Origin of the sequence: Brevibacterium sediminis (genome assembly GCF_024895295.1) — a bacterium.
Classification (GTDB): domain Bacteria; phylum Actinomycetota; class Actinomycetes; order Actinomycetales; family Brevibacteriaceae; genus Brevibacterium; species Brevibacterium sediminis.
Window position 1 is genome coordinate 229,434 of record NZ_JAHQRN010000001.1, and the last position, 55,866, is coordinate 285,299.

The 55,866-nt window shown below is 64.0% G+C and carries 57 protein-coding genes (2 of these 57 running past the window's edge); 34 read left to right on the plus strand and 23 right to left on the minus strand.

Annotated features, from left to right (window positions below; genetic code table 11):
- Window positions 1-1,206: the final stretch of a preprotein translocase subunit SecA gene (gene secA / locus KTJ89_RS00985; protein WP_139907480.1), read on the plus strand. It extends 1,485 nt beyond the left edge of the window; 1,206 of the gene's 2,691 nt are visible here — the last part of the coding sequence; the start codon falls outside the window, past its left edge; its stop codon occupies window positions 1,204-1,206.
- Window positions 1,207-1,224: 18 nt separating this feature from the next.
- Here the strand turns inward: secA and KTJ89_RS00990 are convergent, their stop codons facing one another.
- On the minus strand, window positions 1,225-1,695 hold the full coding sequence (locus KTJ89_RS00990) for an Rv3235 family protein (RefSeq protein WP_172168873.1): 471 nt from the start codon (window positions 1,693-1,695) through the stop codon (window positions 1,225-1,227).
- On the minus strand, window positions 1,692-2,594 hold the full coding sequence (locus KTJ89_RS00995) for a LysM peptidoglycan-binding domain-containing protein (RefSeq protein ID WP_172168876.1): 903 nt from the start codon (window positions 2,592-2,594) through the stop codon (window positions 1,692-1,694). The genes KTJ89_RS00990 and KTJ89_RS00995 overlap by 4 nt, the downstream gene beginning before the upstream one ends.
- 149 nt (window positions 2,595-2,743) lie before the next feature.
- Here KTJ89_RS00995 and KTJ89_RS01000 point away from each other — a divergent pair, with 149 nt between their 5' ends.
- Window positions 2,744-3,259: a hypothetical protein gene (locus KTJ89_RS01000; protein WP_139907483.1), complete on the plus strand. Its 516-nt coding sequence runs from the start codon at window positions 2,744-2,746 to the stop codon at window positions 3,257-3,259.
- Window positions 3,260-3,296: 37 nt separating this feature from the next.
- Here the strand turns inward: KTJ89_RS01000 and KTJ89_RS01005 are convergent, their stop codons facing one another.
- The gene (locus tag KTJ89_RS01005; protein WP_025780784.1) at window positions 3,297-3,518 is read right to left on the minus strand and encodes a helix-turn-helix domain-containing protein; all 222 of its coding nucleotides are present in this window, start codon (window positions 3,516-3,518) and stop codon (window positions 3,297-3,299) included.
- Between the two features lie 159 nt (window positions 3,519-3,677).
- Here KTJ89_RS01005 and KTJ89_RS01010 point away from each other — a divergent pair, with 159 nt between their 5' ends.
- The 3 genes from KTJ89_RS01010 to KTJ89_RS01020 are packed head-to-tail and all read left to right on the plus strand — an operon-like array spanning window position 3,678 to window position 6,089.
- Window positions 3,678-4,325, plus strand: a complete 648-nt coding sequence (locus KTJ89_RS01010) for an SAF domain-containing protein (protein ID WP_259356632.1) — start codon at window positions 3,678-3,680, stop codon at window positions 4,323-4,325.
- Window positions 4,325-5,602, plus strand: a complete 1,278-nt coding sequence (locus KTJ89_RS01015; RefSeq protein WP_259356633.1) for a CpaE/TadZ family protein — start codon at window positions 4,325-4,327, stop codon at window positions 5,600-5,602. The genes KTJ89_RS01010 and KTJ89_RS01015 overlap by 1 nt, the downstream gene beginning before the upstream one ends.
- 10 nt (window positions 5,603-5,612) lie before the next feature.
- On the plus strand, window positions 5,613-6,089 hold the full coding sequence (locus tag KTJ89_RS01020; RefSeq protein WP_259356634.1) for a DUF6912 family protein: 477 nt from the start codon (window positions 5,613-5,615) through the stop codon (window positions 6,087-6,089).
- Between the two features lie 19 nt (window positions 6,090-6,108).
- On the opposite strand, the gene KTJ89_RS01025 is transcribed toward KTJ89_RS01020, so the two are convergent.
- Entirely contained in the window at window positions 6,109-6,573 is a 465-nt protein-coding gene (locus KTJ89_RS01025) for a DUF2505 domain-containing protein (RefSeq protein WP_139466790.1), read from the minus strand.
- Between the two features lie 141 nt (window positions 6,574-6,714).
- On the opposite strand from KTJ89_RS01025, the gene KTJ89_RS01030 reads away from it, so the two are divergent.
- Together KTJ89_RS01030 and KTJ89_RS01035 are read left to right on the plus strand one after the other, a co-directional pair.
- Window positions 6,715-11,595 (plus strand): NAD-glutamate dehydrogenase, encoded by a 4,881-nt coding sequence (locus KTJ89_RS01030; protein ID WP_259356635.1) that lies wholly within the window; start codon window positions 6,715-6,717, stop codon window positions 11,593-11,595.
- A gap of 250 nt (window positions 11,596-11,845) precedes the next feature.
- On the plus strand, window positions 11,846-13,363 hold the full coding sequence (locus tag KTJ89_RS01035; RefSeq protein ID WP_258041931.1) for a sensor histidine kinase: 1,518 nt from the start codon (window positions 11,846-11,848) through the stop codon (window positions 13,361-13,363).
- Between the two features lie 213 nt (window positions 13,364-13,576).
- On the opposite strand, the gene KTJ89_RS01040 is transcribed toward KTJ89_RS01035, so the two are convergent.
- Window positions 13,577-13,825, minus strand: coding sequence for a WhiB family transcriptional regulator (locus tag KTJ89_RS01040; protein WP_009374875.1), 249 nt, complete (start codon window positions 13,823-13,825; stop codon window positions 13,577-13,579).
- 283 nt (window positions 13,826-14,108) lie between these two features.
- Here KTJ89_RS01040 and KTJ89_RS01045 point away from each other — a divergent pair, with 283 nt between their 5' ends.
- The 4 genes from KTJ89_RS01045 to KTJ89_RS01060 all read left to right on the plus strand — a co-directional run bounded on the left by KTJ89_RS01045 (window position 14,109) and on the right by KTJ89_RS01060 (window position 17,951).
- Window positions 14,109-14,660, plus strand: a complete 552-nt coding sequence (locus KTJ89_RS01045) for a gamma carbonic anhydrase family protein (protein WP_259356636.1) — start codon at window positions 14,109-14,111, stop codon at window positions 14,658-14,660.
- A gap of 126 nt (window positions 14,661-14,786) precedes the next feature.
- Window positions 14,787-16,211: an NAD(P)H-quinone dehydrogenase gene (locus KTJ89_RS01050; protein WP_139466795.1), complete on the plus strand. Its 1,425-nt coding sequence runs from the start codon at window positions 14,787-14,789 to the stop codon at window positions 16,209-16,211.
- A gap of 121 nt (window positions 16,212-16,332) precedes the next feature.
- Window positions 16,333-16,674, plus strand: coding sequence for a YciI family protein (locus KTJ89_RS01055; protein ID WP_139907488.1), 342 nt, complete (start codon window positions 16,333-16,335; stop codon window positions 16,672-16,674).
- A complete protein-coding gene (locus KTJ89_RS01060; RefSeq protein ID WP_259356637.1) occupies window positions 16,674-17,951 on the plus strand; it encodes an RNA polymerase sigma factor in 1,278 nt (425 codons plus the stop codon). The genes KTJ89_RS01055 and KTJ89_RS01060 overlap by 1 nt, the downstream gene beginning before the upstream one ends.
- 73 nt (window positions 17,952-18,024) lie before the next feature.
- Here KTJ89_RS01060 and KTJ89_RS01065 read toward each other — a convergent pair whose 3' ends face one another.
- From KTJ89_RS01065 to KTJ89_RS01075, 3 genes are all read right to left on the minus strand, one after another.
- Complete coding sequence (locus KTJ89_RS01065; protein WP_259356638.1) at window positions 18,025-19,836, minus strand: acetyl/propionyl/methylcrotonyl-CoA carboxylase subunit alpha; 1,812 nt, start codon at window positions 19,834-19,836, stop codon at window positions 18,025-18,027.
- Window positions 19,837-19,959: 123 nt separating this feature from the next.
- Window positions 19,960-20,697, minus strand: a complete 738-nt coding sequence (locus tag KTJ89_RS01070; RefSeq protein WP_259356639.1) for a Maf family protein — start codon at window positions 20,695-20,697, stop codon at window positions 19,960-19,962.
- Entirely contained in the window at window positions 20,694-21,725 is a 1,032-nt protein-coding gene (locus tag KTJ89_RS01075; RefSeq protein WP_259356640.1) for an SGNH/GDSL hydrolase family protein, read from the minus strand. The genes KTJ89_RS01070 and KTJ89_RS01075 overlap by 4 nt, the downstream gene beginning before the upstream one ends.
- Window positions 21,726-21,789: 64 nt before the next feature.
- Here KTJ89_RS01075 and KTJ89_RS01080 point away from each other — a divergent pair, with 64 nt between their 5' ends.
- A complete protein-coding gene (locus KTJ89_RS01080; RefSeq protein ID WP_259356641.1) occupies window positions 21,790-23,250 on the plus strand; it encodes an AI-2E family transporter in 1,461 nt (486 codons plus the stop codon).
- 125 nt (window positions 23,251-23,375) lie between these two features.
- On the opposite strand, the gene greA is transcribed toward KTJ89_RS01080, so the two are convergent.
- Together greA and KTJ89_RS01090 are read right to left on the minus strand one after the other, a co-directional pair.
- Entirely contained in the window at window positions 23,376-23,870 is a 495-nt protein-coding gene (gene greA, locus KTJ89_RS01085; protein WP_101546580.1) for a transcription elongation factor GreA, read from the minus strand.
- A gap of 259 nt (window positions 23,871-24,129) precedes the next feature.
- Complete coding sequence (locus tag KTJ89_RS01090) at window positions 24,130-24,555, minus strand: DUF4307 domain-containing protein (RefSeq protein WP_139466807.1); 426 nt, start codon at window positions 24,553-24,555, stop codon at window positions 24,130-24,132.
- A gap of 123 nt (window positions 24,556-24,678) precedes the next feature.
- Between KTJ89_RS01090 and mca the strand changes: the two genes are divergently transcribed.
- Together mca and KTJ89_RS01100 are read left to right on the plus strand one after the other, a co-directional pair.
- Window positions 24,679-25,689, plus strand: a complete 1,011-nt coding sequence (mca, locus tag KTJ89_RS01095) for a mycothiol conjugate amidase Mca (protein WP_139466809.1) — start codon at window positions 24,679-24,681, stop codon at window positions 25,687-25,689.
- Window positions 25,686-26,069: a hypothetical protein gene (locus KTJ89_RS01100; protein ID WP_180345505.1), complete on the plus strand. Its 384-nt coding sequence runs from the start codon at window positions 25,686-25,688 to the stop codon at window positions 26,067-26,069. The genes mca and KTJ89_RS01100 overlap by 4 nt, the downstream gene beginning before the upstream one ends.
- 97 nt (window positions 26,070-26,166) lie before the next feature.
- Here KTJ89_RS01100 and trhA read toward each other — a convergent pair whose 3' ends face one another.
- Window positions 26,167-26,952, minus strand: a complete 786-nt coding sequence (gene trhA / locus KTJ89_RS01105) for a PAQR family membrane homeostasis protein TrhA (RefSeq protein ID WP_172168894.1) — start codon at window positions 26,950-26,952, stop codon at window positions 26,167-26,169.
- Between the two features lie 103 nt (window positions 26,953-27,055).
- Between trhA and KTJ89_RS01110 the strand changes: the two genes are divergently transcribed.
- Together KTJ89_RS01110 and phoH2 are read left to right on the plus strand one after the other, a co-directional pair.
- Entirely contained in the window at window positions 27,056-27,817 is a 762-nt protein-coding gene (locus KTJ89_RS01110; protein WP_310650266.1) for an isoprenyl transferase, read from the plus strand.
- A 211-nt stretch (window positions 27,818-28,028) separates the two neighbouring features.
- Window positions 28,029-29,336: an RNA 5'-3' helicase PhoH2 gene (gene phoH2, locus KTJ89_RS01115; RefSeq protein ID WP_259356642.1), complete on the plus strand. Its 1,308-nt coding sequence runs from the start codon at window positions 28,029-28,031 to the stop codon at window positions 29,334-29,336.
- A gap of 150 nt (window positions 29,337-29,486) precedes the next feature.
- On the opposite strand, the gene KTJ89_RS01120 is transcribed toward phoH2, so the two are convergent.
- From KTJ89_RS01120 to glpX, 3 genes are all read right to left on the minus strand, one after another.
- Window positions 29,487-30,890, minus strand: a complete 1,404-nt coding sequence (locus KTJ89_RS01120) for a class II fumarate hydratase (protein WP_259356643.1) — start codon at window positions 30,888-30,890, stop codon at window positions 29,487-29,489.
- A gap of 91 nt (window positions 30,891-30,981) precedes the next feature.
- Window positions 30,982-31,608 (minus strand): carbonic anhydrase, encoded by a 627-nt coding sequence (locus KTJ89_RS01125; protein ID WP_139907497.1) that lies wholly within the window; start codon window positions 31,606-31,608, stop codon window positions 30,982-30,984.
- Between the two features lie 60 nt (window positions 31,609-31,668).
- Entirely contained in the window at window positions 31,669-32,793 is a 1,125-nt protein-coding gene (gene glpX, locus KTJ89_RS01130; protein WP_180987842.1) for a class II fructose-bisphosphatase, read from the minus strand.
- Between the two features lie 198 nt (window positions 32,794-32,991).
- On the opposite strand from glpX, the gene KTJ89_RS01135 reads away from it, so the two are divergent.
- Window positions 32,992-33,561, plus strand: coding sequence for a DUF4245 domain-containing protein (locus tag KTJ89_RS01135; RefSeq protein ID WP_253903678.1), 570 nt, complete (start codon window positions 32,992-32,994; stop codon window positions 33,559-33,561).
- Window positions 33,562-33,581: 20 nt separating this feature from the next.
- Here KTJ89_RS01135 and KTJ89_RS01140 read toward each other — a convergent pair whose 3' ends face one another.
- The gene (locus KTJ89_RS01140) at window positions 33,582-33,821 is read right to left on the minus strand and encodes an exodeoxyribonuclease VII small subunit (protein ID WP_025778102.1); all 240 of its coding nucleotides are present in this window, start codon (window positions 33,819-33,821) and stop codon (window positions 33,582-33,584) included.
- A 52-nt stretch (window positions 33,822-33,873) separates the two neighbouring features.
- Complete coding sequence (xseA, locus tag KTJ89_RS01145; RefSeq protein ID WP_139907500.1) at window positions 33,874-35,181, minus strand: exodeoxyribonuclease VII large subunit; 1,308 nt, start codon at window positions 35,179-35,181, stop codon at window positions 33,874-33,876.
- A gap of 91 nt (window positions 35,182-35,272) precedes the next feature.
- Between xseA and KTJ89_RS01150 the strand changes: the two genes are divergently transcribed.
- Window positions 35,273-36,289, plus strand: coding sequence for a 4-hydroxy-3-methylbut-2-enyl diphosphate reductase (locus tag KTJ89_RS01150; protein WP_139907501.1), 1,017 nt, complete (start codon window positions 35,273-35,275; stop codon window positions 36,287-36,289).
- Window positions 36,290-36,361: 72 nt separating this feature from the next.
- Here KTJ89_RS01150 and KTJ89_RS01155 read toward each other — a convergent pair whose 3' ends face one another.
- On the minus strand, window positions 36,362-37,558 hold the full coding sequence (locus KTJ89_RS01155; protein WP_259356644.1) for a DNA recombination protein RmuC: 1,197 nt from the start codon (window positions 37,556-37,558) through the stop codon (window positions 36,362-36,364).
- Window positions 37,559-37,630: 72 nt separating this feature from the next.
- On the opposite strand from KTJ89_RS01155, the gene ychF reads away from it, so the two are divergent.
- The 6 genes from ychF (at window position 37,631) to KTJ89_RS01185 (ending at window position 40,784) form a co-directional block, all read left to right on the plus strand.
- Complete coding sequence (gene ychF, locus KTJ89_RS01160; protein ID WP_259356645.1) at window positions 37,631-38,716, plus strand: redox-regulated ATPase YchF; 1,086 nt, start codon at window positions 37,631-37,633, stop codon at window positions 38,714-38,716.
- Window positions 38,717-38,749: 33 nt separating this feature from the next.
- Window positions 38,750-39,031 (plus strand): type II toxin-antitoxin system RelE/ParE family toxin, encoded by a 282-nt coding sequence (locus KTJ89_RS01165; protein WP_259356646.1) that lies wholly within the window; start codon window positions 38,750-38,752, stop codon window positions 39,029-39,031.
- Entirely contained in the window at window positions 39,006-39,326 is a 321-nt protein-coding gene (locus KTJ89_RS01170; RefSeq protein ID WP_259356647.1) for a HigA family addiction module antitoxin, read from the plus strand. Before KTJ89_RS01165 ends, KTJ89_RS01170 begins: the two co-directional genes overlap by 26 nt.
- Window positions 39,323-39,580: an NUDIX domain-containing protein gene (locus KTJ89_RS01175; protein ID WP_259356648.1), complete on the plus strand. Its 258-nt coding sequence runs from the start codon at window positions 39,323-39,325 to the stop codon at window positions 39,578-39,580. The genes KTJ89_RS01170 and KTJ89_RS01175 overlap by 4 nt, the downstream gene beginning before the upstream one ends.
- A 318-nt stretch (window positions 39,581-39,898) precedes the next feature.
- Entirely contained in the window at window positions 39,899-40,492 is a 594-nt protein-coding gene (locus tag KTJ89_RS01180; RefSeq protein WP_172168919.1) for an ArsR family transcriptional regulator, read from the plus strand.
- Complete coding sequence (locus tag KTJ89_RS01185; RefSeq protein ID WP_259356649.1) at window positions 40,485-40,784, plus strand: hypothetical protein; 300 nt, start codon at window positions 40,485-40,487, stop codon at window positions 40,782-40,784. The genes KTJ89_RS01180 and KTJ89_RS01185 overlap by 8 nt, the downstream gene beginning before the upstream one ends.
- 473 nt (window positions 40,785-41,257) lie before the next feature.
- Here the strand turns inward: KTJ89_RS01185 and KTJ89_RS01195 are convergent, their stop codons facing one another.
- Both KTJ89_RS01195 and KTJ89_RS01200 read right to left on the minus strand, forming a co-directional pair.
- Complete coding sequence (locus tag KTJ89_RS01195; RefSeq protein ID WP_259356650.1) at window positions 41,258-42,292, minus strand: methionine synthase; 1,035 nt, start codon at window positions 42,290-42,292, stop codon at window positions 41,258-41,260.
- 17 nt (window positions 42,293-42,309) lie between these two features.
- Entirely contained in the window at window positions 42,310-43,302 is a 993-nt protein-coding gene (locus KTJ89_RS01200) for a putative oxygenase MesX (protein ID WP_259356651.1), read from the minus strand.
- Window positions 43,303-43,425: 123 nt separating this feature from the next.
- Here KTJ89_RS01200 and KTJ89_RS01205 point away from each other — a divergent pair, with 123 nt between their 5' ends.
- On the plus strand, window positions 43,426-44,373 hold the full coding sequence (locus KTJ89_RS01205) for a LysR family transcriptional regulator (RefSeq protein ID WP_172168931.1): 948 nt from the start codon (window positions 43,426-43,428) through the stop codon (window positions 44,371-44,373).
- A 113-nt stretch (window positions 44,374-44,486) separates the two neighbouring features.
- Window positions 44,487-44,774, plus strand: coding sequence for a putative quinol monooxygenase (locus KTJ89_RS01210; protein WP_172168934.1), 288 nt, complete (start codon window positions 44,487-44,489; stop codon window positions 44,772-44,774).
- Window positions 44,775-44,865: 91 nt separating this feature from the next.
- Here KTJ89_RS01210 and KTJ89_RS01215 read toward each other — a convergent pair whose 3' ends face one another.
- Window positions 44,866-45,255 carry a VOC family protein gene (locus KTJ89_RS01215; protein WP_259356652.1) on the minus strand — a complete coding sequence of 130 codons (390 nt, stop codon included), beginning with the start codon at window positions 45,253-45,255 and terminating at the stop codon, window positions 44,866-44,868.
- Between the two features lie 458 nt (window positions 45,256-45,713).
- Between KTJ89_RS01215 and KTJ89_RS01220 the strand changes: the two genes are divergently transcribed.
- The 3 genes from KTJ89_RS01220 (at window position 45,714) to KTJ89_RS01230 (ending at window position 47,855) form a co-directional block, all read left to right on the plus strand.
- A complete protein-coding gene (locus KTJ89_RS01220; protein WP_374990243.1) occupies window positions 45,714-46,676 on the plus strand; it encodes an alpha/beta hydrolase in 963 nt (320 codons plus the stop codon).
- A 221-nt stretch (window positions 46,677-46,897) separates the two neighbouring features.
- On the plus strand, window positions 46,898-47,251 hold the full coding sequence (locus tag KTJ89_RS01225; RefSeq protein WP_259356654.1) for a DUF1801 domain-containing protein: 354 nt from the start codon (window positions 46,898-46,900) through the stop codon (window positions 47,249-47,251).
- A 163-nt stretch (window positions 47,252-47,414) separates the two neighbouring features.
- Complete coding sequence (locus KTJ89_RS01230; RefSeq protein WP_172168943.1) at window positions 47,415-47,855, plus strand: YtoQ family protein; 441 nt, start codon at window positions 47,415-47,417, stop codon at window positions 47,853-47,855.
- 77 nt (window positions 47,856-47,932) lie between these two features.
- On the opposite strand, the gene KTJ89_RS01235 is transcribed toward KTJ89_RS01230, so the two are convergent.
- On the minus strand, window positions 47,933-48,406 hold the full coding sequence (locus KTJ89_RS01235) for a DUF8821 family protein (RefSeq protein WP_259356655.1): 474 nt from the start codon (window positions 48,404-48,406) through the stop codon (window positions 47,933-47,935).
- Between the two features lie 148 nt (window positions 48,407-48,554).
- Between KTJ89_RS01235 and KTJ89_RS01240 the strand changes: the two genes are divergently transcribed.
- From KTJ89_RS01240 to KTJ89_RS01255, 4 genes are all read left to right on the plus strand, one after another.
- Window positions 48,555-48,950 carry a hypothetical protein gene (locus tag KTJ89_RS01240; protein WP_139466846.1) on the plus strand — a complete coding sequence of 132 codons (396 nt, stop codon included), beginning with the start codon at window positions 48,555-48,557 and terminating at the stop codon, window positions 48,948-48,950.
- 139 nt (window positions 48,951-49,089) lie between these two features.
- On the plus strand, window positions 49,090-50,061 hold the full coding sequence (locus KTJ89_RS01245) for an alpha/beta fold hydrolase (protein WP_259356656.1): 972 nt from the start codon (window positions 49,090-49,092) through the stop codon (window positions 50,059-50,061).
- 34 nt (window positions 50,062-50,095) lie between these two features.
- Window positions 50,096-50,623 (plus strand): GNAT family N-acetyltransferase, encoded by a 528-nt coding sequence (locus KTJ89_RS01250; protein ID WP_259356865.1) that lies wholly within the window; start codon window positions 50,096-50,098, stop codon window positions 50,621-50,623.
- A 2-nt stretch (window positions 50,624-50,625) separates the two neighbouring features.
- Window positions 50,626-51,474 carry a GNAT family N-acetyltransferase gene (locus KTJ89_RS01255; protein WP_259356657.1) on the plus strand — a complete coding sequence of 283 codons (849 nt, stop codon included), beginning with the start codon at window positions 50,626-50,628 and terminating at the stop codon, window positions 51,472-51,474.
- Window positions 51,475-51,489: 15 nt separating this feature from the next.
- Here the strand turns inward: KTJ89_RS01255 and KTJ89_RS01260 are convergent, their stop codons facing one another.
- Both KTJ89_RS01260 and KTJ89_RS01265 read right to left on the minus strand, forming a co-directional pair.
- Entirely contained in the window at window positions 51,490-53,949 is a 2,460-nt protein-coding gene (locus KTJ89_RS01260; protein WP_259356658.1) for an FtsX-like permease family protein, read from the minus strand.
- A gap of 7 nt (window positions 53,950-53,956) precedes the next feature.
- A complete protein-coding gene (locus KTJ89_RS01265; RefSeq protein ID WP_259356659.1) occupies window positions 53,957-54,622 on the minus strand; it encodes an ABC transporter ATP-binding protein in 666 nt (221 codons plus the stop codon).
- A gap of 320 nt (window positions 54,623-54,942) precedes the next feature.
- On the opposite strand from KTJ89_RS01265, the gene KTJ89_RS01270 reads away from it, so the two are divergent.
- On the plus strand, window positions 54,943-55,866 hold the 5' portion of the coding sequence (locus tag KTJ89_RS01270; RefSeq protein WP_259356660.1) for a sensor histidine kinase. The gene runs 300 nt beyond the window's last position; only the first 924 of its 1,224 coding nucleotides appear in the window; its start codon is at window positions 54,943-54,945; its stop codon lies beyond the right edge, outside the window.

Sequence of the window (55,866 nt, forward strand, 5' to 3'; positions counted from 1 at the left end):
ATGCTCGGCGGAAACGCCGAGTTTCTCGCGGTCGCGGAAATGGAACGTCGAGGCCTCGACCCTGCCGAGAACGAGGATCAGTACGAGTCCGAATGGCCGGAGGTGCTCAAGGCCGCCGAAGACAAGGTCAAGGAAGAGGCCGAAGAGGTCGTCGAGCTCGGAGGACTCTATGTGCTCGGCACCGAACGCCACGAATCCCGTCGCATCGACAATCAGCTGCGCGGACGCTCCGGCCGCCAGGGAGACCCCGGCGAATCCCGGTTCTACCTGTCTTTGACCGATGATCTCATGCGGCTCTTCGGTTCGGGGGCCGCCGAACGGATCATGGCCACAGCGAACGTGCCCGATGATGTGCCGCTGGAATCGAAGATGGTCTCCCGTGCCATCCTCTCGGCCCAGTCGCAGATCGAGCAGCGCAATGCCGAGCAGCGCAAGAACGTGCTCAAATACGATGATGTGCTCAACCGTCAGCGCACTGTGATCTACGATGAGCGCCGCCGTGTGCTCGACGGCGCCGACCTCGAAGATCAGGTCGCGAACTTCCGTGAAGAGGTCATCGACGCCTATGTCGCCCAGGCGACGACGGGACCGGTCGAGGAATGGCAGGTCGACGAGCTCTTCGAGGCTCTCGGAAAGATCTACTCACCGTCGATCACCCCCGACGACCTCGCCGAGGAACTCGGTGGCCTCGGCAACCTGACGAAGAACCGCCTCAATCAGGAGATCCAGTCCGACATCGCACTGTTCTACTCCCAGCGCGAAGAGGAACTCGGAGAGGATGCCACCCGCGAACTCGAACGCCGCGTGGTGCTCTCTGTCATCGACAAGCGCTGGCGTGAGCACCTCTACGAGATGGACTACCTCAAGAACGGCATCGGACTGCGGGCGATGGCCCAGCGCGATCCGCTGGTGGAATACCAGCGTGAGGGCTTCGAGATGTTCACTACCATGCAGGACGGGATCAAGGAGGACGTCGTTCGCCTGACCAATACTCTGCAGGTTCAGGTGACCTCATCGGCCGGTTCCGATGGTGACGAACCCGAGGTCGAGGTCGACGCTGAGGAACTGCGTCACAAGACTCCCAAGATGCAGCTGTCGGCGCCGTCCGAGGGTGGTTCCGCCTCGGTTTCCGAATCCGAAGACGAAGACGAGCCGGCTCCGGTCAATCGCGCCGAACGTCGCGCGAAGAAGAAGGCCAAGAGCTGACTCCGAGCCGACAGCGGCTCACATCGTCTGCAGCGCAGTCAGCGTCCACCGGGTAGTGAGCAGTTCCAAGCGGACTGCCACCGCCCGGACGCGATTTGCGGCGGCGACGATGACTGTGACCTCGGCGATCTCAGGGCTGATCTGGCAGACGTGCGCGGTTCCCGGCCTCACCGTCCGTGTTCCGGGCACGGTCGCCCTGTGGGGTGCCACCTCGGCGCGCAGCTGACAGCGGTGGTCGATCTTCGCCAGCAGCTCCGGTTGGACCCATCGGGCGATCGTCTCGCTGCGTCTGACGCCGGAGAGGACTTCGAGGCAGGCTATCGCCAACGAGGTGGCCGTGGCCGCGATCCGCGCCCGGTCGTCCGCGATTTCCAGGCCCCGGACCTGCCCGCTGACCCGGCGATTCTGCGATTCCGTGGACGACGCTGCGACCTCTCGCCGAGGCGGTGCCGACGCCTGCGGCCGAGTGAGGGTGAGTGGGGCGGTCATTTCTGAATCTCCAATCTCTGACCTGCGATGATGAGGCTCGGATCGGGTCCGATGGTGTCCTCATTGGCGGCATAGACGTGCGCGACGAGCTGGGGGATCTCTTCTGGGGTCTCGGCCAGATCGGCAGCTATCGACCACAGGCTCTCCCCTTGAGCCACAACATGTGTGGCGGTTCCAGGATCCGCGGGCTCGGCGGCAGAGTCACTGTCGCCTGGCTCATTCGGCTCCCTGCTGTGGTCGGATTCGCCTGACTGGTCGGATTCGCCGGGCCCCTCCATCGGCCCGTCCGACGGCCGGTCGGCCGGTGGTGCTGAAGGCGCTCTGTCTGCGGGCGGTTCTGTGGGCCAGCCGGGATCGGGCGGGCGGACTCGGGCGGGTGGCTCGGATTCCTTTCGCGGCTTGGAACCGTCTGGCGGCTGCTCATCCTGAGACCGTCCCGCATCGTCGGATGGGTCCGCAGACCTCTGATCATCGTCGATCGTCGGCCAGCCGGGGTCGGCAGGGGCGGACGGAGTATGCGCAGACGGCGCAGCGACGGAAGGAGCCTGTGCGGACGATGCGGGGTCAGGGCCGGGACCAGCGAGCGGTGCTGCTTGAGCGGAGTGGACCACGAGGCCGGCAGAGACGATGGCAAGAACACTCGACGCGAGTATCCGGGGCATTGCCGTGACGACCAATCCGGCAAGCGCCGACCGGAAACGGCCGGTGGGAAGGACCTGCAGCAGCAGGGCCAGCAGAGAGATGAGTCCGATCCGTGCGAACAAGAGCGATCCGGTGCCGATGATGACGATGACGACGACGTCGCTGGTCGTCCACGGCTGAGGAAGCCGCTCCCACGCAGCGGCGAACGAACCGAGCAGGACCAGCCACGAACTCGCACATGCGATCAAGAGATACATCTAGACATCCTCCATTGGATATTGAACATAATGATGCCGTTAGATGTTATTTGGTGTCAATGGGTCAGCTCTAACTACATGACTGTAGTTCGGTGCGTCTTCATTTCAAGTCTTGAAAGTGGACTACAGCTGGGGCAGGCTTGGCGATTATGGACGATCGGATCGATGCACTCCTGGCGGATATCGAAGCCGCCGACGCGGCGGCGCAGGCGCACGTCAGGAGAGGCGAATTCGGTGACGAGGTGGCCGGTCAGGCGGCCGAGAGGACTTTGCTCGAACGGATGCGCGGGGCGCTGGGATCGACGGTGCAGGTGACGATGCCGGATCGGGATATCACGGGGACGGCGTGCTTCCTCGGTCGGAACATCATCGTCCTCGCCGGAGTCGAAGTCTCCGTCATTGCAATCAGGGCTGTCCGCGGATTCAGGCTGACCACGAGAGTGCATCGATTCGACGCTGGCGGGCTGGAGAGATTGGGCCTGGGATCGGCGCTGCGCCGCTGGTCAGCCGCCTATGAAGAGGTGTCGATCGATGTCGCGGACCGTGCGGGCAGCATTCGGGGGCGATGCGCCCTCGTTGCTTCCGACTATGTCGAAATCGCTGGCAGGATCATTCCCTTCGCGGCGATCAACGCCGTCCACGCCCGGACGAATCCCTTCGGATGACTCGTCCATGATGGAGATCAGAGCCGAAGCGAGTGGGTCAGTCCTCGATAGAACCGGTCTTGATCTGGTACTCGGTGCGCTCGTACATGCGCTGGATATACGCTTCGATCTCGGACTTCTCGACCCGCCACTGGCCGCGCCCTCCGACTTTGATGGCGCGGAGATCGCCAGAGCGGACCAGGGCCCGAGCTTGTGCGATCGAGACATTGAGCAGCTCGGCCACATCGGTCAGCGGCAGGAAGCGACTTTCGACGGCCATGAGGTGTCTTCTCCCATTCCAAATGTCCATCTGCCACCAGATGTCCATCTGCTTGTTAGTCCATTCGGCCAAAAACCTTGCTTTGGCATCATTTGATGCCCAATATTATCACTGAGAAGCAGTTTCTGTCAGCGAAACTTCTGCGAATCTGGAGATGCAATGGAGCTCTCGAAAAGAATCCGACGACCCCGCTGGACCGATGCGCGCCTCCTCGTCGGTGCGATGCTCGTCGTCCTCGCGGTCGTCGGAACCTACCTGCTCGTCACCTCGGCGAACTCGACCACCCGGGTCTGGGCGAGCGCACGCGCACTCGTCCCCGGTGAGATCCTCGAACCGGCCGACCTCACAGTGGCCGAGGTCAATCTCGCCGGTCTCGGCAAGAAGTATCTCTCTGCCGATTCCGAGCTGCCGACGAACACGAGCGTGCGCAGCGTCGTGGCGGCAGGCGAACTGCTGGCTGCCTCGGCGGTGGCGCCAGTGTCAGAACTCGAGGGGCGAGTCGTAGCCATCGACATCGCCGGCTCAGTCCCGAGCGTCGTCGACTCGGGCAGCCTCGTCGACGTCTGGGCCCAGCCGGAGCAGAACGGGCTCGACGATGACGGCACACCGCCGGAGCAGATCGTCGATTCGGCCCCGGTCGCTCATATCAATCGAGATGTAGGCAGCTTCGGGGCAGGTGACGGCGCCCGCATCGAAGTGTTCGTCGGCTCGGTGGACCTGCCCGGCGTGCTTGCCGCACTCGACGGACGCAGTGTGCTCTCCGTGGTCGGTGCCCCGTCCGTTCCTGCCGATGAAAGCGAGCAGTGATGACGCAGGTCCTGCTGGCGGTCGACTTCGAATACGACCTCATCCTCTTCGAGCTGCTCAGCGAGATCGACGACGTCACGATCGTCGCCCGCCCCGCCGACGAGGTGGAGCTGCTGGCACACTGCCGCACCGGCGGAGCCGATGTCGTCATCATCGGCCGCTACTTTCCCGGCCTCGACGCGGAGGTGGTTGCCGCGATCACAGCCTCCGGTGCGAAGGTGCTCGGATTCGGCGACGACGCGCACGCCCTCGAAGCAGTCGGCATCAGCGCCGTCGTCGCAACGGACGCCGACGCGACGACGATGGCCGCGGCGATCGACGACCTCCGTGCCTCCACTGTGGTCCCGCCGCGTCCGATATCGCCGCCGGGGCCGGTCGGAGGAGCGGGAATGGTCATCACGGTCTGGGGGACCGGTTCGTCGCCCGGACGCACTCTCACTGCCGTCAACCTCGCTGATCAGGCCTCTCGTCAGGGCAAGCGCAGCGTCGTCGTCGACGCTGACACGGTCTCCGGCATGGTCGCGTCCACCCTCGGGCTGACAGAGGAATCTTCGCATCTGGCCAGCCTCTGCCGGTCGCAGTCGGACCCGGTCGGGCGCTTCGGTGCGCATGCGGTGCCGCATGCATCGATCCGTGAGAGCTTCCATGCGGTGACCGGGCTGACTCGGCCCGAGAGGTGGCCGGAGATCCGTGCCTCCGTCCTCGAGTCTGTGCTCAAACGCCTGGCCAAGGTCTACGATGTCGTCATCGTCGACGTCAGCGACCGCATCGATCCCGATGACGACCTCGCCGACCCCTTCTACGATCGACACTGCGCCACCCGTGCCGCGCTCGAGGCCGCCGATATCGTGCTCGTCCTCGCAGCAGGGGAACCGATCGGCCTGCAGCGACTGGTCAAACTCCTGGGCACACCACGGGCCGAGGCGGTGCGCGAGAAGATGCGGCTGGTGATCACGAAGGTGCGCTCGAGTGCGGTCGGCCATCCCGCTGAGACGCGGATCAGTGAAGTCCTCGATCGATTCGCCCGGATCACTCCGGACTTCATTCTCAGAGATGACCGGCCCACGGCCGATGCGGCGATGCTCGCCGGCCACACTCTGCAGGAGCAGAATCCCCGGTCCGTCCTCGTCGGGGACATCGCGGCGATGATCGACGAGCTTCTGCCGGGCCGCCGCCGTTCTCGCAGATCCGTCGGCGGCCGTGACCGTCGCGGCGCCGGCCGCCGCGGACGCCCGCAGAAAGTCAGGGTGAGCCAGGGGAGCGGACCACAGGACTAGGATGAGGGGCATGGCCATTCGCTGCTACATTCCCACCACCCTGACCGCGCTGCGTTCGACGCTGACCGACGTCCGCGCCGTCGCCCCCGACGCTCAGGGGCGCCGTCTGCGCGGTGAGGAGTTCGAATCCGCTGAATTCGACGCCATGTGCATCGCCGCGGCACTGGCCGCGAACGCAGTGTTCGCTCCTGCTGAAGCCGAGACCGGCACCGAGGCGGCTCCCGAGCGGCGTGTCATCGTGGCCTATGACGCCCCAGAGTCCAGCCCGGCCGCGCCGCTGGCCGAAGGCTTCGAGCTCATCACCCTTGCCGATGTCGACATGGTCCGGGTTGCGAGCTTCCACCTCGACGAGGACGCCGTCTGGGATGAGGCGGTGCAGCTGGCCGAGGACACGGGCTCCAGTGCAGCCGAGGACCACCTCGGCGCTTCCGATCTGCTGTGGTACGACTCTTCCGAACTGGAACAGCTGCTCGGCGACCAGGCCTGAACCGACGCTGCCCCCGGGATCAGGCGGATTCGAAGCGGCGCAGCCGGTCGCTCAGGCGCTTCTCCAGGATCGGGACCACAGCCTGTTCGATCATTGCGCCGAACATCGGGATCGACGAACTGATCTCGGCATGAGCGGCCAGCTTCGTCACTGACTCGGCCTCGCGCAGTTCGAGGACCGCATCGATCTCGACGGGGACGCCTGCGGCGCGTGCGGACATGCGGATCTCGGCATCATCACCGAGGACATCCCCGGGAATCATGTACACCTCGACCAGCACGGTGTTGTCGGGAAGCCGAGAGGCCAGAGCCGATGGAAGCTCGGCCTTGGGCATCGGGGTCCGCACGGTCATCTCCGTGTCGGGGTCGATGTATTCGGCACTGGCCTCGGAACCGAGCTTCTCCCACACGCCGGGGTCGGCGAGTTTGGCCAAGAATGTCGACAGATCAACCGAATATTCATGATTGAGAGTCAGAGATCGCATAGCTCCAGTTTGCCAGCGAATGAACGGTACTTCACCGTAGGCCGCTCGGCGTGCCTTTCTCGATATTTGGGCATAGTGTGGGGAATGACGATTCGGCGTCGAATCGCGTGACGAATGCTCGTTGATCATAGAGGTGAAACAGTGACTCAGGTCTCAATTTCGAACGTTGCAGAAGAGTGGAGAAAGCAGAGGGGGCAATCGGCTCCCGACAACTTCCTCGATGCGTACTATCCGCGGTTCGAAACAGGGGCGACCGATCCCGAGGCCTACGCGGCCGCGGCGGCCCGTCACTTCGCGCTCGGCACCGAATACGACGGTGAGCGTCCGGCGATCGCGATCTACAATCCGAACGTCGACTCGCCGGAATTCAGCGACAACCACACGGTCATCGCCATCGTGCTCGCCGACATGCCCCATCTCGTGTCCTCGATCGTCAGCGACCTCGCTGCCAACGGCAGGGCGATCCGCCGCGTGCACCACCCGATCATCACTGTCACCGGCAACGGCCCGGACGAGAAGATCCTCTCCCCGGCAGAAGCCCCCGCACTCAGTGCGGACACGGCGAGCATTCCGACGGTCTCCGAGGATCCTGCCGACAGCGAGGACGGCGCCCCACAGCAGCAGTCCTGGATCCGCCTCGAGATCGACCGCATCTCCGAAAGCGACTTCGATGCACTCGAAGAGCGGCTGCGCGGGGTCCTCGACTACGTGGCTGCGGCAGCGCGCGATGCCCAGGCGATGGCCGCGAAGGCCAAAGACATCGCCGCCGAGCTGAGCGCACACGCGCCGCGCCCGGAGCTGGCCTCCGAAGCCGAATCCGCCGCCGCCCTGCTCACCTGGCTCGACGGACACTTCACCTTCCTCGGCTACCGCGAATACGACTACACCCACGACGCCGAGCACAGCAGCCTCGAACCGATCGAGGACACCTCGATGGGCATCTCGGCCCTGCGCCCCCTCGTGAAGTCACCGCTCAGCCGGGCGGTCGCCGACAAAGCGCTCGAACCGCATGTGCTGGTGCTGACGAAGGCGAACTCCCGCTCCCGCGTCATCCGATCCTCATTCATGGACTACATCGGCGTGAAGACCTTCGATGCCGACGGTGAGATCGTCGGCGAGCGGCGCTTCGTCGGAGTGTTCAAACCCGAGTTCTACAACGACAGCGTCCTCAACATCCCGGTCATCGACAGGAAGGTCGCGAAGATCCTCTCGGCCAGCGGATTCCCCACCGGATCCCACTCGGCCAATGAACTTCTCGGCGTCCTTGAGAACTATCCCCGCGAGGACCTGCTCCACGAGGGCACCGAGGAGATCTATGACGTCGTCATGGAGATCGTCGACATGCAGGAGCGTCGTGAGTCCCGCGTGTTCGTCCGCACCGACCCCTACCAGCGCTTCGTCTCCGTCATCCTCTACCTCCCGCGCGACCTCTACAACACCGACGCTCGAGTGCGCGTGCAGGAAGTGCTGCGCAAGTTCTACAACGCCGACAGCGTCGACTTCGATGTGCTGCTGAGTGAATCCGCGCTGGCCCGCATCCACTTCGTGGCCCGCGTCGCCCGTGACTGCGAACTGCCGCAGATCGGCGCCGACGAGGTCGAGGCACGCATCGTCGGGGCCGTTCGCTCCTGGTCCGAAGACGTCCACGCGTTCCTCGTCCCCGCCGAGACCGGCGATTCCGGCGCCTCGCATGCCCGGGCCGACCTGTGGTCGAAGGCGTTCCCTCCCAGCTACGGCGAGCACCACACCCCCGCCGAGGCGGTCGCCGACGTCGGTCGGTTCGAAGCCCTCGACGCCGGTCACGGTCCGGCGGTGCGCCTCTACCGTCCCGAACAGAACACCGATGCCTCTGTGCGCCTCGTCCTCTATCGTCGTGACCGGGTCAGCCTGTCCGAGGTCCTGCCCTTCCTCACGGCCTTCGGCGCCGACGTCGTCGACGAACGACCCCACGAACTCGACCTCGCCGACGGTTCCCATCGTTACATCTACGACTTCGGACTCAGCTTCTCCGAAGAGCTGGCCGATGACGACTACGACCGCATCGCCGAGGCCTTCATGGCCGGCTGGGACGGCAAGAAGGAAGCTGGGGTCTTCGACCGCCTCGTCGTCGCCGGACTCTCCTGGCAGCATGTGACGATCATCCGCGCACTGGGCAAGTACCTGCGCCAGGCGGGCTTCACCTATTCCGACGCCTATGTCGGTGAGGTCTACAGCGACAACCCGCAGATCTCGAAGCTGCTCGTCGACTACTTCTCCGCCAAGTTCGATCCCGACGTCGACGACGCCGGACGCGAAGCGACGATGACCGAGATCGACGACGCGATCGAAGCCGCCCTCAGCGAAGTGGCCAGCCTCGACGCCGACCGTGTGCTGCGCTCCTCGCTGGAACTGCTGCGGGCGACCCTGCGCACGAACTACTACATCGACGAATCCGGTGCTCTGCCCACCGCCCTGGTGCTCAAGATCCGACCCGATGAGCTCAGCTTCGTGCCGAAGCCGAAGCCGGCTCTGGAGATGTGGGTGTATTCCCCACAGGTCGAGGGCGTGCACCTGCGTTTCGGCACCGTAGCCCGCGGAGGGCTGCGCTGGTCGGATCGTCGCGATGACTTCCGCACCGAGGTCCTCGGTCTCGTCAAGGCCCAGATGGTCAAGAACGCGCTCATCGTGCCCACCGGTGCGAAGGGCGGCTTCTTCCCCAAGCAGCTGCCGCCGATGAGCGATCGGGACGCGTGGATGGCCGCCGGTCAGGCCGCCTACGAGGTGTTCATCGAAAGCATGCTCGAGGTTGCGGACAACCTCACCTACGGCAGCGACGACTCCAGCGTCGTCGTCCACCCCGACCGTGTCGTCCGCCACGATGGAGACGACTACTATCTCGTCGTCGCTGCCGACAAGGGCACGGCACGGTTCTCCGATGTGGCCAACGCGATCGCCGAACGCCGCGGATTCTGGCTCGGCGACGCCTTCGCATCCGGCGGATCGGTCGGCTACGACCACAAGGCGATGGCCATCACCTCCCGGGGCGCGTGGAAATCCGTCGAACGCCACTTCCGCGAACTCGGACTCAACACCGCCGCCGAGGACTTCACCGTCGTGGGCATCGGCGATATGAGCGGTGACGTCTTCGGCAACGGTATGCTGCGCAGCGAGCACATCCGCCTCGTCGCGGCATTCGACCACCGGGACATCTTCCTCGATCCGAACCCCGACGCCGCCCGCAGCTTCGTCGAACGCCAACGGCTCTTCGACCTGCCGCGTTCGAGCTGGCAGGACTACGACCGGGAACTCATCTCCTCAGGAGGCGGAGTCTTCTCCCGGTCGGCGAAGTCGATCGACCTCAGCCCCGAAGCCGCCTCGGTGCTCGGAGTCGAACCCGGAAAGCGCAGCCCCGCCGACCTCATGTCGGAGATCCTCAAGGCACCGGTCGACCTCGTCTACAACGGCGGTATCGGCACCTATATCAAGGCCTCGAGCGAGAGCCACGCCGACGTCGGCGATAAGTCCAACGATGCCATCCGCATCGACGGCGCCGATGTGCGGGCGCGGGTGATCGGCGAGGGCGGCAATCTCGGTGTGACACAGCTGGGACGTGTCGAGGCCGCCCTGGGCGGCGTCGAGGTCAACACCGACGCCGTCGACAACTCGGCCGGCGTCGACAGCTCCGACCACGAGGTCAACATCAAGTTGCTCCTGCGTACGCTCTTACACAAGGGAGCCTTCGCCGCGGAAGAACGGGAGGCGGTCCTGCACTCGTTCACCGACCAGGTCGCCGATCGGGTGCTGGCGAACAACTACTCGCAGAACGTCGTCCTCGGCGAGGCTCGGGCCCAGACCGAATCGATGTCGGGCACCTACGGCCGGCTGCTGGGCTATCTGGAGAAGAATGCCGATCTCGACCGGGCGGTCGAATTCCTGCCCAACGCCGATGAGCTCGCCAAACGCGAGTTCAGCTACTACGTGTCGCCTGAACTGGCCGTGCTGCTGGCCTATGTGAAGATGCACGCCGCCGATGAGGTCCTTGCCAGCACCGTGCCGGATGAGACGTGGATGCGGCGCGAACTCGTGTCCTACTTCCCGGATGCTCTGCAGGAGAAATACGGCGAACTCATCCCCGAACACCCGCTGCACCGGGAGATCGCGACGGCGAAGCTCGTCAACCGGCTCGTCGACCGCGGCGGACTGACCTACATCTACCGGATGTTGGAAGAGACGCCGGCGTCGGTGCCGCAGATCGCACGCGTGTTCGTCGTGGTCTCGGAGATCTTCGGACTCGATGACTTCTTCGACGCAGTGTGCGCACTCGACAACCAGGTGCCGACCGAGGTGCAGGTGAAACTCCAGCACGACTATGTGCGTGTCCTCGATCGTTCCTCGCGCTGGCTCGTGCAGCAGGCGCCGGACAGCCTCGACGTCGATTCCGGCATCGAGATGTACGGCAAGGTCGTCGAAGCACTGCGCTCCCGGGTCCCGGACCTCGTCGACGGCTACGATGCCGAGACCATGCAGGCGAAGGCGCAGAGTTACATCGACGAAGGCGTGCCGAGCGAACTCGCGTGGCGCTCCGCCGCCCTGCTCGACGAGTTCGTGCTGCTCGACATCACCCAGCTGGCAGCTCGGGCGAACGAATCCGCCGAGGATGTCGCAGAGGTCTACTACGCCGTGAACGAACGCTTCTCCGGTTCGCAGATCCTCACCCTCATCGGAGAGCTCGATCGCAGCGACCGGTGGTCTGCGCTGGCCCGCGGATCCATGCGTGACGACTACTACGCCGCGATCCTGTCGGTGACCGGCACGGTTCTGGCCGCCACGGATTCGCCGATCTCCGGAACCCCGGACGAACGGGCGAAGCAGCGCCTGGCCGAATGGCTCGAACGCAACGAGACTGTCGTGGGGCGGGTGCTGGAGACGACGGAGACGATCCTCGGTCTCGATTCCGTCACCCAGGCGCCGCTGTCTGTGCTGCTGCGCTCACTGCGGTCGATGGTCCGCTCCTCGGCCTGGGAGAGCGAACACAACGGCTGAGGCCGATTGCGGTCGCGGTCGACACCATGGTCGGCCGCGATCGGCAGTGCGTCCGCGACCGGCCGGGCCCCTGATCGGTACGGCGGCCGTGCCCGGCAGAGCGACCACGACTGGCCGGTCAGTTGGGATCGTGCGAACACAGTCGCCTCGGCGGGTCCGAACACCGACCGATTAAGTGGTAGCGTCTGAACATCGACATCTCAGCAGATTCGCGCAACGCGGGTCTGCTGATCTCACCTTGGAGGAACGTATGGTGCTCAACGAACTGCTGGCGGCCGAGGGCATCACGGATGAGTCAGACGTCGAACACATCCATCTGCTCGTCGGTGACTGGCAGCTGTTGGCCGACCTCTCCTTCGCCGATCTCGTGCTGTGGGTGCCGTCGCCCAACGGTGCCTACACGGTCCTGGCCCATGCCCGATCGACGACCGGGGCGACATTGTTCAACCGGGACCTGATCGGAGCGCGTGCGACCGGTCTGGAGAAAGAGCTGCTCGACCGGGCCAGCAGCACCCGCAGCTCTGTCTCCCACGTTGCCGCAGCCCGAGAGATGGGAATCAGCGCAGGATCCTCTGACGTCGACATCCTCGCCGAGGCGGTGCCGATCATCCGCAGCGGCGAGGCCATCGCGCTCGTCGTCCGGTATTCGGAGGAGGTCCGACGCAGAGGTTCGTCTCGCCTGGAGAAGTACTACCGGGAAACGGCGATGGCTCTGATGCGGATGATCGTGCAGGGAACGTTCCCCGATCGCGATGCCCCGTCCGGGGCCCGGCACGGCGAACCGCGAGTCGGCGACGGCATCTTCATCCTCGACCGCGATTCGCATGTGCAGTATGCCTCCCCGAACGCCGTATCGCTCATGCACCGGCTCGGCTACGGAGGAGAGATCGAAGGCAGCTATCTCTCCGAGGTGGTCTCGAACCTCAGTGCAGAGCTGCGTCAGGTCGATGAGACCCTCCCACTGGTGCTCACCGGGCGTGCCCCGTGGCGGACCGAACTCGAAGTCGGGCGAACGAGTGTGTCCCTGCGCGCGATTCCGCTGACGGACGAGGGTGAGCGGGTCGGTGCGATCGTCCTCGCCCGTGACGTCTCAGAGATCCGTCGCCGCAAACGCGAGCTGCTCTCCCGCGACGCGATGATCAAGGAGATGCACCACAGGGTGAAGAACAATCTGCAGACCGTGTCCGCCCTGCTGCGGCTGCAGACCCGCCGCATCGACAGCCCCGAGGCCAAGGGGGCGCTGACCGAGGCGATGCGCCGGGTCTCGATCATCGCCGTGGTCCACGATGTGCTCAGTCAAGGCGTCGAATCCGAAGTGGACTTCGACGAAGTCGTCGACAAGGGACTGCGTCTGACTCCCGAGCTGACCAGCCCGCTGGTGCATATCGAACTCAAACGGTGCGGAAGCTTCGGAACCATCTCCTCCGCCGATGCCACCTCTCTGGCCCTGGCCATCACGGAGCTGATCACGAACGCGATCGAACACGGATTCCCCACCGAGAACCTCGAGAATCTGGAACCGGGGGAGACGCTCAACGGCCATGTGTGGGTGACCCCGGAACGCAACGGCGATCACCTGAGCGTGACGATCGCCGATGACGGCATCGGGTTGGGAGAGACGCAGAATCCGGGCAATGGTCTGGGCACGCAGATCGTGCGCACGCTGGTCTCGGCCGACCTGGCAGGTTCGATCCAATGGCAGGCGCGCGAAGGCGGCGGAACAGTTGCCGTCCTCGACGTTCCGCTGCGCCCGGACTCCTACGACTGAGCGAGGCCCGTCGGACCGACCCGCAGAGCTGCCACGCTCCGGTGTCGGTCGACATTCGGCCGGACGCTCGTGCGCGCACACGACTGAGTCCCTTGTTCCGACGACGATCTTTCGCCGTCGGGACAAGGGACTCAGTCTTCGGTGCAGGTGTGGCTGGTGATTCAGTTATGGCTTCGGCAGTCCGGGGGAACCGCCTTCTCAATGGCCGGCGACTCAGCCGGCGCGGCGGGCGCGAGCGGCACGACGCTTGAGAGCGCGGCGCTCGTCCTCGCTCAGACCGCCCCAGACTCCGGCATCCTGACCGGATTCGAGGGCCCACTGCAGGCAGGTCTCTGCGACTTCACAACGGCGACAGACAGTCTTTGCTTCCTCAATCTGGAGCAGCGCGGGTCCGGTGTTGCCGATCGGGAAGAAGAGCTCCGGATCCTCATTGAGGCATGCTGCACGGTGTCGCCAATCCATGGTGACCTTTCGACGAATTCAGTGAACGCGGTTGGCTACGCCCGAATTCCGGGCGTGCAACTCTCACAGTCAAGGTTCACATAACGCAATTGGGCGCACAAGGGTCCGGCAGTGTGAAATTTCTGACAAGAATTTTCCCCATTGTCCTGCTATGAGGGCGATCGCGCAAATCGGTCCGTGATTCGTCTTTTCGGGCCTGTCTGAGCGTCTCCGCCTAGACTGTCAGGCACATGCAGACAGCAGGTGAATGCACACAGACATCACGTGAACCAATGGAGGACTCATGACCAACGATCTCGCCAGCCCACGCATCGTCTCCGTCGGCGGACACACACCTCAGATCGATCCGGAGGCGTTCGTCGCAGCCGGTGCCACTCTCGTCGGCGACGTGCACGTGAAGAAGGGCGCCAGCGTCTTCTACGGCAGTGTTCTGCGCGCCGAAGCCGCCCCGATCACGATCGGTGAGGACTCGAACGTACAGGACAACACCGTCATGCACACCGACGCCGGCAAACCCGTCGTCATCGGCGCCCGCGTCTCCATCGGCCACCAAGCGCTCGTCCACGGTGCCGTCGTCGATGACGATGTGCTCATCGGAATGCACTCCACAGTGCTCAACGACGCCCATATCGGCAGCGAGTCCCTCGTCGCCGCGGGCGCCGTCGTCCTCGAAGGCACGCAGATCCCCGCACGGTCGCTCGTCGCCGGTGTGCCGGCGAAGGTGCGCCGGGAGATGACCGATGAAGGAGTGGAGAAGGTCCGGCAGAACGCCCAGTCCTATGTGCGTCTGTCGACCCTGCACAAGGACACCGCCGAGGTGGTCGACCCGAACTGATCGGACCGTAACCGGACCGATTGCGGACCGGCCCAGGCCCGATCTCCACCAGATCCCAAAGGAACCATTCGGTCGATCCCCAGGGGGCCGTTCGCCAGCATCGTGGCGATTTGAGACAATCAGTATGTGAACACTGAATTTGATTCCACTGCAGATCGCGTCGTCATCATCGGCGGCGGCCCCGGCGGCTACGAAGCCGCGCTCGTCGCGGCTCAGCTCGGTGCCGATGTCATGCTCATCGAGCAGAATCGGTGCGGTGGTTCCGCCGTGCTCACCGACGTCGTGCCGTCGAAGTCGCTCATCGCCACCGCGGAGATGATGGACGAGATCGAGCGCTCCGACGGGCTCGGAATCCGGATCGAGAACTCCGAGGACACCGAGGCCGTTGCGCGCCGAGTCACCGCCGACCTCGAAGCGGTCAACAAGCGCATCCTCTCCCTCGCCGACGCTCAGGCCAACGACATCTACGAGGGCCTCATTCGGGCCGGTGTCAAAGCCATCCAGGGCAAGGCGACTCTGGCCGGTCGCGACCAGGTCCATGTCGTCGAATCCGGCGGCACCGAGTACACCCTCGAGGCCTCGACGATCCTGCTCTCGGTCGGCGCCCACCCGCGTGAGCTGCCCACTGCGCAGCCTGACGGTGAGCGCATCCTCACCTGGACTCAGCTGTACGACCTCGACGAACTGCCCGAGCACCTCATCGTCGTCGGTTCCGGTGTCACCGGTGCCGAGTTCGCTTCGGCTTATCGGGCACTGGGCACCGAGGTGACCCTCGTGTCCTCGCGTGAGAAGGTCCTGCCCGGCCAGGACGAGGACGCAGCCGATGTGCTCGAATTCGTCTTCCGCAACAAGGGCATGAATGTCCTCTCCCGCTCCCGCGCCGCCTCGGTGACTCGCACCGACGACGGAGTCGAAGTCGTGCTCGCCGATGGTCGCCGTGTCGAAGGATCCCACTGCCTCATGGCCGTCGGTTCGATTCCGAACACCGAAGGTCTCGGCCTGGAGAAGGCCGGTGTCCGGGTCAGCGAATCCGGACACATCGTCGTCGACGGCGTTTCGCGGACCTCGCGGGCCGGAATCTACGCGGCCGGTGACTGCACCGGTGTGCTGCCGCTGGCCTCGGTGGCAGCGATGCAGGGGCGGATCGCCATGAACCACGCGCTCGGCGACGCCGTGCAGCCTCTCAAATTGCGCAATGTAGCATCGAACGTGTTCACCGCACCCGAGATCGCCACCGTCGGCTTCACTCAGCAGAACTACCGCGAGAACCCGACGGACATCGACACCGTGATGCTGCCGCTGGACACGAACCCGCGCGCCAAGATGCTCGGCATCGAGGACGGCTTCGTCAAGATCTTCGCTCGGCGCGGATCCGGCTCCATCCTCGGCGGAGTCGTCGTCGGTCCCCGAGCCAGTGAGCTCATTCTGCCGATCACCATGGCAGTGGAGAACCGGCTGACCGTCGATCAGCTCTCCGCCTCCTTCGTCGTCTACCCCTCGGTGAGCGGTTCGCTGACCGAAGCGGCACGGAAGCTCCACCGTCACCTCTGAATCGTCGATCCGACGATCGCAGGAAAGTTTTTCTCCGCAGCTGTCGATCCGGTCGCTCCTCGACCGTCATCATGGTGTCAGGCCGCCCGGCATGACATGAGGAACGACGAAGGAGAACGACATGAAATACGCACTTCTGCTCATGGGACGCACACAGGATCCTGACTGCGGTGAGGACGGCGGAGCGGACCCTGAAGAATTCATGGCATTCGACAAGGAGATCAGCGAGGCGGGGATCGTCGTCGGCGGCTTCGCCCTCGAAGGACCCGAACTCGGGGTCCGGGTGAGCGGATCCGGAGGCGAATCGCTTGTCACCTCGGGCCCGTTCGCCGAATCGAACGAGTTCGTCGGCGGCAGCTACGTCATCGACGTCGCCGATATCGACGAGGCGATCGCCTGGGCGAAGAAGAGCCCCGCAGCCAAGGCCGGACACATCGAGATCCGTCCGGTGGCCGACTACTGATGGACCCCGACCCCGATGCGGCCGCACGCGTCCTCAGCGCCATCGGCGAGGAGGACTACGGGCGGCTGCTCGCGGCGCTGGTCACCCGGTTCCGTGACTTCGACCTCGCCGAGGAGGCCCTCCACGATGCCGTGCTGCGCGCGGTCGAGACGTGGTCGGGCAGGGGAGTGCCCGAACGCCCTCAGGCGTGGCTGATGGCCACGGCGAAGAACCGCGCCATCGATCTCATCCGCTCCGATGAGGCGCGCACCCGGCATCTCGCCCGCCTGCGCATCGAGGACGAGCTGCGACCAGGTGACCACGACGATCACGCGGAGCACCTCGGCGAGGAGATGGATGCCGCGGATCTGCCCGACGAGCGCCTCGGCTTGTTCTTCACCTGCTCCCACCCGACCCTGCGCGAGGACGAACGCATCGTGCTCATCCTGCGCTTCCTCTCGGGGCTGACCACCGCCGAGGTGGCCGCCGGGTTCCTCATCGAGACCGCGACGATGCAACAGCGGATCGTCCGTGCCAAACAGCGGATCCTCAAGACCGGGATTCCCTTCGGCCGCCCAGCGCCCGATGAACTCGGCAACCGGCTGCCCGGAGTGCTGCGCGTCCTCTATCTCATCTTCACTCAGGGCATCAACGCCACTGCAGGACCCGAACATACTCGAGTCGATCTGCAGCACGAAGCCATCCGGCTGACCCGACTGCTCGTCGGATACCTGCCCGAGCAGACCGAAGCCCGTGGCCTGCTGGCTCTGCTTCTGCTCACACGGGCACGTGAGACCGCCCGTGTGACGCCGGATGGCCGGCCGGTGCCGCTGGCCGAGCAGGACCGCAGCCTGTGGGACTCACGCCTCATCGCCGAAGGGACCGGACTCGTCGACGTGGCCGCCGGCGAACCGGAAGCCGGGGCATTCACCATCCAGGCGGCGATCGCCGCCCTTCACGCCGACGCCGCGCGATTCGCCGACACGGATTGGAAGCAGATCCTCGTGCTCTATCGGATGCTGTCCGGCCTCGATCCGTCGCCGGTCGTCGCTCTCAACACCGCGATCGCCCTCGGGCAGGTCTCGGGTCCCGAAGCGGCCGTGAGCGCACTCGATGAACTGGCCCACGATCCGCAGCTGCTGCGTTACCGGCCCTTCCACATCGCACGGGCGATCACCCTCGACGAACTCGGTCGTCCGGCGGAGGCCGAGGACGCCTATGCCGCGGGTCTGGAATGTCCCGGCAACGATGCCGAATCCGAATACATCACTGCCCGGATCACCGATCTTCGACGGTGATCCGGGCAGGGACTTCTGTGTTCGTGACTCCTGACCGCAGGCCGGAGCGAACGGAGGCAGGAGCGGGAGCGGCTCAGGCGGCGAAGCGGATGATCGCCTCACCGGACTTCACCGAGGCGCCTGCGCCGACGAGCACCTCGGAGACGGTGCCGGAGTGGCCGGCCTTGAGCGGCTGTTCCATCTTCATGGCCTCGATGACGGCGAGGGTGTCACCGGCTTCGACGGTGTCACCGGGGTTGACGGAGACGGAGACGATGGTGCCCTGCATGGGAGCGTTGAGCGCATTCGAGTCGTCGGCGATCTTCGCACCCTTGCGGCTGCTCAGCCCGCGCTTGCGCCGCGGCACGCTGGGGCTGGGAACATGACCGAGGTCCGAGATGACGTCCTTGGGGACCGAAACGGTCATGCGGCGGCCATCGACCTCGACCACAACGCTGAAGCTGTCGGTTGCAGTACTCATCTGTTCTCCTAGCTGTGGATCGACAAGCGGATTGACGAAAGCGGTTTCGAGCCAGTTGGTCCAGACCTTGAAATCGGTCGCGAAGGCCTGTTCGTTCACGAGCACCCGATGCAGCGGCAGCAGCGTCGAGACGCCCTCGATGCGGTATTCGGACAGGGCCCGGCGTGCTCGTGCCAGGGCCTCGTCACGGGTGGCACCCGTGACGACGAGCTTGGCCAGCATCGGGTCGAAGTCCGTGCCGACGACGCTGCCTTCGCCGATGCCGGAATCCAGACGCACTCCGGGACCCGAAGGTGCACGGTAGTTCTTCACTGCGCCGGTGGCGGGGAAGAACGTCGTGGGGTCTTCGGCGTTGATGCGGAACTGGAAAGAGTGTCCGCGCACGGCGGGGAATTCGTCGGGCAGCGCCTCGCCCGAAGCGATGCGCACCTGCCAACCGACGAGGTCGACTCCGGTGACCTCCTCGGTGACGGTGTGCTCGACCTGGATGCGCGCGTTGGCTTCCATGAAGATGATCGTGCCGTCCTCGCCGAGGAGGAACTCACACGTCGCGGCGCCGACGTAGCCGACGTGGGCGAGCAGGCGAGACGAGGCTTCGGAGACGATGCGCTCCTGTTCGGCGGTGAGGAACGGAGCGGGTGCTTCCTCGATGATCTTCTGGTTGCGGCGCTGCAGAGTGCAGTCACGCGTGGACACGATCCGCACGTTGCCGTGGGCATCGGCCAGGCACTGGGTCTCGAGGTGACGGGGGCGCACGATCTGCTTCTCGATGAGGCACTCACCGCGCCCGAAGGCACTCTGTGCCTCGCGGGTCGCTGCAGTATAGGCGGCTTCGAGGTCTTCGGCAGCAGCGCAGGCGCGGAAGCCACGCCCGCCTCCGCCGTGGACGGCCTTGACGACGACGGGGAACCCGATCCGGTCGGCCACCTCGGCGGCCTCTGTCAGATCGGCTACGGCGCCGTCGGAACCGGGCGCAACCGGAGCGTCGACGGCTTCGGCGACGGCACGGGCTCCGGACTTGTCACCGAGGAGTTCGATCGCCGCCGGGGGAGGACCGACCCAGATCAGCCCGGCATCGATGACGGCCTGCGCGAACTGCGCGTTCTCGGCCATGTAGCCGTAACCGGGGTGGACGGCATCGGCGCCGGAGCGCTTTGCCAAGGCGAGGATCTTCTCGATGTCGAGATACGTCTCCCCGGCTCCGGAACCGTCCAGCAGCCACGCGTCGTCGGCGAGTTCGACGAAGTCGGCATCGGAATCGGCGCGAGTGTACACGGCGACGGCCTTGATACCGAGGTCGTGGGCGGCCCGGATGATGCGCAGAGCGATCTCACCGCGGTTGGCGATGAGGACTCGGCGGACGGCCCCGGTCGGAACAGTGGTGCTCAGTACCGAGGCCGTGGAGTCGGAGAGGACTGTGGTCATGGTGCTCCTTTGTACGATCACAGAACAATTTAGAGAACAGCACCAAGGGTTTGTAGGACAGCGATAAAAAACTGGGACGAGAACTTCAATGTCCTCGGGCGTGTCACCGGACCAGGGTCGAGTCTACCGCTTGAGAGTCCACAGATCGGGCCAGAACAGCCCCATGTCGGTGACCAATTCGCGCACGACGGGCAGGCTGAGGCCGAGCACGGTGAGGTGGTCGCCGTCGAGCCGGTCGACGAAGGCCCCACCATAGCCGTCGATCGTCAGCGCCCCGGCCACGTGGAAGGGCTCTTCGGTGGCGATGTACGCCTCGAGCTCCTCCGTGCTGGGTGAGCCGATGAGCACCGAGGTGGCCGACCGCTGCGAGCGCAGCGCGCCGAACTCGAAGGGCGCCGAGTCGGTTCGACCGGCAGGGGCGGGGCTGTCACCGCTGCTGTCAGCTCCCGCTCGTCCGGCTGTGCCGTTCGCTGGCTGCGCCCGCGTGAGCACTGCGACCGTATGGCCCGAATGCAGCTGTGTCCACTGACCGGCGATCGCCGACCACACGTTGCGAGTGCGATCGGCCGTTCCCGGTTTGCCGATGGCCTGTCCGTCGAATTCGAGCAGGGAATCCCCGGCGATGACGACCACGGTGTCCGCGCCGTCAAGTGTCGGGGGAGCGGACGCGATGATCCGGTCGATGACCGCACGCGCCTTCGCCTCCGACAACGCTGTGGTGAGTTCGCCGACGGAGCCGGTGAAATCGTCCTCGATGGCACGTTCGTCGACCTCGGAGACGATGATGACCGGGTCGATCCCGCCGTCCCGGAGGATCTGGCGACGTGAAGGAGATTGGGAGGCGAGGACGACGGGGATCACGAGGCTGCTTCCGGACGATTCGTGACCGGTTCGGGGCTGGCGTCTTCTGTCACTGCTGCTTTTTCGGCATCTGGCTGCGCCTCGGCGCCGGTCTGCGCCTCGACATCCGAATCGTTCTGAGCAGCAGACTGCGCCTCGGCGCCGGGGACCAGTTCGTGTCGGCGGGCGGTTTCGCCCTTCTCGGGGATGTCGAGGCTGCGGTCGACGACGACCGGTGCATCGATGCGTTCGGCGATTGCGGCCAGCAGCGTCGAGGACAGCTGCGCATAGCCGAGTTCGCTGGGGAATCGGCCCGAGTCGTTGAGCAGAGACCGGCGTGTCGTTCCGCTCAGCGATCCCGTCGACCGCAGCGGAACCGCACGCGCGGCCAGGGCGGCCAGCCATTGAGAGCCGGCGAGGACCCGCGAGGTTCGGCGCAGCGACGTCTTGAGAGGATCGCGCAGCCCCGGCAGACCGCCGAGATTGGGGCAGACGAGAACGAACACGGTGTAGCGGCCCTCGCGTTGGAGCCGGTTGATGGCCTGGTTGAGCACGGGTACGCCGATGGTCGCCTGGATCGGGTGGATGATGTCGCCGGTGCCGATCGAGATGATCGCGAACCGGCGGTCGTCGCTCCAGCGGTCCGAGAGCTGGCGGGAGAGCCACGGCGAGCGCAGGACTTCGTCGACCTGTCGGTGCAGATCATCCGACAGTGCCGAGGGGCGTGCGGTTGTCTGGACCCGGACGGTGGTGCCGAGCATCCGCGCCAGGCCTCTCCCGATGAGGGTCGGGGGCGCCTGCTCCGGGTCGACGTCGACCCCGCACAGCCAGGAGTCGCCGATGATGGCAAGAGCGGCGGAGTCGTCATCGTCGTTGTCACGTGGGGCGGCGATCGCCTCGGTGAAGGTGGAGAAGCGACGGTTCTTGTCGTCGTCGAAGGAACGGCGCAGCGATCCGGCCTGGTGGCGGAGCAGTCCCGCCGCCGATGCGCCGGCGCCGACGACGGTCGCCCCCATGGTCGCCAGCGTGTAGATCAAGCGTCTTCCCACTGATTTCCCTCCTCCGGCGTCATCATTGCACCTTTGTCACTGCATCAACAACTATTGTTGAGTCATGAGCGAAAACGATCAGCAGCATCCTCCGAACCGACTCCGAGGAGCATGGGAGGCGTTCCGGCGCGGACGCGGCTCCTCTCACTCCTCGTCCGAACCCGAAGCAACCCCATCGCAGGCAGTCAGTCCCGAGGAGATCGCACTCAGCCGAATCGAAGCCGAGGCCAAACCGTATGTGGCTCCCGGTCTTAAGCTAGCTGCCGCATGGTCGTGGCGGTCGATCGTCGTGCTCGTGGCGATCGGTGTGGCGCTGTGGCTCCTGTCGAAGATCTCCAGCGTCGTGCTGCCCGTGCTCATTGCTCTGCTGTTGGCAGCGCTGCTCGCGCCCCTGACCGGATGGCTGAAGAAGAAGGGCGTGCCTCGAGGAGGGGCCGCCGCGATCTCCTTCATCGGGTTCATCGTCGTCGTGCTCGGACTCTTCGGCCTCGTCGGTCAGCAGATCTATTCCGGCATGCCCGACCTCGTCAAACAGGTCATCGCCGGTGTGTCCGGGATCAGCGGATGGCTGGCTTCGAGCCCCTTCGGCATCGACGCAACGACGATCTCGAGCTATATCGACGACGCCATCAAAACCGCGACGAACTTCTTCCAGAACAACAGCAGCCAGCTTCTCGGCGGCGCCCTGGAGGCCACCTCCTCGGTGGGCACCTTCCTCACCGGTATGGCCGTCTGTCTGTTCGCGACGTTCTTCTTCCTCTACGACGGGCAGAACATCTTCAGGTGGGTGATGAACCTGCTGCCGGTCCCGGCCCGTCCCGTCGCCACGGGTGCCGCTCTGAAGGGGTGGACGACCCTCGTGCAGTACGTGAGGGTCCAGATCCTCGTCGCCGCCGTCGATGCGATCGGCATCGGCATCGGCGCTGCGTTCCTCGGGATCCCGCTGGTCATCCCCATGACCGTGCTCGTCTTCCTCACCTCGTTCGTCCCCGTCGTCGGAGCCATCGCCTCCGGTGCGGTCGCCGTGCTCGTGGCATTGGTATCGAACGGTCTGGTCAGTGCCGTCATCATGCTCGCGGTTGTCATTGCCGTCCAGCAGATCGAAAGCCAGGTGCTGCAGCCGTTCCTCATGGGCAAGGCAGTGTCGGTCCATCCGCTGGCTGTGATCCTCGCAGTCACCGGAGGCGGCTTCCTCTTCGGCATCGTCGGCGCTCTCTTCGCCGTTCCCTTGGTTGCCGTGCTCAACAGCGTCGTCAGCTATATCGTGCGTACGAACGCCGGTGATTCGGACGAAGACGAAGCGGAGGACGACGCCGAGCGTGACCCGGACGAACGCGAGGCCACGGCAGTCCTCGAGACGGCGAAGGAAAGGCTCACCGATGCCGTCCACGAGTCCGCGGAAGACGAACGTGCATCAGGTTCCGGACAGACCGATTCGACGGAAACCGGATCAACCGGTCCGACCACGTCGCGTGAGACCGGTTCGGCCGAACCCGGACGGCCGAAGAAGGGCCCCGATGCCTGAGGCTCGGACCAGACGACCCGGCAGGACTCGTCTGAATCGGGGTCCGGCAGGACGCGCCTGAACGGGAATGAATAGAGAAGTGGGCGGGTGCGATCGCACCCGCCCACTTCTCTTTTCGGTCTCGATCAGCCGGTGAAGGCTTCGACGGAATCGACCTTGACCTCGATGGTCTTGCCGTTCGGAGCCTCGTATGAGGTCTTGTCTCCGGCCTTGACGCCGAGGACAGCCGCTCCGAGCGGCGACTTCTCCGAGAAGACGTCGATATCGGAGTCTCCGGCGATCTCGCGGTTGCCCAGCAGGAATCGCATGGAGTTGCCGGCAACGCTGGCGGTCACGACGGTTCCGGGTGCCACGGTCTTGCCGTCGCTGTCGCTGGAGCCGACCTTCGCGTTCCGCAGCAGCACCTCGAGTTGGCGGATGCGTGCTTCCTGTTTGCCCTGCTCATCACGCGCAGCGTGATAACCGCTGTTCTCCTTCAAGTCACCCTCGTCGCGGGCGGCTTCGATCTTCTCAGCAATCTCTGCACGACCCGGTCCGGAGAGATGCTCGAGTTCCTTCGACAGGCGGTCAAAGGCTTCCTGGGTCAACCATGTCTCTTCCTGGGTGACTTCCTCGGTCATGACTTCTCCTTCTTCGGTCGGTGCACTGACGGGCGTGTCAGGCAACGAAAAAACCGGGCGTATGGGCACGCCCGGAAGTTGAATGAAACTACAGTGTAACGCATCTGCGGAGAAAAACGATGAGTTCGATCACGTCCCCGGCCGTGAGGCGGAGGTTCGCGACCGCAAGATGCGTTCCCGTGCGAGAACTATTCGAAGAGACTCGTGCGACCGGGTTCCTGTGCTTCCACCAGGCGGTCGAAGCGGTCGAAGGTTCGGCCTATTCGAACCAGCAGGAGTCCACGTGGCCGGAGGCAGCCAGCTGAGTTGTGGCCAGGTCCACGTCGATGCGCTTCGGCGAATTCGGATCGGCGTTCGGATCGGCGGGAACGGTCACCTCGGTGAATCCGACGATCGCTTCCTGCTCATTCGTGGCCTGGACGATGCAGTGCACGTCGCGTTTCTGATCAGGAAATATTCCGACGCTGACGCGCGTTGAAGAATCGTCGACAACCGAATAGTCAAGGGTGCGCGGTGTTGTGGGATTCGTCTGCGGGCGGAATGCCCAGACAGCGATGACGGCGACCACCACGGCGAGGACGATGACGGCGATGATCTTCGCCCGACGACTCAGCTCTCGCTTGGGTCTGCTGGTCCGGCCGTAGCGATCATCATGCAGTGGTGGTGCCACTGTTACCTCAGTCATTGAATTCCTCTTTAAGTACTTCGCGCACTAATCTAGAGTAGTCGATCCTCTGCCGGCGATCATGTCAGCCGCAGCGCCGGCAGCAGGTGGCCACCAGGCTGAATCGAAAGGGACATTTAGGATATGACTTCGCTTCCGTACCATGGACTGCGCCTGTTGGCCGTCCATGCCCACCCCGACGACGAATCCTCCAAGGGTGCGGCAACGAGCGCGAAGTACGCTTCACTGGGTGCCCGGGTGCTCATCGCCACCATGACCGGTGGCGAGGCCGGCGATATCCTCAATCCCGCTCTCCTGCAGAGTCCGAAGGCCAGCCGCGACATCGCCGGTCTCCGTCGAGAGGAGATGGCGACCGCTGCCGCAGCCCTCGGCGCCGAACATGTCTGGGTCGGTCACGTCGACTCGGGACTGCCCGACGGCGATTTCGACAACCAGACTCCTCCCGGATGCTTCTATCGGGTTCCCGACGAGGTGGCGATGCTTCCCCTCGTGCACATCATCCGCACCTTCCGTCCTCAGGTGGTGACCACCTACGACGAGCTCGGCGGATATCCTCACCCCGACCACATCAAGAACCACGCTGTGACCATGGCCGCTGTCGAAGCCGCCGCAGATGCGACCTCGCATCCCGAGCTCGGCGAACCGTGGCAGGTGCAGAAGATCTACTTCAACCAGGACCTGTCGGCGAAGAAGTGGATCACGATCCACGAGAAGATGCTCGAGGCGGGACTCAAGTCCCCGTTCGCCGACCACCTCGAGGATTTCAAGAAGCGTGACAACCAGCGCCACAACTGGCTGAGCACCCGCATCTCCTGCTCCGAGTTCTTCTCTGCCCGCGATCGTGCGCTGCTCTCCCACGCCACTCAGATCGATCCCGAAGGCGGTTTCTTCTCCGCATCGCGCAAGGCCGCTCGCACGTACTGGCCGACCGAAGAGTTCGAGCTGGCTCTCGACCTCACCGACCGTGAGCCGCTGAACCGGGAACTGGATTTCCAGGAGACCGACCTGTTCGCCGCAGTGACCTTCGATGACGGTCGTCGCGTTCCCGCCGAGGGGATGCTCCCGGACTCGCCGGCTGCCGACGACCTCGACGCTGATTCCGCCGTCCCGACCGAAAGCGACACCCGCGCATGATCTTCGCGTCCTCTCCAGCCCCGACTCCGGACGGAGGCACACCGGACCCGGATCTGGTGACGCCCGGAACCGTCGGCTTCCTGGCCACCCTCGCCATCGTCGTCCTGACGATCTTCCTCATCAGGGACGCCCTGCGCCGTGTCCGTCGGGTGCGGGCGCACTCGGGCGCCAGCGATGCCTATCCGATCCCGCTGCGCAGGCATGTGGTGCCCAACCAGTCGAAGCTCTCAGGGCCGGAGGCACCCGAACCGGAGACCGCTGACAGCGACTCCGACGCGTCCGCCGATACCGGACCATCCGATGCAGATCGCCGAGGCGGCTCGGCGGAGGAGCCGATCGATTCCTCCGAATCCACCGACGAACGCAATGAACGAGCCTGAGCTCTGAGGCTTTGAGGTCCTGCGCACACAGACAACGGCGCGATCACCGATCGGTGATCGCGCCGTGTGCGTCCGTGCGGACTCAGTCGATTGGAGTTCAGTAGGCTGCGACGGCGGCGATGATGAGTGCGGCGAGGTGGCAGCCGTAGCCGAGAATCGTGAAGATGTGGAAGATCTCATGGAAGCCGAGCCACTTCGGTGAGGGGTTCGGGCGCTTGATCCCGTAGATCACCGCGCCGGCGATGTAGCACACGCCGCCGACTACGACGAGGAGTCCGACGGGGAAGTTCGTGGCCCAGATCTGGGGAATGTACCCGACTCCGGCGACGCCGAACCCGACGTAGATCGGGACGAAGAGCCACCTCGGTGCGGTGGTGAAGATCGTACGGAAGGCAGCGCCGAGTGCGGCGGCACCCCACAGCACGGACAGCAGGAGGACTGCCTGGTCGGTGCGGAGCATCAGCACTGCCAGCGGTGTGTACGTACCGGCGGTGATGAGGAAGATATTCGCGTGGTCGAGCCGCCGCAGGACGAGGCGGACGCGGGTGCGCCAGCGGCCTCGGTGATAGACGGCGGAGGTGCCGAAGAGCAGCATGCCGGTGACGGCGAAGATCGCGGCGGCGATGCGCGACTCGATGGTCGGGGAGATGATCACCAAAGCCAGGCCGCCGATCATCGCCAGAGGGAACGCCCCGGCGTGGAACCAGCCGCGCAGCTTCGGCTTGACCTGACCCGCCAACTTCGTCAGTTCGGCGCGCAGTGCTGAGCGGCGACGGGCGATGCGGTGGTCATCGGCGGGCGGAACGTCATCCGCGCCCGCTGAACCGACCGGCCCGGCGCCGTCGGGAACGACCGGAGAGGAATCGGTGAGCGAAGCATTCATAGCTCCATGGTAGCCAGCGGACCTGAGGCCTCATTCAGCATCGTCGGCTAGTAGTCTGTACAGTATTCGAACCGACCGACGACCCATGTGGAAGAGGACAGCTGTGGCGCGACCCGTGAACCTGCTCTATCGGCTGTACGAGCGACGGCTCAAACGTGAGCTCGACAAGTCGGTTCCGGTTCCACGTCACGTCGGGGTCATCACCGATGGCAACCGCAGGTGGGCCAAGGAGTTCGGTGCGACGACCGCTGACGGTCACCGCGCCGGAGCGGCGAAGATCGTCGAGTTCCTCGGCTGGTGCCACGAGATCGATGTGGAGATCGTCACTCTCTACGTTCTGTCCAAAGAGAACCTCGCCCGCTCGGCAGAAGAGGTTTCGATCCTCATCGAGATCATCTCGGACCTGGTGGAGAAGATCGCGGCACTCGACGGCGTCGGCGTCCAGCTCGTCGGTGATCTCGACATCGTTCCCCCGGATCTGCGTGCCCGCCTCGAAGCGGTGTCGACGACCGAGAACTGTGGAATGCGCGTCAACGTCGCCGTCGGCTACGGCGGTCGGCAGGAGATCGTCAATGCTGTGAAGTCCCTGCTGCGCACACGGACCGACGACGGCATGGACCTGGAGTCGATAATCTCCGAACTGTCGCCGGAGCAGATCGGCGAACACCTCTACACCAAGGGCCAACCCGATCCCGACCTCATCATCCGCTCCTCGGGAGAGCAGCGACTCTCCGGCTTCCTCATGTGGCAGAGCGCCTATTCGGAGTTCTATTTCTGCGAAGCCTATTGGCCGGACTTCCGCCGTACGGACTTCCTCCGAGCCGTGCGCGACTACGGTCTGCGGCAGCGGCGCTTCGGCAAATAGGTCGTGCCCGGCGTCGGCGAGACCCAGCGGCCGTCTGACGGGGGAATCCCGCATTCACTCGAAGTTCATGACCCTGACTTGCCCGAGCACGCGTGCCGCTACCGCCTGCGGGGGCGAACCGGGTTAGGTTGGCTGTAGTTGGTCGACACCAACCCGAGATCGGGGGATGTCAGAACCGGATCTCGGCGGAACTCACGCCTCAGAGGTCCTCATGGCTGAAAAAGTCCACACCTACGTTCTCGACACCTCGGTGCTGCTGTCGGATCCCGGAGCGCTTCTGCGCTTCGCCGAACACCACGTCGTCATCCCGCTCATCGTCGTCTCCGAACTCGAGGGCAAACGCAATCATCCCGAACTCGGATTCACCGCACGCAAAGCCCTCCACATCCTCGACGACTTCCGTTCCGACTACGACCGGTTGGATCAGCCCATTCCCGTCGGTGACGCAGGCGGAACGCTGCGGGTCGAGCTCAACCACATCGACGCCTCCACGATGCCGGTCGGCTTCGACCGGACGGAGAACGACACCCGCATCCTGGCCGTGGCCCGCAACCTCTCTGCCGAAGGCTGTGACGTGGTTGTCGTGACCAAGGACGTGCCGATGCGAGTGAAAGCTTCGGCCCTGGGTCTGCACGCGGAGGAGTATCTGGCGGAGCTGGCCGTCGACTCCGGGTTCACCGGGATGAGCGAGCTCGGCCTCGACGACGAGCAGATGAACGAGTTCTACGATTCGGGGTCGGTCGTCACCGAGGATGTCTCCGACGAGGTGGTCAACACCGGGGTCGTCATCACCTCACCGCGCGGATCCGGGCTGGGACGTGTGCGCAGCGGCAACCGAGTGTCGATGGTGCGCGGGGATCGTGACATCTTCGGCGTCCACGGACGGTCGGCAGAACAGCGGATCGCCATCGACATGCTGCTCGACGACGCCCTGGGGATCGTGTCGATGGGAGGGCGAGCCGGAACGGGGAAGTCCGCGCTGGCCCTCATGGCAGGTCTGCAGAAGGTGCTCGAGGAGAACAAGCACTCGAAGATCATGGTCTTCCGTCCCCTCTACGCAGTGGGCGGACAGAACCTCGGCTACCTGCCCGGCAGCGAAGGTGAGAAGATGAACCCCTGGGCGGAGGCCGTATTCGACACCCTCAGTGCGCTGGTGAGCAAGAACGTCATCGACGAGGTGGTCAACAGGGAGTTCCTCGAGGTGCTTCCGCTCACCCACATCCGCGGACGGTCCCTCCACGATGCATTCGTCATCGTCGATGAAGCGCAGTCGTTGGAGCGCAATGTTCTGCTGACCGTGCTCTCGCGCATCGGAATGAACTCGAAGGTGGTGCTCACCCACGATGTCGCCCAGCGCGACAACCTGCGAGTGGGCAGGCACGACGGAGTCGCCGCGGTGATCGAGAAGCTCAAGGGCCACGAACTGTTCGCGCATGTCACGCTGACGCGGTCGGAGCGGTCGGAGATCGCCGCCCTGGTCACCGATGTGCTCGAGGAATTCGACCCGTTCCGGTCCTGAGCCTCTGCTCCGGTCGCCGACCGCTCACGTTACCGCCGATGTCTCGCGATGTTCGGTGAGCGGTCGACGGGACGCTGAGCGGCCGCCAACACGAAACGGCGCCCGGACGGTATCCGTCCGGGCGCCGTTTCGTTCTGTCAGATCGGAGGCTTACTTGTAGCTGCCGATCATGGTGGTGACGTCGAGGGCCTTGTCGAGGTCCGCCTCGGTGATGGAGCCGTTCTCGACGAAGCCGAGCGCGACCGTCGCTTCCTTGACGGTCATCTTCTCAGCCACGGCGTGCTTCGCGATCTTCGCGGCCGCCTCGTAGCCGATGACCTTGTTCAGCGGGGTGACGATGGAGGGGCTCGCCTCGGCGAGGAAGCGGGCACGCTCCTCGTTGGCGGTGAGTCCGTCGATCATCTTCTCGGCCATGACGGTCGAGGCGTTCGCGAGCAGGCGGATCGACTCGAGCAGGTTCGAGGCCATGACGGGGATGCCGACGTTGAGCTCGAACGCGCCGTTGGTCGACGACAGCGACACGGAGGTGTCATTGCCGATGACCTGTGCGGCGACCTGAATGGTGGCCTCGCAGATGACCGGGTTGACCTTGCCGGGCATGATCGACGAACCGGGCTGCAGGTCGGGGATGGCGATCTCGCCGAGGCCGGTGTTCGGTCCCGAACCCATCCAGCGCAGGTCGTTGCAGATCTTCATGTAGCCGTAGGCGATGGTCCGCAGCTGACCGGAGGCCTCGATGAGTCCGTCGCGGTTGGCCTGGGCCTCGAAGTGGTTGCGAGCCTCGGTGATCGGCAGTCCGGTCTCCTCGGCGAGGATCTCGACCACGCGGGAGGAGAAGCCGTCGGGGGTGTTGATGCCGGTGCCCACAGCGGTTCCGCCCTGCGGGACCTCTGCCACGCGCGGCAGGGAAGCTTCGATGCGCTCGATCCCGTAACGGACCTGAGCTGCGTAGCCGCCGAACTCCTGACCGAGAGTCACCGGAGTGGCATCCATGAGGTGGGTGCGTCCGGACTTGACGATCGAGGAGAACTCCTTCGCCTTCTTCTCCAGCGAAGTCGCCAGGGTGTCCATGGCCGGGATGAGGGTGTTGACCAGGGCCTTGGTCACTGCCAGGTGCACCGAGGTGGGGAAGACGTCGTTCGACGACTGCGAAGCGTTGACGTGGTCGTTCGGGTGGACGTTGATTCCGTCGGCTTCGAGCGCCTTGGTCGCCAACGAGGCAAGGACCTCGTTGGTGTTCATGTTCGACGAGGTTCCCGAGCCGGTCTGGAACACGTCGATCGGGAAGTGGGCGTCGAATTCGCCTGCGATGACCCGGTCGGCGGCGTTCTGGATGGCTGTGGCGCGGGCCTCGTCAAGCACGCCGAGTTCGGCGTTGGCCTTCGCAGCGGCCTTCTTCACCTGAGCCAGTGCGGCGATGTGAGCGGATTCGAGGGTCTTGCCCGAGATCGGGAAGTTCTCGACGGCACGCTGGGTCTGTGCGCTGTAGAGGGCGTCCTTGGGGACTTTGACCTCACCCATGGTGTCGTGTTCGATGCGAAATTCTTCGGTCATTGTTGTCCTTTCCGTTGGGTGCCTGGGAAATGATTGCGGAGCTCAGGCTCGTTGGGAGACTGAACGGCTGTCCACCGAGGTGGCTGGTCGCTCAGGAAGCATAGGTGGAGACCGCGGCCTCGTCGCCTCCATATTGGGCGACGACCGTAGTGTGGCCGTCGTGGAGTTGGTAGGTGAGCCCGACGATGATGAGTCGGCCGTCGTCGACGGCGGTCTTGATGATCGTGGACAGCTGCATGATCTTGTCGACCGTGTCCATGGTGTTCTGACCGACGGTCTCGTTGATCGTGGTGCGCCCGTTCTTTCGGGCCCGGGCCACTGTCGGCAGGATGCGGGCGACGACGTCGGAGATGAATCCCGGGGGAGTCTCACCCGAGTCGTAGGCGTTGTAGGCGGCGGTCACGGCCCCGCAGCTGTCGTGGCCGAGCACGACGAGCAGGGGAGTGCCGAGCATCTCGACTCCGTATTCGAGCGAGCCCAAGGTTACCGGGTCGACGACCTGTCCGGCATTGCGCACGACGAACATGTCACCGAGGCCGACATCGAAGATCATCTCAGCGGCGACTCGGGAATCCGAGCAGCCGAAGAGAGTGACGAACGGGGTCTGGCTGCCCGACAGTGACTCACGTCGCGCCGTGTCCTGGTTGGGGTGCTGAGGGACATCGTCGACGAAACGCTGGTTTCCCTCGAGGAGTCGCTTCCACGCCTGATTGGGCATTGCTTTCGCACCTGCTTCCGAGTTGTGTGCATCGCGCCCGGGACCGGGTGCGATTGGAGGTCAGACCAATCCGCGGCGTGCGGCTTCTTCGGCGGCCTCCACGTAGGAGTGGGTCTTCGCGGCCTGGTGCTCGGCGAAGACCTGCCGGACGGTCCCCGACTTCGACCTCATCACCAGGGAATGCGTGGTGACGTGGCCACCCTGGAACTTCACTCCGTCGAGCAGGTCGCCGTTCGTGATGCCCGTGGCGACGAAGTAGCTGTTGTCACCGGTGACGAGGTCATCGGTGTTGAGCACCTGATTGACGTCGAGACCGGCCTTGGCCGCGGCCTCGCGCTCTGTGTCGTCCTGCGGCCACAGACGGCCCTGGATGACTCCGCCGAGTGCTTTGATGGCGCAGGCGGTGATGATGCCTTCGGGGGTACCGCCGATGCCCATGAGCATGTCGACGCCGGTTCCCGGACGGCAGGCGGCGATGGCTCCGGCGACGTCGCCATCGGTGATGAGCTGGATGCGGGCTCCGGCGGCGCGGATCTCATCGATCATCTGCTGGTGGCGGGGGCGGTCGAGGATCATCACCGTCACCGAGGCGGGATCCTTCGTTCCCTTCGCCTTGGCGACGCGGCGGATGTTCTCAGCGATCGGCAGACGCATGTCGACGGCGTCAGCGGCATCGGGGCCGGTGACGAGCTTCTCCATGTAGAACACGGCAGAGGGGTCATACATCGCACCGTCTTCGGTCACAGCCATGACCGAGATCGCATTGGGCATGCCCAGAGCGGTCAGGCGAGTGCCGTCGATCGGGTCGACAGCAACATCGCAGTGCGGTCCTCCGCCGTCGCCGACCTGCTCGCCGTTGAAGAGCATCGGAGCTTCGTCCTTCTCACCTTCGCCGATGACGACGGTGCCGGCCATGCGGACGGTGGAGATGACATTGCGCATCGCGGCCACGGCTGCTCCGTCGGCTGCGTTCTTGTCGCCGCGGCCGACCCAGGGGGCGGCGGCGATGGCTGCGGCCTCGGTGACTCGGACGAGCTCCAGAGCCAAGTTGCGGTCGGGAGCATCCGACTCGACCTGAGCCTTCTGTGACCATGAGTCGGTCACTGCGACAGGCGGAGCCTCCTCATCAACTCGTCCTCGGTCATGGTGAGATTTCACGTCAACAGGCTCTTTGGAGTCACTCATGCCTCCAATTGTGCCACCCCTGTGATCGGGGTCGCGACAGCGGTGTCCGCTTGTGGCCGCAGTCACGTCCTCGGACCGGAATTGGCCCTTCGCGCGCGAGCCGAGGACAATGGCGGTGTGAATGTCCGAAATGCTGCCGACGAGACGGGTACTCGAACGGTCGTCGACAAGGCGACGTCGAGTCCTAGGGGAGAGTCCATGGCTGATGAGTCCGGAGTGATGCTGCCGGGGTCCCGGGAAGAGATGCGCTTCCTGCGCAAAAACTCGAACTGGGTCAATATGGTCATCGCGATCCTCGCCTGTCTCGCAGTCGCCGTCGGGATCCTGTTCCTCGCCCCGCAGCCCGAAGTCGACTCAGAACGTGTCGTCGACTATCAGGGGATCGCCGAGCAGTCCCAGGGCAACGCCGATTTCGACCTCATCGTTCCGCAGATCCCGCGCGGATGGACGTCGAACGAAGCCAGCCTCGACCGCGTGGGCGACTCCGAATACACCTCGTGGTACATGTCGTTCATCGGCCCCGACGACCAATGGGTGAGCATCGAACAGGCCGAAGCGAGTGCGAACTGGGCGAAGCGGAAGACCGATGAGGCTGTCGCTGCCGAGAAGGTGACCGTCGGAGGTGCCGACTTCCAGGTCTACCGCACCGAGGAAGCAAAGGAGTACTGGGTCACGCACAAGGGCGATATGTATGTCGTTCTGACTGCCACGGCTGCGCCGGACACCGTCAACAGCTTCGCCGATCAGGTGGCCGCCGAACTGAAGTGATTCCAGGCTGCCCCGAAGTTCTATTCGGTGTCGTCCGAGGTCTCCTCACGGGCCTTGTCGAGGCGTTCCCGTGCTCCGTCGAGCCATGCCTGGCACCGGTCGGCCAGAGCCTCGCCACGCTCCCACAGCCGCAGTGACTCTTCGAGCGGCAGGTTGCCGGTCTCCAGACGCTTGACGGTCATGACGAGTTCTTCGCGCGCCTGCTCGTAGCTGAGCGTGCTGATATCGGGCTGGTCCTGTTGGGTCGTCGGTTCGGTCATCGGTGTCTCCTTCGCAGAGTGTGTGAAACGTGGACAGAGTGTGGAGTTGTAGTCAATCGTCGGTCGTCGAATCGTCGGTCTCCGGAGTGACCTCGGTGATATCTGCGTCGAAACGACCACGAGCGACCCGGACATGGACGGTGTCGCCGGCGGCGACTTCGGCGGCATTGCGGACGGCCTGACCTTCGTCGGTCTGCACCACGGCGTAGCCGCGCTCCAACGTCCGCAGGGGAGAGAGGGACCTGGCTTGGGAACGAAGGTGCTGGATCTCGTTCTGAGCTTGGATGAGCCGTCCGTTCGTCGCCTGCAGGCTGCGGCGGCGGATCGTTGTCAGCTCGTTCTCATGCGCGGTGATCATCGTCTGCGGTTCGGCGAGCACCGGCCGTGATCGCACGGCGGTGAGCATCTCCTGTTCGCGGTCGAGGATGCGATTGACGGCAGCTTCGAGCTCGGCGCGTGCACGCAGCAGATTCATGCCTTCTTCCGCGACATCCGGAACGATCCTCTTTGCGGCATCTGTTGGTGTTGACGCCCGCATGTCAGCGACCTCATCGAGGATGGGCCGGTCCGCCTCGTGACCGATCGCCGAGACGACCGGTGTCTGCGCGGCGGAGACGGCACGGACGAGTGCTTCGTTGGAGAACGGCAGGAGGTCTTCCATGCTGCCGCCGCCGCGGGCGATGACGATGACATCGATCTGCGGGTCCGCGTCGAGTTCGGCGAGGTTCTTCATCACTCCCGGCACGGCATCCGGGCCTTGCACTGCACAGTTGCGGACTTCGAATTCGGCGGCAGGCCAGCGAAGGTGCACATTGCGGATGACGTCCTTCTGCGCATCCGAATCCCGTCCGGTGATCAGCCCGATCCGGTTCGGCAGGAACGGCAGGCGCAGCTTCCGGTTGGGATCGAAGAGCCCCTCGGCGCCCAGCTGTTTCTTCAATCGTTCGAGGCGGGCGAGGAGTTCGCCGAGGCCGACGGCGCGGATATCGTTGGCGCGCATCGTCAGCCGACCGGTCTTCGTCCAGAAATCGGCTTTGAGATTGGCGACGACGTGGCTGCCCTCGGTCAGAGGAGCCCCGGTGCGGTCGAGGACGTTCTTCCAGATCTGGACCGGCAAGGACATCTCGACATCGGTATCGCGCAGGGTCAGGTAGCTGGCCTTGCCTCGATGGTTGAGCTCGACGACCTGCCCTTCGATCCACACGCTCGACATGCGGTCGATATAGGATTTCATCTTCGAAGACAGCAGACTCAGCGGCCACGGATTCTCCGCCGTGGTCTCGGCTGCGGTGGCGGCGAGCTCCTTCGGCTCGGCTGTTTCACCGAGCGTGCCGGGAGTGCCGGAAATTCTTTGCGCCATTTAAGTCCCCTTCCGAATCCCAAGCCTAACGAACGGCACTGACGCAGCCCATTCCTGGCCGCAGCCGATGGCTCCGGCTTAGACTGAACGGGTGAGCGTCGTTTCAGTACCTGCCCCGACCATTCCGCGCCGGCGTTTGGCACCGGGCGAGATCCGCACTCCGGTCAATGCAGACAAGAGGGTGCTGCTGGCCGCACCGCGAGGCTATTGTGCCGGCGTCGATCGTGCTGTCATCGCCGTTGAGCGCGCCCTCGTGCACTTCGGCGCACCGATCTATGTCCGCAAGGAGATCGTGCACAACCGACATGTCGTCGAGACCCTGTCCGAACGCGGGGCCGTCTTCGTCGATGACACCGATGAAGTCCCGGAAGGTGCTCGGGTCGTGTTCTCCGCTCATGGTGTCTCACCGGCCGTGCACACCGAGGCTGCCCAGCGTTCGCTGTCGACGATCGATGCGACATGCCCGTTGGTGACGAAAGTCCACAAGGAGGCCATCCGGTTCGCCCGGGACGGTTTCCGCATCCTCCTCGTCGGCCATGCCGGGCATGAAGAGGTCGAAGGCACCATGGGCGAGGCGCCGGAGCACATCACACTGGTGCAGAGCCCGGAAGAGGCCCGCACCATCGAGGTTCCCGATGCCGAGAAGCTGGTGTGGATCTCACAGACGACCTTGAGCGTGGACGAGACCATGGAAACGGTTGAGATCCTGCGTGAGCGCTTCCCGCACCTGCAGAATCCACCCAGCGATGACATCTGCTACGCGACACAGAACCGGCAGGTCGCGGTGAAGAAGGTCGGGCCCGACGCGGATCTCGTCATCGTCGTCGGGTCGGCGAACTCCTCGAACTCCGTTCGCCTCGTCGAAGTCGCTCTCGAACACGGGGCGAAGGCTGCCTACCGTGTCGACTTCGCCCGCGAGATCGACGAGACATGGTTCCACGACGTGGCCACGGTCGGTGTCACCTCAGGTGCGAGCGTTCCGGAGAACCTCGTCCAGGACGTGCTGCAGCTGCTGGCCGAATACGGATTCGACACCGTCGAAGAGGTCGTCACCGCCGAAGAGGACCTCATCTTCTCGCTGCCGAAGGAACTGCGCAAGCTCGGCTGAGCTGAGCAATTCCGCTGCGCGGCGCGACGGGGAGTTCCACGACTCAACGGAGTCGACGAACGCTGTCGATTCTCAGCTTGTCCCCGTCTGCCGATCACGTAGATGAGTCGGACCGCGTCCGTCGAAGTCCATGGCCCGAGGGCGACTGAGTTCTTCTGCGCTGATGCCGCGAGTGCGAGTATCGAGTTCGGCCACGGCATCGAGTTCGTCGGCGACGATCCCGGTCGACGGAAACTTTCTGGCGGTGACGAGGAACCGGGACTCCAAGGACGAGACGAACCGGTTGTAGTCCTCGACGGAGCGGTCCAGGCTGGCACCCATCCGTGACACGTGGGTGACAAGGGTGCCGATACGTTCGTAGAGTTCCGTGCCGAGTCGGAGCACCTCGGCCGCCGAGGTGGACATGTCCGCCTGCCGCCAGTTGAGCGCCACGGTCTTCAACAGCACCAGCAGAGTCGCTGGTGAGGCGAGGACGACGTTCTTGCCCAGTGCATGATCGATCATCTTCGGGTAGCTTGCCGCGGCCGCGGAGAGCAGACCGTCGGTGGGCACGAAGCAGACGACGAAGTCGGGGGAGGCATCGAACGCCTTCCAGTACTCCTTCGACGCCAGGGCATCAACATGGCGCAACAGGGCGCGGGCATGGTCCTGACCGCCCGTGCCGGAGTCGGCCGCCTCGACGGAGTCCTTGTTCATCCGTGCCGACAACGGTGTCTTCGCATCGATGACGATCGTGCCGCCACCGGGCAGATGGACGACCATATCGGGGCGGTGGCGCTTGCCGTCCCGGTCGGCGCTGACCTGCGTGTCGAAGTCGACGTGGGGGAGGAGGCCGGCATATTCGACGATGCGTTTGAGCTGGACCTCGCCCCAGTCTCCACGGTGGGTCGTCGAATTCAAAGCGTTGGCCAGTGACCCGGTCGATTCCTGGAGGCGGAGGTTCTGTTGGCTGAGGTGCCCGATCTGGGAGTTCAGTCGGGTGATCTGTTCGATCTGCGTGCGGTCCTGGGAGTGCAGGTTCTCCTGCAGATTCTTCACGCTTGCCGCCAACGGCCCGATGGCGGCGGTGATCTCACCGGCCATCTGCGCATCGGCCTCGAGATCTTCGGTGCGCTCGGACAGGATGCGTGACGTGGTCTCGGCGCGAGTGAGTCTCTCGAGATAGCGGGAACGGGTGAGACTGCGGCCGAGGAGGAATCCGAGCACGGCGGCGAGGACGATCGCCACGATGAAGACGATGATGACTGCGGATGCGGGGAAAGCATTCATGATCCCAGGGTGACAGAGGGCACTGACACGAGAATTCGAGGACCACCTCGGCGACGGCTAGACTTGGATACCGTGGCTTTGACTATTGGAATCGTGGGACTGCCCAATGTCGGCAAGTCGACCATGTTTAACGCACTGACCAAGAACCAAGTTCTCGCGGCGAACTACCCGTTCGCGACGATCGAACCGAACGTGGGCGTTGTCCCGCTGCCGGACGAGCGACTCACGCGACTGGCTGAGATCTTCGGCTCCGAACGCATCCTCAATGCCACCGTCGACTTCGTCGATATCGCTGGAATCGTGCGCGGCGCTTCCGAAGGGGAAGGCCTGGGCAACCAGTTCCTCGCCAACATCCGCGAAGCCGATGCGATCTGCCAGGTCATCCGCGGATTCGTCGACGACGACGTCGTCCACGTCGACGGCAAGATCAGCCCCGCAGACGACATCGATACGATCAACACCGAGCTCATCCTCGCCGACCTCCAGACATTGGAGAAGGCTCGGCCCCGGATCGAGAAGGAAGTCAAGGGCAAGCGCGCTCCTGCTGAGCAGCTGACTGCGATCGATGCCGCCACCGAGATCCTCGAAGGCGGGCGGACGCTCTACCAGGCGATGCAGGCCGAGAAGTTCGATGTCAGTGCACTGCGCGAGCTGCAGCTGATGACGGTCAAGCCCTTCCTCTACGTGTTCAACGTCGACGACGAGGTGCTCGCCGATGAGGACAAGAAGAATGAGATGCGGGCACTGGTGGCTCCCGTCGAGGCGATCTTCCTCGACGCGAAGTTCGAGTCCGAACTCGCCGAACTCGACGAGGAGGAAGCCCGGGAGATGCTCGAATCGACCGGCCAGGAAGAGAGCGGACTCGATCAGCTCGCCCGAGTCGGCTTCGACACCCTGGGTCTGCAGACCTATCTGACGGCCGGGCCCAAGGAATCCCGTGCGTGGACGATTCCGGAGGGTGCCACCGCCCCCGAGGCGGCCGGAGTCATCCATACAGACTTCCAGAAGGGCTTCATCAAGGCCGAAATCGTGTCCTTCGATGATCTCGATGCGAACGGTTCGATGGCTGCCGCGAAGTCCGCCGGCAAGGTCCGGATGGAAGGCAAGGACTACATCATGGTCGATGGGGACGTGGTCGAGTTCCGGTTTAACGTCTAGCGTTATTGACGGTTTCCGTTATAGAATGCTCTCGTGATCAGATCGTTCGGCAGCAAGGACACCGAGCGCATCTGGCATGAGCAGTACGTCAAGCGCGTCGACCGGACGGTGCAGCGGGCGGCCATGCGGAAGCTCGAGCTGATCCATGCGGCGAAGGATGTCGAGGATCTCCGGGTCCCGCGGGACAACCGCCTGGAGCGTCTGGTCGGCGACCGAAGCGGGCAGCACAGCATCCGCGTCAACGCGCAATGGCGTATCTGCTTCGTCTGGAGAGAGGGAGGTGCGGACGATGTCGAACTCGTCGACTACCACTGAGGCCGACCTGATCGAGCCGATCCACCCGGGAGAGATCCTGATGGAGGACTTCATCGAGGGCTTCGGGATCACTCAGAACAAGCTCGCGGTGTCCATCGGCGTGCCGCCACGCCGGATCAACGAGATCGTGCACGGCAAGCGGGGGATCACCGCTGATACGGCGATCCGTCTGGCGCGCTACTTCGGAACGTCCGAGGAGCTCTGGATGAATCTGCAGTCGAACTACGAGTTTCGGCTTGAGCGCCGTGTCCTGCACGACAAGGTTGCCGCGATCACACCGTTGGAGGTTGCGTGACTGTCCTCGTGGAAGAGCTCCGCGATTCTGCACAACGTGACGGCGTGGAGAAGTTCGTGGTCGGCGCGGTGATACATTCAGATGGGTCTGTGCTGGTCGTCACTCGTAGCGAACTGGACGACTTCCTGCCTGGGATCGATGAACTGCCCTCTGGTGGCGTTGAGGTCGGGGAGTCACTCACAGCGGCGCTTGATCGTGAACTGCTCGAAGAAGTCGGATTCGAGTCTGAGGTGATCGATGGCGACTTACTTTAACACTTCGACTATAGATCCGCTTCGGGGAGACTGACGCGACAGCTCACAGTGTCAGTGCCGTTGGCCGATCGTATTGTGAAGCTCTCGGACGAGCACGTCGCGGCTCGATGGATCACTGCAAGGGATGTCATTGGTGCGTCATGTACGCCAGAGACTCAGGGCGTGATCGAGACATGGTTCCTCCGCTGAGGTCTCCCGTGCTTGCCGAGCGTGTGGTTTGAGACGTTGTTCCGTGCCGGAACTCGGTGGAGTTCCGGTCCATCGAGTGATGCCCACACTCTTGACTCTTCCTATAAGTGGAAGATATCTTCGTGTTCTATGAAGAATATCGCACCGCAGCTGACGCCTTTCGTGCGCTCGGATGCCGTTGGGGCGATTCTGGCCGAGACTCTCGGGCACCCTGAGCGGGAGTTTACGCTGGCAGAGCTTGGGCGGCGCACGGACACGAGCGGCCCGGTCGTGCACCGCGAAGTGGGGCGACTGGTCGACTCCGCCGTGCTTCGTGACCGGTATGAGGGGCGAAACCGTCTCGTGAGTGCGAATGCCGACCACCCATTGTTCGCTCTGATGCGAGATCTGATCGCGGCGACCTACGGGCCGGTGCCGGTCTTGCGTGAGCTCTTCGACGGGATCGACGGGGTGGAGGAGCTGCTGATCTACGGATCTTGGGCCGCGCGCCGGTCCGGGGAAAGCGGTGAGTTTCCCAACGACTTAGACGTCCTCGTCGTGGGGGAGACGCCGCGGAGGACGCTCTCGGGGATTGCGGCCGAAGCAGGCGACAAGCTCGACTTGCCCGTGAACATCACGCGTATCGCACCGGTTGACTGGAACTCTGAGGACCCGTCGCCGTTCGTCTCGACGATTCGGTCACGCCCCTTAGTCGATGTGAGGTCCGGTGAGATCCTTGCCTGAGATCGTCAATCAGATGCTCGTGAACCGAAGACTGGAGCGTGTGGAGCGGAATCGCGAGCATGCGCTGGCTGTGGTCGTGACCGCAGAACGCCATATCCGTACGGCAGAGCTGCTTGCTGATACCGACGATCACGCGATGGCGTTCACAGCGGCGTACGATGGTGCGCGCAAAGCGCTCGTCGCGGTTCTTGCCGCCGAAGGGTTCCGTGTCCGACCCGTGGGCGGAGCTCATCGCAACACCGGGATCGCGGCAGCAGGCTTCGTCAACGACAGTGCCTTGGACGAGTTTTAGTGGATGCGTCAAGTGCGCAACGCGACTGAGTATCCCGACGACGATCGACCGACAGCGACGAACCAAGACGTGGCTGAAGCGATCACCGCGGCCGTTCGGATCGTCGATGTCTGTGCCGAGTACGTGCGTCACGACGGGTAGTCGACGAGTTTGGGTGCAGTTTTTCGCCCGCATCGGCTTCGACACGGCGGAAGAGTTCTGGATGAACCTGAAGTCGAGCTGCGGGCTGCGTCGTGAGCGTCGGGTGCTGCGCGACAGGATCTCTGCGATCACACCTCTCGTAGTCGCGCAGCCGTTCGACTCTTCGTGGAATCCGGTCTGCCGAAGGTTCCGCTTCAACATCTGCGGCAGAGGCTGGGGCACTGTGGCAGCGACAGCTTGAGCTGTCACTGCACTTCCCCGGCTCAGAACGCCCGAATAGTTGCGGAGAGGCCCGACGGCTCTGGACGTGTGCGGATGGAGTGCGGCGGCGATCAGCCCCTTGACAGCTCCTCGCGGACGATCGCTGTTCCCGCACTCAAGGCGCTCATCTTCGCGAGGGCAACGTCGCGCGCGAAGGGGGCCATGCCGCAGTTCGTGCTTGGAATGAGCTTGTCGGCGTCGACGAACTTCAGAGCCTTGCGCAGAGTCGCGGCGACCTCCTCCGGTGTCTCAATGGTCTCGTTTGCCACGTCGATGGCACCGAGCATGACCTTCTTGCCGCGGATCAGTTCGATCAGGTCCATCGGGACATGGGAGTTGTGGCATTCGAGCGAGACGATGTCGAGGCTCGAGCGCTGCAGGAGGGGGAAGGATTCCTCGTATTGGCGCCACTCGGACCCGAGGGTCGTTTTCCAGTCGTTGTTCGCCTTGATCCCATAGCCGTAGCAGATATGCACTGCGGTTTCGGCCCGCAGACCTTCCGCTGCCCGTTCGAGCGCGGCGACTCCCCAGTCCTTCATCTCCTCGAAGAAGACATTGAATGCCGGCTCGTCGAACTGGATGATGTCCACTCCCGCCGCCTCCAGATCCTTTGCCTCCTGATTGAGGACCGTGGCGAATTCCCAGGCCAGCTTCTCGCGGCTCTTGTAATGGTCGTCATAGAGTGTGTCGATCATCGTCATCGGTCCCGGCAGCGCCCACTTGATCGGCTGATCGGTCTGCAGGCGGAGGAACTTCGCATCGTCGACGAAGACCGGTTTCTCACGGCTCACGGCGCTGACGACTGTGGGTACGCTTGCGTCGTAGCGATCGCGGATCCGAACCGTCTTGCGCTTCTCGAAGTCGACTCCGCTGAGATGCTCGATGAACGTCGTCACGAAGTGTTGGCGGGTCTGCTCTCCGTCGCTGACGATGTCGATGCCGCGGTTGGTCTGCTCATGAGTCGAGATGCGCAGGGCATCGTGCCTGCCCTCGACCAAGGCATCGCCTTGGAGGTTCCAGGGGGACCAGAGGGTTTCGGGCTGCGCGAGCCAGGACGGCTTCGGCAGACTGCCGACGATTGAGGTGGGCAACAGCGGCTGGGTCATCGTTTCTTCTCCTGCGGTCATGCGACTGGGACGGGTCGGTCGGACGCCCACTGCTCGAGCATCTCTCGGTGCGGGTTGACGAAGAACTCCTCCGTGAACTTTCCCTGTCTGATGCCGAGCTGGTTGCGTTCGACGCGATCATAGGTGACCGGCATCTCCGAGAAGTCGTGCCGGTCCAGCGTCGGCCGGTAGACCTCTCCGGCGGCGGTATCCGCGTTGTAGATCTCAGGCCGATAGATCTTCTGGAAAGTCTCCATCGTGGAGATCGTGCCGATGAGCGCCAGATCGGAATAGTCGCCGAGGAGGTCGCCGCGATGGTAGAAGGCCAGCGGTGCGACGCTGCCCGGTGGCATGAAATACCTCACCTGGAGTCCCATCTTTGCGAAGTAGTCATCGGTCAGCGAGTAGTCGTCCTGCTGGTATTCGAACCCGAGAATCGGGTGGTGATTCTCGGTCCGATGGTACGACTTGCTCGTGGACACGCTGATGCAGATCACGGGTGCCGTCTGGAACCGTTCCCGATAGGCGGCAGAATCGAGGAAGTGTTGGAATAGTTTGCCATGCAGATCACCGAAGTCATCGGGGACCGTGAACTCGGTTGCGGCCTCATTGGCAGCCGGCAGCCGCACGCTGAAATCGAAATCGCGGACGAAGGACGAGAAATTGTTCCCCACGATCCCGGGGTGACGTTTTCCAATCAGTCTGTCGATGATCTGGATATCCAGGACTTCGAGCAGCGGGAACTCCTGTTCCCGGCCGCCCGAGGTGAAGTGAAGTCCTCCGGAGACGATGTCGAGTTCGAGGTCATAGCGATCCCGGTCGGGATTGTCCCAGGACGCGAGTTCGTTGAAGCGGCGATTGATGATGCTCAGAGCAGTGCGGAGGTTCTGTTGACGGTCCTCGCCCCTGGCGAGGTTGGCGAAGTTCGTCGTCGCTCGGGTGCTCTCCGACGGCGAGTAGTCCTCGTCGAATCGAGTCGTGGTGATGCTGAATGAGAACTCAGGTGTCATGGACGTCCAATTCGGTGGGTGTGCGGCCGGTTGTGGTCGCTGGCATGTCTGTGATCCATCCTGCCCGTCCCCTGTGGCCATCGGGTAACTCGGGGGAACTATGGATTCCTATAGCCTTGATCTATGTCTCGAGGTCTGAAGAACATCACGCTGCTGCAACTCCAGTACTTCATCGAGGTCGCGTCGGAGGGGTCGATCACCGCCGCCGCCGATCTCCTCTATGTCTCTCAGCCGACCATGTCTGCCGCGATGAAGGACCTGGAGACCCGTGTGGATCGCGCTCTGCTCGTCCGATCCGCCCGCGGGGTGACGTTGACTGACGACGGTGTGGAGTTCCTCGGCTATGCCCGGCAGGTCGTCGAACAGGTGGAACTCCTCGAGCAGCACTACCTAGGGCGCCCACCGTCACGGCGTCTGCTCGGAGTCTCGGCGCAGCACTACTCGTTCGTCGTCGATGCTTTCGTTCGGATGGTCAAGGCCAGCGATGCTGCCGAGTACGAGTTCTCACTGCGAGAGACGCGTACCTGGGACATCATCGAAGACGTTCGCACGCTCCGCAGTGAGCTCGGCATCCTCTACCGCAACGACTTCAACAGGAAGGTCATCGACAAACTGCTGCGAGATTCCGGGCTTGCGTTCCACCCGCTCTTCCTCGCCTCCCCTCACATCTTCATCTCTCGTACGAACCCGCTTGCCTCCCGCCACCGCGTCACCCTTGACGATCTCACTGCCCTGCCGCGCCTCACTTTCGACCAGGGGGCGAACAACTCGTTCTCCTTCGCCGAGGAGATTCTCTCCACCCTGTCGAGCAAGCAGGAGATCCGGGTTTCTGACCGTGCGACCATCTTCAATCTGATGATCGGTCTCGACGGCTACACCATCTCGACGGGCATCATCAGCGACGATCTCGATCCGGCCATCGTCGCGATTCCACTCGAGGTCGATGAACGCATCGAGATCGGCTGGATCGATCATTCCGGGATCCCGCTGACCGAACAGGCGCAACGCTACCTCGACGAAGTTCGGGCCGTCGTCGGCGGTTTCGGCATTGCGCTGCTCGATCAGCCGTGACCGAGGACAGCACCAAAGGAGTTCTGGATGAACCTGCGGTCGAACGACGAGTTGCGGATGGTTCAGCGCCTGTTGCGTGATGCTGTCGCCGCATTCACACCTCTGGAGGCCGCATGTCTGTCGTCACATTAAGAGGCAGGCTCATCTGTGCCGACGGCAACGAGGCGGACATCGTCGCCGGCTATCTTGACCGGCATGTCGAGCTCACTCGCGCCGAATCCGGGTGTCTTCACTTCAGTGTCGAACCGACGGCGGATCCACTCGTGTGGATGGTGTCCGAGAGGTTCGTCGACAAGCATGCGTTCGATTCTCATCAAGCGCGAGTGCGGGTCAGTGACTGGGGCCGAGTGACGGAAGGAATCATGCGGGAGTACACGATCGACTATGGTGCGGACTCCTGATTATCTGGGTTCGGAGGGTTGATCACTTTCCGTGAAGCATTCCGGTGGAGTTCCGGTTCAAGGTATGACTTGTACTGCGGGCGAGACTTGGTCAGCTGACAGTCTGCACGACCTGAATCAGATGTCCTTCTGGGTCCTCGGCCCAAGCGATGAGCAGGTGGTCGAGCCAAGGTTCCGGTGGCTTGATCGGGGTTGCACCGAGATCGACCCGATGCGCGTAGCCTGCATGGACGTCGTCAGTCCAGAGGATCACCGCTGCGTGCTGGCCGTCGGCGACCGGGTCGAGGCAGTGGTCATTGCGGGTGCTCGTTTCAGTTGCGAACCCGATTCGGTACCCATCTAGGGTGAGGTCGACGTGTATGGGTGTTCCAACTCGAGGGGTGCGAAATGCCTCCTCGAAGCCGAGGCGCCGATAGAAGTTCGTCGCGCGGTCGATGTCGCGGGTGAACAGCACGATCTGAGGCGTGCGAAAGAGCGTCATGCGGCTACATTGCCTCTGGGCTGCTGACGTCGTCAAAGATAGGCACGAATAGTCGTCATCGCACCTGATTCATCAAGGTCGTGAGAATCAGCCTGCGTTAGAGTGACCCCTGGCGCCAGCAGGTGACCGCCACGATGAGATCTGCCGCAGAGGGAATCTCAACCCGAAAGCTCGGAAGGCGAGGACCGAAGATGACAGCCAGCAAGAATTCGTCACAGCCCGCGGTGCCTCAGCGCGTGACCAAAACAGTTCGGGCAACGGGCCTCATCCTCGCGCTCGTGCTCGGTGCGATCGCTGCGGTCATCGGCCTGGCATCGCTTATTCCCGGGCTTGGCCCGTTCAGTTCCGCCGCTGCTCGGTTTGCGCCGACGATTGCGCCGATAGCGACTGTGACCGGAGCGATTGTGCTTGGGTTTGGAATCTTCTGCCTGCGCCGAGGCCGACGACGGACCGGAGTTATGGTGACAGGATTCGGAGCGGTGAGCACAATCGCGAATCTGGCGGTCGTCATTGTGCTCCTCGTTGCCATCACCTCGGCCGGTGGTTCGGTGAATCTGTTCACTGCGACGTTCGGGCTCTCGGCGATCGACTCGGCATCGCCTGATCGCAAGGAAGTGTACGACAAATCCAGCTCAGGCGATGACCTCTCCGTATCGATCTACGAACCTGAGAGAGCGAAGGGTTCAGCTCCGACGATCATGTACGTCCACGGAGGCGGTTGGATCGTAGGCGAACCGAACGCAGCGAGCTCAGAGCTCCGTGAACTCGCCGATCACGGCTACCTGGTCGTATCGGTCGAATACGAACTCGCCACCCTGGATAACGCCACCTGGCAGAGCGCACCATCGCAGGTCGCCTGTGCGGCAAGCTGGATTCAGACCCACGCAGACACAATCGGTGCAGACACCGATCGCCTTGCGTTCTGGGGCGAGAGTTCGGGCAGCAACATGGTCGCCAATACCGCCGGTGCCGCAGCGCAAGGCGACGCCGAATCGTCCTGCGGTGGGAAGGTTCCGGTTCCGGCGGCGGTGATTGCCGACTACCCCGCGTTCGACGTGACGGGCCTCTACGAGAACGCCCCCACCGGGCCCGGCGCGGGATCCGGCACGCGCCTGTTCGCGACCCGCTACACGGGTGGCACACCAGAGGAATATCCGGAACGCTATGCAGTGGCCGATTCCGTTACGCATCTGAAAGCACCCGCGCCGCCGGTGCTCATGATGACAGCGATGCGCGATGACGTGATTACCCCAACCGACCAGCTTTCATGGGCCGAATCGGCCCGAAGGCGTGGCGTCGACGTCACAACCGTGAAAGTTCCCCTCGCCAATCATGCGTACCCGCAGAAGGCGAAGAACTCAATCGGCAGCCAGGGACACCTGAGCATCGCAGAGGCCTACTTATCCGAACAACTTCGCTAGCCACACGTCCGTTGTGGATCTCGGCTGTCCTGGCGGGGAGGCATCGATGCAGGTATCGTGGAAACCGGCAGCACGTACGGTTGCCAGCACTTCCAGGTACCTAAGCCTGAATCATTGCGGAGAGCTCCGGTCGGCCCGGAACATGTCCAGATGGGGTGCGGCGCATTTCTGCGCCGTCTTCAACCGCCGGTGCGACACACCGGCTGACGTAAGGACATGACATGACGACCAAAGACGAGAAGAACCTGTCCCAGGTGACCGACAAGATCGCGAAGATGGACGAACCGGAACGATCGCTCATGCAGCGAGCGCACGAGATCATCGTGACCGTCGCCCCCAGTCTCAAACCGCGAATCTGGTATGGCATGCCAGCCTATGCTCTGTCCGCGAGCACTCCTGCACTGGTGACACTGCGCAATGACGAGCGGGTCAACCTGGCCCTCACGGAAAAGGTCGAACTCACCCCAGCCAGTGGTTCCGACGGATCGCTGATGCCCGCCGCATGGTACTTCGAGACCATCGACGAGGCCGCCGAGAAGCGCATCGCCGATATCGTCAGGACGGCAACCTCCTGACGGTGACGATCGCCGGCGCTGAGCCCGCAGACGACACTGCCTGCGACGTCTGTGTCTGGGGCTCAGCCGCGCGGTCGTCTCTGAGCATCCGACCTCCGATTGGCTATGGTGGTGCTTAAAGGGAGAGCAGTCCCATCTGCCATAAGTTTGAGGAGTGATCGACTTGAGTTTCTCTGTCTATCTGTCCGGTGAGATCCACACCGAGTGGCGCGATGAGGTCAAGCGCGGAGCCGAGGCGGCCGGTCTGGATATCGATTTCACCGCACCCGTGACCGACCACCCTGCCAGCGATGCTGCCGGTGACCACCTCGGCGAGAACGACAGCGCCTTCTGGCGTGATCACCAGTCGGCGAAGGTCAACGCCATCCGCACCCGGACCCTGATCGAAAAGGCCGATATGGTCGTCGTGCGCTTCGGAGACAAGTACAAGCAATGGAACGCCGCCTTCGATGCCGGCTATTGCGCGGCACTCGGCACACCCTATGTGACCCTCCACGATGCCGACATCGTGCATCCGCTCAAAGAAGTCGATGCCGAAGCCAAGGCCTGGTGCCAGACGACGGATCAAGTGGTCGAAACCCTGAAGTATGTTCTCAGAGACTGAACTCGATGAGTTGAGACCGCGAACGACCGAGGAGTGAAAACGGCCGGTCGCGGCCTCAGGACCTGCGCGTCGTGACGCTACGGCAGGGGATGATCACCCTTGATCTTGAAGAAGGATCCACGGTTCTCCCCGGCGAGCTTCGACTTCTGACGGGCGAACTTGAACGCCGACAGCTCGGGAGGCACGTCCATCCCCTCCGAAAGTTTGAAGCCGACGGCCCGCTTGCCATCGTCTGCTCGTGTCCATAGGACATTGACTGCGAGCCCGGACTCGTAGAAGACGTGCACCCAATAGATGCCATCGACGTCATTGATGCTGACTTCGAGGGCAGGCGAGGTCGGTACGATCTCACGCTCGGAGTCAAGGATCTCCTCCACCCAGTTCAGGGCCTCCTGTACCTCGGCGGCCGGGACCACGGCGAATGTGTGTTTGTATTTGTTGGAGAAGTACCGTGCCTCGTTGGCGCGCAGACCAGCCAGCGCCTCGGCGATGGGGGAGGATTCGAGTCCCGCGGTGGAGACATCGGTGAATGAAACGGCTTCGAACGGCATGGGTCAAGGATATGCCTGATCCTGGATATCCGCCCACGACCGGGCCCACGGTCGTCAGGAAGGGTGAGAGACTCGCTCATGAGGCAGCGAATCCGCATGTCGCCGAGGGCCGATGAACATCTGTCAATGAACCTCTGAGGAGGAATGCATGCACAGCGGAACCGACGTCAAACCGTTCACACCGTCAGACCACTGGCTCAACGACTGGCCGTTCGACGTGTGGACCGTAGTTCAAGTCCGGGCCTCGATCACAGGTGCTGCCGCCGAGCGCGCGGTGCGCACGTTTCAGGCTGCTCTCAGGCCCGACCCCGATGCTGATGTCGCCGAAGGCACAGAAGTTCACTTTTGGGGAGGCTATACGGCGGAGACGTCTCCGTCGACTGGCAGAATTGGATGGCAGATCGTGCTCAAATCGTCGGGTCAGGACGGTATCAGCTCTGTCATCGGAGCGACTGACGACCTCGTCGAGGCGATTCGTCAGACGTCTGGAGAGGTGCGACTCACCTGGCATGAGGTGGCCGCGAGCCGGGCCGAAGGCCATTGAGCAGGTGAAAGCCTCCGTCCCCGCACCCAGGGTCCCCGCACCCAGGTCGAATCGGTGCGGTAGGGTGATCTGCATTCCACAGGTTTTGCGAACTGCACCACGGCGGTGCGGACACACGTGACGACAGAGGAGTCCCACCTTGGCCCTGCACGAAATCGAGTTCACCTCTCACAACGATCGTGACACGGTCTTCGGCTGGCTCTACACACCGACCACTGAACCTCGAGCCATCATCCACATCATCCACGGACTCGGCGAGCATTCCCGGCGCTACCACCACCTCATCGCCACCCTCGTCGACTCCGGATTCGCCGTCGTCGCCGATGACCATTCCGGTCACGGTCGGACGGCCATGCAGTCGGGAATCTGGGTCGATACAGGTGACGACGCAGCTCGAGTGGTCGTCGCCGACGAACTGACGCTGCAGCGCAAGGCTCGCGAGATCCTCCCGAATCTGCCGTACATCGTGTTCGGTCACAGTTGGGGATCGATGATTGCACGGGTCATGGCCTCCGATCCGACGGCTGGCCTCGCGGGGCTGGCTCTGTGTGGAATCGCTGCGCAGATGCGCGGTATCGATCAGACCATCGACCGTGTCGAACTCGCCGAGGCGGCCACCGGCAACCGACGAGCCGAACCTGCATCCGATCAATTGGTGGGCCAGCTCTTCGACGGATTCGTCGAACGTTTCGGTCCGGATGCCGGCCCCACCGCCTGGGTCGCCCTCGACGAGGCTGTCGTCGCCGATCATGGGCGCGACCCCTTCAACAACTTCGGCGCCCCGATGAGCTCCCGATTCCTGCAGGGCTTCGTCGAACTCTATGACGGTGCCAATGCCGATTCCTGGTACGCGACGATCCCCAGCGGTCTGCCGGTGCTCATCCTCGCAGGTGACCAGGATCCTGTCGCGAACTACGGCGAAGGCGCCTATCACGTCGCGAACCGCCTCCGCGCGACCGGACACGACGATGTGCGCACCCGCGTCTTCGCCGGAGTCCGCCACGAAGTCCACAACGAACCGACCACCCGCCTCGAGGTCGAGGCGGAGATCGTCGACTTCGCTTCCCGCATCAGCAATCGGACGAGGCCCGTTCAAACGAACGAGAGCTGAATCCGTGAAACCGGCAGCAAGCTCGAACCGCAGTGTGAATTGGCCACGGGCGACACCCATCGTCACCGACAGGCTGCAGCTTGAGCCGCTCGCAGTCCACCATGCGACGGAGATGGTGGAGACACTGTCCTCACCCGACCTATACACCCATATCGGTGGGACGAGCCCGAGCCGGTCCGAACTCGAACGACTCTATGCACTCCAATCCGCAGGTGCCTCACCGACCGGTGACGCCGGCTGGCTGAACTGGATCGTTCGCGAAACGGCTGAGTCCGCTGCGGTCGGATATGTCCAGGCCACAGTGACAAGAGCCGAAACAGGTTATCAAGCCGACATCGCTTGGGTCATCGGCGTCGACAGCCAAGGGCAGGGATTCGGCACCGAGGCGGCCCGAGCCATGGTCGATTGGCTGGCGGATCATCTCGTGACTGTATTGCAAGCGGCCATCCATCCTGACAATGCCGCTTCCGCCCGAATCGCTGTCTGTCTCGGACTGCAACCGACCGACGAGATCGACGACGGTGAAGTCATCTGGCGCGCAGGGGCGAGGACAGAGGAATGACCATGTTGACACCGACTACGACGGACCTGCCGGACATCATCGACACTGTCGCGTCCTGGCAACGCGAAGGACTGCCCGTCCAGGTACATCCCGGAGACCTCGGCTGGTATCAGCGTTTCGGGGCCGATGCGCTCGCCTCGGCACTGCGGGTGTGGACTGTCGGCGACGAACCCGCGGCCGTCGGATTCCTCGACGAGTCCGAACTCATCCGAATGGCCGTCTCACCCGATTACGCCGATGACCGAGCGCTCGCCGAGGCGATTCTGGCCGACCTCAACGGAGACCTCTCTGAACTGCTGCCGGCAGGGAAGGGAATCGTCGAAGCTCGGTTCGGATCCGCTCTGCAGAACACCCTCACCGAGGCGGGATGGGGATCCGATGAACCCTGGACTCAGCTGAGCCGAGCGTTGGAGGCCTCCGTTCCGCCTGTGCCCCTGCGGATCGAGGCGGTCACTGCCGACCTCGTCGATGATCGCATCAGCGTGGAAGCTGCGGCGTTCCCGGGATCCTCGCTGACCCGTGAGCGGTGGGAGCAGATGGCCGGCGGTTATGCCTGCCGTCAGGCCCGGTGCCTCATCGGCTACGCCGAAGGTGAGGCCGTCGGTGCGACGACGGTTTGGTCCGCTGGGCGGGGGCGCCCGGGACTCATCGAACCCCTCGGCGTCGATGCCGCCCATCGCGGGCACGGCTTCGGCGTCGCGATAGCAGAGGCTGCGGCCGCAACGTTGCGGGCGATGGGTGCCTCGAGCGTCACCGTGGCCACCCCGTCGTCGAACACTGCGGCCGTGGCGGCGTACAAGGCGGCCGGGATGGACAGCCTCGGCGAGGTCACGGACTTCCGTCGGCCCTGACCGCCTCGGCGCGTGTCACCGAGGCCTCGCCGATCTCACTGTTGTCAAGACCCCGGCTCCGAGTGCCAGGGCGAAACAGGCCAGGATCGCCGCAGCAGCGACCGGTGTGTCGAGCTGTGGGGCGACATCACGTTCCACGGTCTCGGAGAGACCGGCCGCGATTCCCGATAGTGACGGCACAGCGATCGCCAGTCCGAGTCCGACACCGATCGTGACGATCACCAAAGTCTCCGCGGCGATCAAGGACACGATCTGACGCACGGTGCCGCCCGACATCCTGAGTACATGGAGCGAATCTCGTCTGCCCTGGATGGACATCGCCATCGAATTGGCCACGGCGATGCCTGTGTAGCCGACAGCCACCACGATGAGGACGAGGGTGAACTGCTGGAGCAGCCAATAGTCCCGGTCATAGTCCGCCTTCGCGTAGGTCGCGGCATCGTAGACGACAGCACCGGGTCCCACATCGTCGGGAGCGCTCTCGGCGGGGACGAAGACCGACTCGGTCAGGGAAGCCGGGTCGTGTTCGCGCACAGTCTCACGGGAGAGATTGAAACCAGCCATGGAAGCGTCGATGTCCCGGACGGCGACGATTGTCAATGTCTCGGTCGTCCCGTCGGCGAAACCGACGTCGATTGAGTCGCCCTCGTGCCAGCCGAACTCATCCGCGAGCAGGGTGGACACCACGGCATGATCCGGACCGTCGTCTTGTGGCGACAGCCAACCGACCCCGTCGAGAACAGACGGGCCCTGTCCGGGCTCGTCGACGAAGAGACGCGTCGCGAGCCCGGCCCGGATGACCGGCCCGGTCGAGATCTCACTCACCTCAGCTTCGGTCAGGCCGGGCTTGTCCTCTGGCCACACGATGGATTGCCCCTGCAGCTGGGCGGTCACGGCCGCCGGGTAAGCGACCTGGCTGGTTGGAACGTATCCGCTGATGAGGACGACGAACCCGACGGTGGCGATGATCGGGGCTGCGAGCTGAGCCGTCTGTCTGCTTGAGTTCGCGAGCTCAGCGCGCATCAGCATGGCGGTAGCACCACGGGTGTTACGCAGCGGCCACGTCAGGACTCGAGCGACGAACGGTACGATCACCGGCACCAGCAGGGTCGCTGCCACCGTGAACAGCATCGCAGCGAACAGAGCGAAGAGAACGCGCTGGTCGGCGCTCGCCGTCACTGTCACGATGCTGACGCCGATCCCGGCCGCCGACGTTACACCGCCGGTGATCCAGCGTGATCGCGTCATCGCGGAGTGTTCGATGCTCGCGGTGTGCATCGACTCAAGGGGTGTCGCTCTGGCTGCGCTTCGACTGGAGGCCCAGGCTCCGATCGTCGCCACGACGACGCCAGTGACGATCGCAGCCAAGACCGGCCACAGCGTGTAATCGATGTCGAAGTCCACGGTGGTGACGTCGACGCGTCTCAGAGTGTCGGCCAGAATCGGTGCGGCGAGGACTCCGAGGCCGGCTCCGATCACACCGCCGACTATCCCGATGATGGCCGCCTCCGCCAGCACCAAGCGCTGCACCTGTCCGGGCAGGGCCCCCACGATTCGGAGCAGGCTGAGCTCCCGACGCCGACGCACCGTGTTGAACGCAAAGGTGGAGGCAACGATGAAGATGCTGACGAAGCCTCCAAGAGCCGCCATTGCGCTGAGCAGCTGCGCGCCGATGAAACGATCATGGGCGATGTAGGACGGTTCCAGTGCAGACCGGTCGTCGCCTGCGAGCAGCGTTCCTGCGTCGTCGAGGGCCGTAGAGGCGGCAGCATGCACAGAGTCGACATCGGCTCCGGGCGCGAGCGTAAGGCCGATGACGGATGCGCCCGGTGACTTCTGCTCAGCCACCTCGTCGGTGACGAACACCGCCCGGTCCAGCGGCGCCGGCTGACCATCGGGTGGAGCGACATCGACGAGACCGACCACGGTCATGCTGCGCGGGCCGCCGACGAACAGCATCGACACTTGGTCGCCGGATGCGAAGCCGAGTCGCTCATCGAGAACCACCTCATCAGCGGTCAATGGTGGCCTGCCCTCTGACAGCCGGTAGGGGGCCAGCGAGGCACTGGACCATCCGTGGCCCGCCGTCAGCGCCTCGTCTCCCGCAGGGATCGGGGCACCGTCGTCAGTGGCCTGGGCGTAGAAGGACCGGTCGACGACGGCGTCGTCGACTCCCGGGATCGCGGAGAGCCGTTGCGCGAGATCGGACGCGGTCGCAGCCGACCAGGGGCGGAGATCGGAAGGAGCTCCGTTCTGGTTGACCGCGGACTGTCCCACCGCAATGAGCGGCGCGCCCGCGATTCGTTCCGGTGTCTTTGCCAATGATGACGTCCACACGAGCGTGGTCATCGCCAGGATCGCGACGCCGAGGCAGACCGCGACGGACGCTCCGACGAAGCCGGACCAACGGGTCCGCACGTTCGCCGCCGCAAGAGTCGCCGCCGGCCCCGCAGCCATCTGTCTGAGGAAGGACATCAGCGGCCTACCTTTCGAGCCGTGTCATGCGGGCGGCGACCGCAGCAGCGTTGGCCTGACGATCGGTCGGATTCTGGTCGATGGTGTCCGCGACCTGTCCGTCGGCCAGGAAGACCACTCGATCCGCGTAGGACGCTGCGGCAGCGTCATGGGTGACCATAACCACGGTCTGTTGGTGCCGATCGACGATGAATCGGAGCCGCTCGAGCACGTCGCGCGAGGTCGTGGTGTCCAGGGCGCCTGTCGGCTCGTCGGCGAAGAGCACTGCCGGACGAGTGATGAGGGCACGCGCCAGTGCAACTCGCTGCTGCTGGCCGCCCGAAAGCTCGCTGGGACGGTGGTCGGCTCGGTCGGACAGCCCCACCTCGGCGAGTGCCTGTGCGACCTCGTACGCGTCCGGACGGTGCCCGGCGAATCTCATCGGGAGTTCGACGTTCTGCGCGGCGGTCAGCGACGGCACGAGGTTGAACGCCTGGAAGACGAAGCCGATGGAGTCTCGTCGCAGAACCGTCCGCTGCTGTTCGCTCAGACTGTCGAGCTCGATTCCGGCGATGAGGACTCGGCCGCCGTTGAGCCGGTCGAGTCCTGCAGCGCACTGCAGCAGCGTCGACTTCCCCGAACCCGACGGCCCCATGATGGCGGTGAACGTGCCCATATCGAATTTCAGGCTCACATCATTGAGCGCGACAACGGTCGAGTCGCCGTGCCCGTATACCCTGCGCGCGGAATCCACCGCCACGACCGGCCCGATGGGCTGATCGCCTGTAGAACCACCCGTGACTGAACCGGTCTTGGCATCTCTTCGTGACTTCACACCACTATTTCATCCTCCGGACCCGTCCCGCCGCATTGGCTTTGGCAGTAGGAGTGAGGTAGTGCTGGCACTACTCCTCAACTGAACAGGTCACCCTGATTCCTCATGGCCATACTGTGACGTCTGAGGGGACGAGCGGAAGAACGGTTGGTCAGGAGTGACACGGATACACTGATCTCATGAAGTCCCGCACCGCATGGCAAGCGATCGCCCAGCGTCCGCTGGGATTCATCGTGACCATGTGGCCGTGGCGCGCGGTCGCGTACCTCGTCTCGGGCGTCCTCGCGGGTGCGCTCACTGCAGTCGTCCTGGCCCTGCTCATCACCGCCGGGGTGCTCACGCTCATCGTCGTCATCGGAATCGCCCTGCTGGCTTTGGTCCCGTTGCTCGGCGTCCCGGTCGCAACGCTCGAACGCTGGAGGCTCCGGCTGATCGATTTCGACCCAGTACCCGGCGGGCATGTGAGACCTGAACGGCCCGGACCATTGAGCTGGTTCCGCACGCGCACGCATGAGCCGCTGACCTGGCGGGAGCTCGGTTTTGCCGCTCTTTCGCTGTTCGCCCTGTGGTGGCTCGACCTCCTGGTTCTGTTCTATGCCATCGCCTGGCCGATCATCTGCATCCGGTCCGCAGCCCTCGATCCGACGGTCTGGCCATGGGGACTCTTCGGTGCTGCACTCATTCCGACCGCGCCGTTCACGATCACCGTCTGGGCTGCCGCACACGGGGCGATCGCGCGGGCTGTGCTCGTCCCGCCCGACGCCGAGCTCGGACGTGAGCTGACCAAGGTGAGGCAGTCGCGCGAACGATTGGTCGCGGCCTTCGACAGCGAGAGATCACGGATCGAACGGGACCTGCACGACGGGCCGCAGCAGCGTCTGGCCTCACTGCGGCTCATGCTGGGCATGATGGAGCTCGACGTGCAGCCGGGGTCGCCTTTGGCCGATCAGCTCGACCAAGCGAAAGGTGAGGTGTCGGCCGCCCTCGTCGACCTCCGCGACCTCGCCCGAGGGGTCAGGCCGCAGGTGCTCACTGATCACGGTCTCGCTCGGGCGCTCGTGGACATCGGCAGTCGGTTTGCCCTGCCTGTCGACGTCCAGGCT

Coding starts and splice junctions, on each gene's coding strand:
- KTJ89_RS00990 (WP_172168873.1), bottom strand. CDS start 1,695: ATGACCGCCCCACTCACCCTCACTCGGCCGCAGGCGTCGGCACCGCCT.
- KTJ89_RS00995 (WP_172168876.1), bottom strand. CDS start 2,594: ATGTATCTCTTGATCGCATGTGCGAGTTCGTGGCTGGTCCTGCTCGGT.
- KTJ89_RS01000 (WP_139907483.1), top strand. CDS start 2,744: ATGGACGATCGGATCGATGCACTCCTGGCGGATATCGAAGCCGCCGAC.
- KTJ89_RS01005 (WP_025780784.1), bottom strand. CDS start 3,518: ATGGCCGTCGAAAGTCGCTTCCTGCCGCTGACCGATGTGGCCGAGCTG.
- KTJ89_RS01010 (WP_259356632.1), top strand. CDS start 3,678: ATGGAGCTCTCGAAAAGAATCCGACGACCCCGCTGGACCGATGCGCGC.
- KTJ89_RS01015 (WP_259356633.1), top strand. CDS start 4,325: ATGACGCAGGTCCTGCTGGCGGTCGACTTCGAATACGACCTCATCCTC.
- KTJ89_RS01020 (WP_259356634.1), top strand. CDS start 5,613: ATGGCCATTCGCTGCTACATTCCCACCACCCTGACCGCGCTGCGTTCG.
- KTJ89_RS01025 (WP_139466790.1), bottom strand. CDS start 6,573: ATGCGATCTCTGACTCTCAATCATGAATATTCGGTTGATCTGTCGACA.
- KTJ89_RS01035 (WP_258041931.1), top strand. CDS start 11,846: ATGGTGCTCAACGAACTGCTGGCGGCCGAGGGCATCACGGATGAGTCA.
- KTJ89_RS01040 (WP_009374875.1), bottom strand. CDS start 13,825: ATGGATTGGCGACACCGTGCAGCATGCCTCAATGAGGATCCGGAGCTC.
- KTJ89_RS01045 (WP_259356636.1), top strand. CDS start 14,109: ATGACCAACGATCTCGCCAGCCCACGCATCGTCTCCGTCGGCGGACAC.
- KTJ89_RS01055 (WP_139907488.1), top strand. CDS start 16,333: ATGAAATACGCACTTCTGCTCATGGGACGCACACAGGATCCTGACTGC.
- KTJ89_RS01060 (WP_259356637.1), top strand. CDS start 16,674: ATGGACCCCGACCCCGATGCGGCCGCACGCGTCCTCAGCGCCATCGGC.
- KTJ89_RS01065 (WP_259356638.1), bottom strand. CDS start 19,836: ATGACCACAGTCCTCTCCGACTCCACGGCCTCGGTACTGAGCACCACT.
- KTJ89_RS01080 (WP_259356641.1), top strand. CDS start 21,790: ATGAGCGAAAACGATCAGCAGCATCCTCCGAACCGACTCCGAGGAGCA.
- greA (WP_101546580.1), bottom strand. CDS start 23,870: ATGACCGAGGAAGTCACCCAGGAAGAGACATGGTTGACCCAGGAAGCC.
- KTJ89_RS01090 (WP_139466807.1), bottom strand. CDS start 24,555: ATGACTGAGGTAACAGTGGCACCACCACTGCATGATGATCGCTACGGC.
- mca (WP_139466809.1), top strand. CDS start 24,679: ATGACTTCGCTTCCGTACCATGGACTGCGCCTGTTGGCCGTCCATGCC.
- KTJ89_RS01100 (WP_180345505.1), top strand. CDS start 25,686: ATGATCTTCGCGTCCTCTCCAGCCCCGACTCCGGACGGAGGCACACCG.
- trhA (WP_172168894.1), bottom strand. CDS start 26,952: ATGAATGCTTCGCTCACCGATTCCTCTCCGGTCGTTCCCGACGGCGCC.
- phoH2 (WP_259356642.1), top strand. CDS start 28,029: ATGGCTGAAAAAGTCCACACCTACGTTCTCGACACCTCGGTGCTGCTG.
- KTJ89_RS01120 (WP_259356643.1), bottom strand. CDS start 30,890: ATGACCGAAGAATTTCGCATCGAACACGACACCATGGGTGAGGTCAAA.
- KTJ89_RS01125 (WP_139907497.1), bottom strand. CDS start 31,608: ATGCCCAATCAGGCGTGGAAGCGACTCCTCGAGGGAAACCAGCGTTTC.
- glpX (WP_180987842.1), bottom strand. CDS start 32,793: ATGAGTGACTCCAAAGAGCCTGTTGACGTGAAATCTCACCATGACCGA.
- KTJ89_RS01135 (WP_253903678.1), top strand. CDS start 32,992: ATGGCTGATGAGTCCGGAGTGATGCTGCCGGGGTCCCGGGAAGAGATG.
- KTJ89_RS01140 (WP_025778102.1), bottom strand. CDS start 33,821: ATGACCGAACCGACGACCCAACAGGACCAGCCCGATATCAGCACGCTC.
- xseA (WP_139907500.1), bottom strand. CDS start 35,181: ATGGCGCAAAGAATTTCCGGCACTCCCGGCACGCTCGGTGAAACAGCC.
- KTJ89_RS01155 (WP_259356644.1), bottom strand. CDS start 37,558: ATGAATGCTTTCCCCGCATCCGCAGTCATCATCGTCTTCATCGTGGCG.
- KTJ89_RS01170 (WP_259356647.1), top strand. CDS start 39,006: ATGTCGAACTCGTCGACTACCACTGAGGCCGACCTGATCGAGCCGATC.
- KTJ89_RS01180 (WP_172168919.1), top strand. CDS start 39,899: ATGAAGAATATCGCACCGCAGCTGACGCCTTTCGTGCGCTCGGATGCC.
- KTJ89_RS01195 (WP_259356650.1), bottom strand. CDS start 42,292: ATGACCCAGCCGCTGTTGCCCACCTCAATCGTCGGCAGTCTGCCGAAG.
- KTJ89_RS01200 (WP_259356651.1), bottom strand. CDS start 43,302: ATGACACCTGAGTTCTCATTCAGCATCACCACGACTCGATTCGACGAG.
- KTJ89_RS01205 (WP_172168931.1), top strand. CDS start 43,426: ATGTCTCGAGGTCTGAAGAACATCACGCTGCTGCAACTCCAGTACTTC.
- KTJ89_RS01210 (WP_172168934.1), top strand. CDS start 44,487: ATGTCTGTCGTCACATTAAGAGGCAGGCTCATCTGTGCCGACGGCAAC.
- KTJ89_RS01215 (WP_259356652.1), bottom strand. CDS start 45,255: ATGACGCTCTTTCGCACGCCTCAGATCGTGCTGTTCACCCGCGACATC.
- KTJ89_RS01220 (WP_374990243.1), top strand. CDS start 45,714: ATGGTGACAGGATTCGGAGCGGTGAGCACAATCGCGAATCTGGCGGTC.
- KTJ89_RS01225 (WP_259356654.1), top strand. CDS start 46,898: ATGACGACCAAAGACGAGAAGAACCTGTCCCAGGTGACCGACAAGATC.
- KTJ89_RS01235 (WP_259356655.1), bottom strand. CDS start 48,406: ATGCCGTTCGAAGCCGTTTCATTCACCGATGTCTCCACCGCGGGACTC.
- KTJ89_RS01240 (WP_139466846.1), top strand. CDS start 48,555: ATGCACAGCGGAACCGACGTCAAACCGTTCACACCGTCAGACCACTGG.
- KTJ89_RS01255 (WP_259356657.1), top strand. CDS start 50,626: ATGTTGACACCGACTACGACGGACCTGCCGGACATCATCGACACTGTC.
- KTJ89_RS01260 (WP_259356658.1), bottom strand. CDS start 53,949: ATGTCCTTCCTCAGACAGATGGCTGCGGGGCCGGCGGCGACTCTTGCG.